52 protein-coding genes, 1 tRNA gene and 2 pseudogenes (1 of these 55 only partly in view) are annotated in these 56421 nt (G+C 60.0%); 29 read left to right on the forward strand and 26 right to left on the reverse strand.

What is annotated here, in order from left to right; translation table 11 throughout:
* A protein-coding gene (locus BRA1417_RS0109700) for a DUF3800 domain-containing protein (protein ID WP_156948658.1) crosses the window boundary here: on the forward strand, positions 1 to 266 show its final stretch. Its footprint begins 991 nt before the window's first position; 266 of the gene's 1257 nt are visible here — the last part of the coding sequence; its start codon lies off the left edge, out of view; the stop codon is at positions 264 to 266.
* A gap of 282 nt (positions 267 to 548) precedes the next feature.
* On the opposite strand, the gene BRA1417_RS0109705 is transcribed toward BRA1417_RS0109700, so the two are convergent.
* The 3 genes from BRA1417_RS0109705 to BRA1417_RS41680 are packed head-to-tail and all read right to left on the reverse strand — an operon-like array spanning position 549 to position 2155.
* Positions 549 to 1079, reverse strand: coding sequence for a hypothetical protein (locus BRA1417_RS0109705; protein ID WP_198034806.1), 531 nt, complete (start codon positions 1077 to 1079; stop codon positions 549 to 551).
* A 1-nt stretch (position 1080) separates the two neighbouring features.
* Positions 1081 to 1611: a hypothetical protein gene (locus tag BRA1417_RS0109710; protein WP_027515657.1), complete on the reverse strand. Its 531-nt coding sequence runs from the start codon at positions 1609 to 1611 to the stop codon at positions 1081 to 1083.
* A gap of 1 nt (position 1612) precedes the next feature.
* Positions 1613 to 2155, reverse strand: a complete 543-nt coding sequence (locus BRA1417_RS41680; RefSeq protein WP_051448296.1) for a hypothetical protein — start codon at positions 2153 to 2155, stop codon at positions 1613 to 1615.
* 194 nt (positions 2156 to 2349) lie between these two features.
* Between BRA1417_RS41680 and BRA1417_RS0109720 the strand changes: the two genes are divergently transcribed.
* The 10 genes from BRA1417_RS0109720 (at position 2350) to BRA1417_RS0109765 (ending at position 21754) form a co-directional block, all read left to right on the forward strand.
* Positions 2350 to 2550, forward strand: a complete 201-nt coding sequence (locus BRA1417_RS0109720) for a hypothetical protein (protein ID WP_027515658.1) — start codon at positions 2350 to 2352, stop codon at positions 2548 to 2550.
* 68 nt (positions 2551 to 2618) lie between these two features.
* Entirely contained in the window at positions 2619 to 4034 is a 1416-nt protein-coding gene (locus BRA1417_RS44695; protein ID WP_027515659.1) for a Wadjet anti-phage system protein JetA family protein, read from the forward strand.
* Positions 4024 to 4665 (forward strand): DUF4194 domain-containing protein, encoded by a 642-nt coding sequence (locus BRA1417_RS0109730; RefSeq protein WP_027515660.1) that lies wholly within the window; start codon positions 4024 to 4026, stop codon positions 4663 to 4665. The genes BRA1417_RS44695 and BRA1417_RS0109730 overlap by 11 nt, the downstream gene beginning before the upstream one ends.
* Complete coding sequence (locus tag BRA1417_RS0109735) at positions 4662 to 8162, forward strand: SbcC/MukB-like Walker B domain-containing protein (RefSeq protein ID WP_027515661.1); 3501 nt, start codon at positions 4662 to 4664, stop codon at positions 8160 to 8162. Before BRA1417_RS0109730 ends, BRA1417_RS0109735 begins: the two co-directional genes overlap by 4 nt.
* Positions 8159 to 9358, forward strand: a complete 1200-nt coding sequence (locus BRA1417_RS0109740) for a Wadjet anti-phage system protein JetD domain-containing protein (protein ID WP_027515662.1) — start codon at positions 8159 to 8161, stop codon at positions 9356 to 9358. The genes BRA1417_RS0109735 and BRA1417_RS0109740 overlap by 4 nt, the downstream gene beginning before the upstream one ends.
* A gap of 270 nt (positions 9359 to 9628) precedes the next feature.
* Positions 9629 to 11986 carry a TerB N-terminal domain-containing protein gene (locus tag BRA1417_RS0109745; protein ID WP_245286169.1) on the forward strand — a complete coding sequence of 786 codons (2358 nt, stop codon included), beginning with the start codon at positions 9629 to 9631 and terminating at the stop codon, positions 11984 to 11986.
* Positions 11983 to 13317, forward strand: a complete 1335-nt coding sequence (locus BRA1417_RS0109750; RefSeq protein ID WP_027515664.1) for an ATP-binding protein — start codon at positions 11983 to 11985, stop codon at positions 13315 to 13317. Before BRA1417_RS0109745 ends, BRA1417_RS0109750 begins: the two co-directional genes overlap by 4 nt.
* Complete coding sequence (locus tag BRA1417_RS0109755; protein ID WP_027515665.1) at positions 13286 to 15523, forward strand: DEAD/DEAH box helicase; 2238 nt, start codon at positions 13286 to 13288, stop codon at positions 15521 to 15523. The genes BRA1417_RS0109750 and BRA1417_RS0109755 overlap by 32 nt, the downstream gene beginning before the upstream one ends.
* Positions 15524 to 15866: 343 nt before the next feature.
* Positions 15867 to 18425 (forward strand): PD-(D/E)XK nuclease family protein, encoded by a 2559-nt coding sequence (locus tag BRA1417_RS0109760; RefSeq protein ID WP_245286345.1) that lies wholly within the window; start codon positions 15867 to 15869, stop codon positions 18423 to 18425.
* Positions 18422 to 21754, forward strand: a complete 3333-nt coding sequence (locus BRA1417_RS0109765) for an exodeoxyribonuclease V subunit beta (protein WP_027515667.1) — start codon at positions 18422 to 18424, stop codon at positions 21752 to 21754. The genes BRA1417_RS0109760 and BRA1417_RS0109765 overlap by 4 nt, the downstream gene beginning before the upstream one ends.
* 82 nt (positions 21755 to 21836) lie before the next feature.
* Here the strand turns inward: BRA1417_RS0109765 and BRA1417_RS0109770 are convergent, their stop codons facing one another.
* From BRA1417_RS0109770 to BRA1417_RS0109785, 4 genes are all read right to left on the reverse strand, one after another.
* The gene (locus tag BRA1417_RS0109770) at positions 21837 to 23264 is read right to left on the reverse strand and encodes a DUF2235 domain-containing protein (protein ID WP_027515668.1); all 1428 of its coding nucleotides are present in this window, start codon (positions 23262 to 23264) and stop codon (positions 21837 to 21839) included.
* A gap of 14 nt (positions 23265 to 23278) precedes the next feature.
* A complete protein-coding gene (locus tag BRA1417_RS0109775) occupies positions 23279 to 24232 on the reverse strand; it encodes a CBASS cGAMP-activated phospholipase (RefSeq protein WP_245286170.1) in 954 nt (317 codons plus the stop codon).
* Between the two features lie 31 nt (positions 24233 to 24263).
* Entirely contained in the window at positions 24264 to 24548 is a 285-nt protein-coding gene (locus BRA1417_RS44700) for a hypothetical protein (RefSeq protein ID WP_198034807.1), read from the reverse strand.
* A 168-nt stretch (positions 24549 to 24716) separates the two neighbouring features.
* Positions 24717 to 25913 carry a nucleotidyltransferase gene (locus tag BRA1417_RS0109785; RefSeq protein ID WP_027515671.1) on the reverse strand — a complete coding sequence of 399 codons (1197 nt, stop codon included), beginning with the start codon at positions 25911 to 25913 and terminating at the stop codon, positions 24717 to 24719.
* A 149-nt stretch (positions 25914 to 26062) separates the two neighbouring features.
* Here BRA1417_RS0109785 and BRA1417_RS0109790 point away from each other — a divergent pair, with 149 nt between their 5' ends.
* Genes BRA1417_RS0109790 through BRA1417_RS0109800 form a run of 3 tightly spaced genes read left to right on the forward strand, consistent with a single transcriptional unit; the run spans position 26063 to position 27869 of the window.
* Positions 26063 to 26692, forward strand: coding sequence for a hypothetical protein (locus BRA1417_RS0109790; protein WP_027515672.1), 630 nt, complete (start codon positions 26063 to 26065; stop codon positions 26690 to 26692).
* A complete protein-coding gene (locus BRA1417_RS0109795) occupies positions 26689 to 27114 on the forward strand; it encodes a hypothetical protein (protein ID WP_156948659.1) in 426 nt (141 codons plus the stop codon). The genes BRA1417_RS0109790 and BRA1417_RS0109795 overlap by 4 nt, the downstream gene beginning before the upstream one ends.
* Positions 27111 to 27869 carry an ImmA/IrrE family metallo-endopeptidase gene (locus BRA1417_RS0109800; protein WP_027515674.1) on the forward strand — a complete coding sequence of 253 codons (759 nt, stop codon included), beginning with the start codon at positions 27111 to 27113 and terminating at the stop codon, positions 27867 to 27869. Before BRA1417_RS0109795 ends, BRA1417_RS0109800 begins: the two co-directional genes overlap by 4 nt.
* Before the next feature lie 72 nt (positions 27870 to 27941).
* Here BRA1417_RS0109800 and BRA1417_RS0109805 read toward each other — a convergent pair whose 3' ends face one another.
* The 3 genes from BRA1417_RS0109805 to BRA1417_RS0109815 all read right to left on the reverse strand — a co-directional run bounded on the left by BRA1417_RS0109805 (position 27942) and on the right by BRA1417_RS0109815 (position 30466).
* Positions 27942 to 29222 (reverse strand): hypothetical protein, encoded by a 1281-nt coding sequence (locus BRA1417_RS0109805; protein ID WP_027515675.1) that lies wholly within the window; start codon positions 29220 to 29222, stop codon positions 27942 to 27944.
* Positions 29223 to 29525: 303 nt separating this feature from the next.
* Entirely contained in the window at positions 29526 to 29906 is a 381-nt protein-coding gene (locus BRA1417_RS0109810) for an ImmA/IrrE family metallo-endopeptidase (RefSeq protein WP_027515676.1), read from the reverse strand.
* A gap of 53 nt (positions 29907 to 29959) precedes the next feature.
* Positions 29960 to 30466 carry a helix-turn-helix domain-containing protein gene (locus tag BRA1417_RS0109815; RefSeq protein ID WP_027515677.1) on the reverse strand — a complete coding sequence of 169 codons (507 nt, stop codon included), beginning with the start codon at positions 30464 to 30466 and terminating at the stop codon, positions 29960 to 29962.
* A gap of 416 nt (positions 30467 to 30882) precedes the next feature.
* Between BRA1417_RS0109815 and BRA1417_RS0109820 the strand changes: the two genes are divergently transcribed.
* The 5 genes from BRA1417_RS0109820 (at position 30883) to BRA1417_RS45400 (ending at position 34475) form a co-directional block, all read left to right on the forward strand.
* Positions 30883 to 31347 carry a multiubiquitin domain-containing protein gene (locus tag BRA1417_RS0109820; protein ID WP_027515678.1) on the forward strand — a complete coding sequence of 155 codons (465 nt, stop codon included), beginning with the start codon at positions 30883 to 30885 and terminating at the stop codon, positions 31345 to 31347.
* Positions 31322 to 32503, forward strand: a complete 1182-nt coding sequence (locus BRA1417_RS0109825) for a ThiF family adenylyltransferase (RefSeq protein ID WP_027515679.1) — start codon at positions 31322 to 31324, stop codon at positions 32501 to 32503. The genes BRA1417_RS0109820 and BRA1417_RS0109825 overlap by 26 nt, the downstream gene beginning before the upstream one ends.
* Positions 32500 to 32955, forward strand: a complete 456-nt coding sequence (locus BRA1417_RS39805) for a DUF6527 family protein (protein ID WP_063628381.1) — start codon at positions 32500 to 32502, stop codon at positions 32953 to 32955. Before BRA1417_RS0109825 ends, BRA1417_RS39805 begins: the two co-directional genes overlap by 4 nt.
* 140 nt (positions 32956 to 33095) lie before the next feature.
* Complete coding sequence (locus BRA1417_RS0109835) at positions 33096 to 33542, forward strand: hypothetical protein (protein ID WP_027515680.1); 447 nt, start codon at positions 33096 to 33098, stop codon at positions 33540 to 33542.
* Positions 33543 to 33914: 372 nt separating this feature from the next.
* Positions 33915 to 34475, forward strand: a complete 561-nt coding sequence (locus BRA1417_RS45400) for a hypothetical protein (RefSeq protein WP_027515681.1) — start codon at positions 33915 to 33917, stop codon at positions 34473 to 34475.
* Positions 34476 to 34909: 434 nt separating this feature from the next.
* Here the strand turns inward: BRA1417_RS45400 and BRA1417_RS46180 are convergent.
* From BRA1417_RS46180 to BRA1417_RS0109860, 4 genes and pseudogenes are all read right to left on the reverse strand, one after another.
* Positions 34910 to 35119, reverse strand: a pseudogene (locus tag BRA1417_RS46180) (DNA methyltransferase); the annotation flags it as partial.
* 127 nt (positions 35120 to 35246) lie between these two features.
* On the reverse strand, positions 35247 to 36098 hold the full coding sequence (locus tag BRA1417_RS39810) for a nucleotidyl transferase AbiEii/AbiGii toxin family protein (protein ID WP_245286171.1): 852 nt from the start codon (positions 36096 to 36098) through the stop codon (positions 35247 to 35249).
* Entirely contained in the window at positions 36088 to 36681 is a 594-nt protein-coding gene (locus BRA1417_RS0109855; protein WP_027515682.1) for a hypothetical protein, read from the reverse strand. Before BRA1417_RS0109855 ends, BRA1417_RS39810 begins: the two co-directional genes overlap by 11 nt.
* Positions 36682 to 36852: 171 nt before the next feature.
* The gene (locus BRA1417_RS0109860) at positions 36853 to 37236 is read right to left on the reverse strand and encodes a hypothetical protein (RefSeq protein WP_027515683.1); all 384 of its coding nucleotides are present in this window, start codon (positions 37234 to 37236) and stop codon (positions 36853 to 36855) included.
* Between the two features lie 107 nt (positions 37237 to 37343).
* Here BRA1417_RS0109860 and BRA1417_RS0109865 point away from each other — a divergent pair, with 107 nt between their 5' ends.
* Positions 37344 to 37841 (forward strand): hypothetical protein, encoded by a 498-nt coding sequence (locus BRA1417_RS0109865; protein WP_156948661.1) that lies wholly within the window; start codon positions 37344 to 37346, stop codon positions 37839 to 37841.
* A gap of 13 nt (positions 37842 to 37854) precedes the next feature.
* The gene (locus BRA1417_RS41685; protein ID WP_051448298.1) at positions 37855 to 38370 is read left to right on the forward strand and encodes a hypothetical protein; all 516 of its coding nucleotides are present in this window, start codon (positions 37855 to 37857) and stop codon (positions 38368 to 38370) included.
* Positions 38371 to 38484: 114 nt separating this feature from the next.
* On the opposite strand, the gene BRA1417_RS0109875 is transcribed toward BRA1417_RS41685, so the two are convergent.
* The 4 genes from BRA1417_RS0109875 to BRA1417_RS42380 form a co-directional block, all read right to left on the reverse strand.
* Positions 38485 to 41736, reverse strand: coding sequence for an error-prone DNA polymerase (locus BRA1417_RS0109875; protein WP_027515685.1), 3252 nt, complete (start codon positions 41734 to 41736; stop codon positions 38485 to 38487).
* Positions 41733 to 42638, reverse strand: a complete 906-nt coding sequence (locus BRA1417_RS0109880) for a hypothetical protein (protein ID WP_027515686.1) — start codon at positions 42636 to 42638, stop codon at positions 41733 to 41735. Before BRA1417_RS0109880 ends, BRA1417_RS0109875 begins: the two co-directional genes overlap by 4 nt.
* 87 nt (positions 42639 to 42725) lie before the next feature.
* Entirely contained in the window at positions 42726 to 44234 is a 1509-nt protein-coding gene (locus BRA1417_RS0109885; RefSeq protein ID WP_027515687.1) for a DUF6504 family protein, read from the reverse strand.
* Positions 44152 to 44898 carry a damage-inducible mutagenesis protein gene (locus tag BRA1417_RS42380; protein WP_084462161.1) on the reverse strand — a complete coding sequence of 249 codons (747 nt, stop codon included), beginning with the start codon at positions 44896 to 44898 and terminating at the stop codon, positions 44152 to 44154. The genes BRA1417_RS0109885 and BRA1417_RS42380 overlap by 83 nt, the downstream gene beginning before the upstream one ends.
* Positions 44899 to 45243: 345 nt before the next feature.
* On the opposite strand from BRA1417_RS42380, the gene BRA1417_RS0109895 reads away from it, so the two are divergent.
* The 3 genes and pseudogenes from BRA1417_RS0109895 to BRA1417_RS39820 form a co-directional block, all read left to right on the forward strand.
* A complete protein-coding gene (locus BRA1417_RS0109895) occupies positions 45244 to 45480 on the forward strand; it encodes an antitoxin Xre/MbcA/ParS toxin-binding domain-containing protein (RefSeq protein ID WP_027515689.1) in 237 nt (78 codons plus the stop codon).
* A 39-nt stretch (positions 45481 to 45519) separates the two neighbouring features.
* Positions 45520 to 46125, forward strand: a complete 606-nt coding sequence (locus tag BRA1417_RS0109900) for an RES domain-containing protein (protein WP_256379152.1) — start codon at positions 45520 to 45522, stop codon at positions 46123 to 46125.
* An 86-nt stretch (positions 46126 to 46211) separates the two neighbouring features.
* Positions 46212 to 46538: pseudogene (locus tag BRA1417_RS39820) on the forward strand (SOS response-associated peptidase family protein); the annotation flags it as partial.
* Here BRA1417_RS39820 and BRA1417_RS43765 read toward each other — a convergent pair.
* The gene (locus tag BRA1417_RS43765) at positions 46534 to 47361 is read right to left on the reverse strand and encodes a tetratricopeptide repeat protein (protein WP_156948663.1); all 828 of its coding nucleotides are present in this window, start codon (positions 47359 to 47361) and stop codon (positions 46534 to 46536) included. The pseudogene BRA1417_RS39820 and the gene BRA1417_RS43765 overlap by 5 nt on opposite strands.
* A gap of 144 nt (positions 47362 to 47505) precedes the next feature.
* Between BRA1417_RS43765 and BRA1417_RS42385 the strand changes: the two genes are divergently transcribed.
* Positions 47506 to 48312 (forward strand): site-specific integrase, encoded by an 807-nt coding sequence (locus tag BRA1417_RS42385; protein WP_084462163.1) that lies wholly within the window; start codon positions 47506 to 47508, stop codon positions 48310 to 48312.
* Here the strand turns inward: BRA1417_RS42385 and BRA1417_RS43770 are convergent.
* On the reverse strand, positions 48220 to 48591 hold the full coding sequence (locus BRA1417_RS43770; protein WP_156948664.1) for a hypothetical protein: 372 nt from the start codon (positions 48589 to 48591) through the stop codon (positions 48220 to 48222). The genes BRA1417_RS42385 and BRA1417_RS43770 overlap by 93 nt on opposite strands.
* Before the next feature lie 406 nt (positions 48592 to 48997).
* On the opposite strand from BRA1417_RS43770, the gene BRA1417_RS0109930 reads away from it, so the two are divergent.
* The 3 genes from BRA1417_RS0109930 (at position 48998) to BRA1417_RS39830 (ending at position 51544) form a co-directional block, all read left to right on the forward strand.
* Complete coding sequence (locus BRA1417_RS0109930; protein ID WP_027515694.1) at positions 48998 to 49333, forward strand: hypothetical protein; 336 nt, start codon at positions 48998 to 49000, stop codon at positions 49331 to 49333.
* Positions 49334 to 50049: 716 nt separating this feature from the next.
* On the forward strand, positions 50050 to 50226 hold the full coding sequence (locus BRA1417_RS43775; RefSeq protein ID WP_156948665.1) for a hypothetical protein: 177 nt from the start codon (positions 50050 to 50052) through the stop codon (positions 50224 to 50226).
* Positions 50227 to 50329: 103 nt separating this feature from the next.
* Positions 50330 to 51544: a recombinase family protein gene (locus BRA1417_RS39830; RefSeq protein WP_051448299.1), complete on the forward strand. Its 1215-nt coding sequence runs from the start codon at positions 50330 to 50332 to the stop codon at positions 51542 to 51544.
* A 9-nt stretch (positions 51545 to 51553) separates the two neighbouring features.
* Here BRA1417_RS39830 and BRA1417_RS45405 read toward each other — a convergent pair whose 3' ends face one another.
* The 5 genes from BRA1417_RS45405 to BRA1417_RS43780 form a co-directional block, all read right to left on the reverse strand.
* Positions 51554 to 51763, reverse strand: a complete 210-nt coding sequence (locus BRA1417_RS45405) for a hypothetical protein (RefSeq protein ID WP_245286172.1) — start codon at positions 51761 to 51763, stop codon at positions 51554 to 51556.
* A 99-nt stretch (positions 51764 to 51862) separates the two neighbouring features.
* A tRNA-Ile gene (locus BRA1417_RS0109940) sits at positions 51863 to 51938 on the reverse strand.
* Between the two features lie 658 nt (positions 51939 to 52596).
* A complete protein-coding gene (locus BRA1417_RS0109945; protein WP_027515695.1) occupies positions 52597 to 53208 on the reverse strand; it encodes a hypothetical protein in 612 nt (203 codons plus the stop codon).
* Between the two features lie 47 nt (positions 53209 to 53255).
* Positions 53256 to 54164 (reverse strand): hypothetical protein, encoded by a 909-nt coding sequence (locus BRA1417_RS0109950; protein ID WP_156948666.1) that lies wholly within the window; start codon positions 54162 to 54164, stop codon positions 53256 to 53258.
* 69 nt (positions 54165 to 54233) lie between these two features.
* Positions 54234 to 54581, reverse strand: coding sequence for a hypothetical protein (locus BRA1417_RS43780; RefSeq protein ID WP_156948667.1), 348 nt, complete (start codon positions 54579 to 54581; stop codon positions 54234 to 54236).
* Positions 54582 to 54815: 234 nt separating this feature from the next.
* Between BRA1417_RS43780 and BRA1417_RS0109955 the strand changes: the two genes are divergently transcribed.
* Complete coding sequence (locus tag BRA1417_RS0109955) at positions 54816 to 55352, forward strand: MarR family winged helix-turn-helix transcriptional regulator (RefSeq protein WP_027515697.1); 537 nt, start codon at positions 54816 to 54818, stop codon at positions 55350 to 55352.
* A gap of 157 nt (positions 55353 to 55509) precedes the next feature.
* Here the strand turns inward: BRA1417_RS0109955 and BRA1417_RS42390 are convergent, their stop codons facing one another.
* Positions 55510 to 56031: an avidin/streptavidin family protein gene (locus BRA1417_RS42390; protein WP_245286173.1), complete on the reverse strand. Its 522-nt coding sequence runs from the start codon at positions 56029 to 56031 to the stop codon at positions 55510 to 55512.
* Positions 56032 to 56421 lie beyond the last annotated feature (390 nt).

The following is a 56421-nucleotide window of genomic DNA, read 5'->3' on the forward strand; positions in this document are numbered from 1 at the left end:
GTTCAGAAATGACCGCTTTCGGCGAGATGGTGCAGGGGCATCTTCATGAGGATTGTGTTCTGCCAGACTTCAACATCCTAAAGCTGGATCAGCAGGAGGCTGCGGTGAATTGGCTCGTCCTTGAGGACTTGGCTTACCGGGCCGACAACGGGCTTGATCCGCTCGACGGTGTGGAGATCGTCTTCGAATACGGCAAGCAGTCGTTCCCTGAATTTAATGCGGGCCGGATTGGCAGGGCGAAGCGTTCCTCTCGTCCTCGCCGTTGAGCGAGGATGATCTGCTAGTGCGCAAGGTGTGCCGGCCGACCGGCCGACCGGGCTTGCGGTCGGCGGAATCGCGCCTCTGGGCGGCGAAGTCTTGGAAGTGCGACATCCGGGGCGCCCCCGCGGTTTGCTCGCCCCTGAAGGGTGGCCTGCCGGCGATCCCAGCAAGCCGACAACGAGCAGGCAAAGCAGGAGTCATGCGGATGACGGTGCCGGAGGGCCGGCGGCCGGTGGGCTTTTTCATGTGCGGGATCTCACCAGGGTGGATGGACCGAGACGGCCATGTCAGTCCTCCTTCCGTGAGGGCGGCGGCACCTCGCTCAGGGTGTCGGTGGTGCGGTCGTAGCGCGCGAAGTACATCTCGGCCTGGCCGCGCCACCGCCTGAACCGGCGCACGTTCTCGAACCCAACCCCGAAACGGGGCGGGACTGGCTCGCCGGCGGCGTCTTCGGTGCAGCGGGTTTCGAGCCAACCCTTGTTGTTGTGCAGGCGGCCGTCGCGGCCGCAGATCTCGCAGGTGCAGGCGGACCGGGCCACGGCGAGATCGACGGCATGGTCGATCCTTGACTCGGTGTCTTCGGAAGCCTCGCCGTCCCAGGCGATCCTCAGGATGCCCATCTTCTGCTTGATGAGGGCGAATTCGAAGGTCTCGCCATCGCGCAGCGCGACTTCGATCCGGTCGCAGAGCCGCACCAGGATGTCCTGCCATCCGTGTCCGCAGAGGGGATAGCCGAACGAGAGGATGGGCTCGTCGGCCATCATCACGAAGAGGCGCCGGTACCGCAGCATAAGGTCATGACCCCAATCCATGGTCATCTCAGTTCTCCTCGATGGGCAGCGTGGAGGAACCGGCGTCGATAAAGACGTCGTTCTCGCGATCGTAGCGGCACACCGCACGGATCGGTGGATTCGGCGGCTGCACGACACGCACCAGATGAAGGCGATTGTTGGCGCGCGCCTCGATCAGGGGGCGTCCCTCGGCATGCGCCTCGCAGCGGACCATCACGTTTTTGGATTCGTGATACTTTTCGCCTTCGGCGCCGCAGACCTCGCACGTGCAGCTGCTGCGCGCCTCGGCGAGCGCCTCGGCCTCCTCGATCCGTGCCCTGGTACTTGCCGAGACTTCGCCCGCCCAATCGATACGCAGCAGACCGAATTTCTGGAGCATGCCGACGAACCGGAAGGTCTCGCCGTCCTGCAGCGCCATCTCGATCCGGACGCACAGCCGCTCGACGAGGTCGCACCAGCCCTCGCGAACGTCGAGATGTCCGAAGGAGAGCTTCGGCTCGTCTTGCGGGAAGAGGCGCGGATGCCGCTGCAGGAGGTCGTAACCCAAATTCGTCGCCATCTCACTCTTCCTCTGGGCGTGCAGCGAATGGATCGACATCGACGAAGCTGTCGCTCGCGCGGTCGTAGCGGCGACGGAGCGTCTGCCGGCGGCGTCCGACAATGCGCTGCATGACGTGGATGTCATCGCCCGGCTGGGCTTCCATTGCCCGGTGCCCCTCGGCGTGCAGCTCGCAACGCGTGGTCAGCCAGGCTCCGCCCCGGAGGCGACCTTCCTCGCCGCAGACCTCGCAGGTCACCGCGCTGCGCGCCTCGGCGAGCGAGATGGCGTCTTCGACCCGGGCGGCCGCCTCCGGAGAGAGCTTGCCGTCCCAGTAGACCCGCAGCGTCCCGTACTTTTCCTTGATCTGGCTAAGCGTGAGGGTGCCGCCGGCGGCCTGGACCGCGGTCCGGATCCGGACGCACATCCGGTCGAGCAGGTCGCACCAGCCGGCACCGCACTCGGGCGAGCCCTGGGCAGCGCCCGGGAAGTCGGCGGGCGGTTGGAACAGGTCGCGGTGGCGCTCGATGAGCTCGACCCTCCAATTTCCGACGACGCCCGACATGACTCACCTCAACGCCTGCAGTGAACAAAACAAGAACATTCAAAGCAGGAAGATTGGCCCGAGTCAAGCGCTTAGCCTCCGCTTCTTATATAAGAAGCGATCTAGTTCTTATATAAGAAGAAATCGACCCGGGCTGGTGCGGGCCGAGCCGCCGCATTATGGTTAAGCGAATCTTATCGCGCGGCGGACGGGTGATGATCGGGAAGAAGAAGGCGGCGAAAAAGGGAAAGCGAACCCCGATCGGGGAGAGGGTTCAATTCCTGATGATGATGCATCCGGACGTGATCGCAGACATCAAGCAGGTGGGGATCGATGAGCACCGGGCCGCCTGGGACGTCATGGAGCAGGCGGCGAGGGAATTCTTGAGGCGGAGAAAAGCGAAGAGAACGCCCTGAAACTCCTCTATTTTTCCTTGCGGTTGCGCAGTCGCCGCGGTTCAATTCGCCGGCTGAGGGGCCGATAGATGAAGCTGTTTGGTTACCTTCCAGAGACCGTTTTCAAGCCCTTGTCAGGGCCGAAGAAGCACGTCTATGCCCGGCTTCTGATGCGGCTGTACGAGCGCGTCTACTCGGCTCGCATCCTCGAAACCCCGCTCAAGGAAGAGGTCGTCAGGCAGATCGAGATCGGGCTTTCGGAGTTCGGCATCGGATCGATGGGCGACCTTTCCGAGGGCGATCCGGACGAAGATCAGACCACGAGCCAGGCTCACTACCTCGCCTACTATCGATTGCGCGATACCGGTTGGCTTACGGACGAGACCGAGAAGTGGCGCACCTACGTCGACATGAACCCGGACGCGTTCATGGTCCTGGGTGCGATCACCGACTTCGGCAATAGCCGGGTGCGGGTCGCCAGCGCCGTGGTCGACGTCAAGAACAACCTTGAGGCCGCGAACCGCGAGCCGGAGACGATGGCCCAGGGGCTGGCCAACGCGCACGACACCGCGTCGCGGTTCGCCCGCAGCATGCGCCGCATCCTGGCCGGCATGCGCGAGATCGAGGACCGAATTCTGGGCAATCCGAACGCGGCGGCCATCCTCCGTACGTTCTTCCAGGACTTCGTCGACGGGCTGCTGATCGCCGACTACAAGCAGCTCAAGACGTCCAACAACCCCTACCGTCATCGCCGCACCATCGCATCGCTCGCGGGCGACATGCTCGCCGACCCCCAGTGTCTCGGAAAGATCGCGCGCGCCTACATCGAGCAGGGCGTCATGGCCCCCGGCGCGTCCGTCGCGACGGCCGAGGAACGCGTCGTCGCGGAGCTCGAGAAGATCAAGAGCGTGTTCGAAGACGTGGGCCCCTTCATGGACAAGATCGAGGATTTCAGGGACCGCCTCGAACGCCGCATCCGCACGACCGTCCACTACATGGACGTCATGGGAGAGGGGGCGGCCGAGCGGATCGTCCGGTTGGTCGAGCAGATCTCGAAGGTCCGCAGCGACGATGTCGAGATCCGCCTGAGGTCGCCGGACGTCGGTCTGCCGATCACATCGCTCGCGCTGTACACTCCCGCACCCCCGAAGGCTCCGCCCCAGCGGACGCGCTTCAAGCTGCCGAAAGAGGATCCCTATTTGCGCGCCTATGTCCAGGCCACGACGGAATTCGACCGGATGGTCCGCGTGACGGACCAGAAGCTGCTCGAGTTCGCGCGGCGGCAGATGCAGGGGCGCGACCGGGTCTCGTCCGAGGAGATCGAGATCGGAAGCATTCCGGACCTCTTCGCCTACAGGGCCATCCCGAGCTTGGCGGCGATTGGCCGCTCCGTGCGGTTGGGGGAATTTACGATCACGCTCGAGGAGGGGCGCAGCGCAAACGATTGGATCGACGTGACCGCCTTCCGGATCGAAAGAACGAGGACCACGGCCGATGCTGCGTGATCTTTCCAAATTGATCGATGACGAGGATTCCGAAGGTGGTGACGGCGACCGGCTGCAGAAGGAGCTGCGTCAGGCCGCGCAATCGCTCTGGCGCGCTCAGTTCATCTACGAGAACGACTGGGGCATGAAGACCTCTTACGAGGTGCTCCGCCGGTACATGGGATACTTCGAGAATCTGTTCGATGCGCTCGGTTATCGGGTCGTGGGGAGGCCGAACGACGGCTACGTGGGGTTGGTGGCGAACGAACTACCTCCCCGTCAGAGCATGAAACTCGACGAGAGTCTGCTGCTGCTGGTGTTGCGGCTCCACTACGAGGAGGCGTTTACGCGGTTCGAGGCCAAGGAATTCGGCGAGGTGGAGGTCGAGAGCGAGCAGATCCTGCAGATCTACGAGGACAGGACCCATCGCGAGCGACCGAATTTCGGGCGGGTCAAGGAAATCCTGGCCGGCTTTAGGCAGCGCGGTCTCGTCAGGATCGAGGATCGGGACGACAGGAACTTCACCCTGTTCCTGCGCCCCGCGTTGCCGATCGTGGTCTCCAAGGACACGCTCGGCTCCCTCGAGGAGTTCGTGTCGCGCTCGACCGCTGCAGCCGCAAAGACCGATGCGGCGAGCGAGGTGCAGCCGTGATCGAGCTCCGCCGTATCATCATGGTCGATTGGTACCTGTTCCGGGCGCAGCAGGTCGACATGCTCGGCATGACGGCGATCATCGGTCCGAATGGAGCGGGGAAATCGGCGATCATCGACGCCGTGCAGACCGTATTGTCCGGTGCGAGCATGGCCAGCATCCGCTTCAACCCGAGCGCCCAAAGCAACGTCAGGAGCAAGCGGACCCTGCGCGACTATTGCCTCGGCGTGGTCTCGCTCGACGAGAAGGGCGAGCGGTCGGAGCCGACGCGCCAGCACGCCTACACGTACATAATCCTGGTCTTCGAGGATCTGGACGACGGCTCGGCGGTGAGCCTGGGCGTCGCGTTTTCCGCCTCGGCATCGCGAAGCGAGGAGGTCTGCGAAGCGCGGTTCATCGCCAAGGGGGCGCTGACGAAGGGCGACATCCTCGCGGCCGTCGGCGAGGACGAGGTCGAGACGCTGCAGTGGCACGCGGTGCGCAACGCATTGCGTGCCCGGAATATCGAAGTCGACGACGCCTTCTCAAGCGCGACCGACTTCGTGGCGGAATCGCTCAGGGCCCTATCGCCGGCGGGATTCCCGCTCGACCCGAGGCGCTTCCAGAAGGCGTTCCGGAACGCCCTGCTGCTGAAGCCCGTGGATAATCCCACGGACTTCGTACGGAACTACGTTCTCGATGTTCAGCCGCTCCAGGTCGACAGGCTTCGGCGCGGCATCGAACACTGGCGTTCGCTGACCCGTCGCATTGAGGAATTGAGGGCACAGAGCGCGAGCCTCGCCGGGATCCTCCGCATCGTCGGTCGCGCCGTCGAAAACGAGCGGGTTATCGCAACGACCGGCTGGCAGATCGCTCGCTTGGAATGGGAGAAGTTTCGACGGGAGGCTAGGAGGCAGGAAGAGGTCATCGCGCAACTCCGGAAGGCCGCGAGCAGAGTCGAGGTCGACGCGGTAGCGGCCGCAGCCAGACACGCCACCCTTGACGTTGAACACAAGACCGTCGAACTCTCGATCAGGACCAGCGACGGTGAGCAGCTTGCCCAGATGTACGAGTCGGACAAGACCGCAACCCTGAGCCAGCGCGCCAACTCGATGGCTCCCGTCAAGGAGATCGAGGGTCTCATCGCTTCGATCAGGAAGGCCGTCGATCTCAATCTGTTGGTTCGCCGCGACGATTTCTTGCACGCGCTGCTGAGTGCAGTGGCCGTTGCGAGGGGAAGGGCTCCGTTATCCGAGTGGGACAAGCCGCTTCCGGAGAACTGGAAGGATAGTGCTTCCCATCTGGACGCGGCTCTTGCGGCTGTCGACCAGGCGCGCCTCGAGGCGGCGCGAAAGACGTTTTCCGACGCGCATTTTCACGCGCGAGTGGCGACCAAGGCTCTGCAGGATCGCATCGAACTGATCGATAGTAACCTGAAGCGGATGGATCAAGGGTTAAGCCCGATCGAAGGCGGAACTCGGGACCTCATCAGGCAACTCGGCTCACACGGTATCGAGGCAACACCGCTGTGCGAGTTGGTCGAGATTCGCGACGACAAATGGCGGATGGCAGCTGAGGCCTTTCTCGGTCGCTCCCGGGAAGCATTGATCGTCGAGCCCACAAGGGCGGTGCGTGCGTTAGAGATATTCCGAGAGGGTGGAGAGCATTCCTTCAGGGATGCAGAGGTTATCAACACGACCAAGACCGACAACACCAGGCCGGCTGAAAAGGGCTCGCTCGCACAGATCATCAGTACGGAAAACCGTCACGCCAGAGCCTTCCTCAACTATCGGATTGGCCGTCTGATGATGGTCGAAACCATGGATAGGATGGCCGCCGCCGAGAACGCCATCACGCCAGATCTCATGGTACAGGGAGGTCGGACGGTCCGGCGCTTGCAGAAGCCTCAGTACCTCAAGCTCGGGCGCGCAACGCAGGAGCAGATGCGTCAACAGCTTCAGGCCGAACGGCAGCAGTTGCTCCAGCAGCTTGCGGAATCGGCGGGAGATGTCCGACGCTCGGAGGACGAAGCGCGCTTGTTCGAGGCCATGTTCGGGCAGTTTCAGGCGATCCGCGGCGCCGGCCTGACCTGCTCCGGATGCGGCGAGGAGCTGGCTGCTTTCGATCGCAAACTGGCGGAGATCGGGAAAAATATCGAAGACGCCAAGCGGAATCGCGATCCCAAGCTCGTCGCCGATCTGGAGCGCCTCGCCGCCGAGGTTAAGACGGCAAACCGGCTCAAGACCGAGACACAGGATGCGTCGACCCGAGCCCACAGCGCGAGAGATCGGGCCGAAGGCGCGTATGAAGACTACATGAGGAAGAATCGTGAAGTCCTGGCAGGGGCACGTCGCGCCCGCGCGCGCCAGTTGCTGGACGAATTCCCGCAATCGAGGGACATGGGCGACTATCGGTCGAAGGTGGCCGAAATGGCCACTGAGTCCGTGTCGGACCGCATCGCCGGGCTGACGGCGGACCGGGAAAACCGTTCTACCAACCGGCGCTCCACTCTGATGCGCGAAATGACCGGTGCGATGAACAAGCACGGTCAGGAATTCCATGTCGTGCCGCCGTTCACCGCCGAGGAGGCAACGCCGTCGGCTGTCGAGCACTGGGCGACCGCGGAAAAGGAGCGCCTCGATGCGCACGAGCTGGTTCAGTACGAGGAGCAGTGCCGGAACGCCGCGACCGAGATGACCTCGGCCTTCCGGGACGATCTATTGCATCGGCTGGATGACGCCTTCATGGGCATCAAGAACACCCTGAACGAACTCAACCGCCACCTGAAGGATCGTCAGTTTCACGGGCGAGACTACTACTCGTTCAAGGCGCTCGAGGCCCCGACCCATGTCGACATGATCGAGCTGGTCGAGGAGTCCAGAAAGCCCGAGTTCAATCTGCCTCTCTTCGGTGATCGCAGCGGCGACGCGAACTCTCCCATGATGCGAGCGGTCCGCCAGATCGAGGAGATCTTATCCAATCCGGAGGCGCGGACCGAGGACATCGAGGACCCGCGCAAGTATTTCAATTTCGAGCTCTACATTCAGGACGCCCAGGGCAAAATCCGCTCGTCGCTGACGAGCCGCGCGGGAACGGGGTCCGGCGGTGAAGGGCAGCTACCCTTCTACATCGCGATCGGGGCGTCGCTGGCCGCCACCTACCAGAACCGGCGCACGGGCGAGAGCGGACTTTCGCTCGCCATCTTCGACGAGGCCTTCAACCGTCTGGACACCAGGGCCATCGGTCAGTGCTCGCAATTCATGCGGGATCTCGGACTCCAGGTCATGCTGGCCACCCCCGACGAAAAGCGGCACGTCTTCATGGAAGTGGTCGATACGGTGGTGAACGTGAACCGCCTGGGCAACCAGGTGATGATCGATACCGAATTGCTCACCGAGAAGGCTCGAGACGCCATCGTCGCTGCCGACCCGTATCGCAAGGGCTTCGACGTATTCAAATCCGAGCTGATTGCTGCCGGAACGGCTCCCGCCATGCCGCAGGACCAGGCGGCTGAATGACCGAGGTTCGGACAGCGGATGCCGGGGTCGAATTTCTCGAACGCCTGCTGGAGCGGAGCGAGCGCAACCCCGACCGTTCGCGGCCGGCTTCCGCGGCTCCGGATTACGACCGGCTATCGACCGCACAGCAGGTGAGCCGGTTTCACGAGCTGATGGCTGCCGCGGAGAGGTTCGGTGCCGTCGAGGTGCAGCGGGGCAGGAGGGACCGCGGCCACCTGATCGAGCGGGTCCGCGTCCGCGACCTTGAGCTTCTTGCCAGACACCTCGGACGTCCGACTGCGGCGGCCACAGCGCAGCGCGTCAGGCAGGAGTTGCTACCGGTGGCGACCGCCGGAGAGCCGTGGGTCGCCACCGTGTTGGACGAGATGGCGGCAAGATGGGCGCGGGGCGAGGCCGTCCATCGCCTGACGGCCGGCCAAGCCGACGCCGCCAAGGAGTTCCTGACACTCTTGGCGTCCCTCTCTCGGCAGGAGGCCAGAGGACTGGACGCGCGAACTTTCAGTAAAAAGGCGACGAACGACACGAAGGCCTTCGATCGGCACGCTTCGCGGCTCGCGGCCGTTCTCGGTGTCCGGATCGGACAGCCTGGCGCTGGGGCCGACGTGGTCTGGACGCACATCGGGTTGGAGCGATTCAGCCATCCTGTTCATCTGAAGGGGCCCGTAGCGGTAGACGGAAGCGGCGGCCGCCTGGTCGATGGCCGGGCCAAGCCGTTCGCCTCTATCCACCCGGAGATGCTCCCGCAGCTGTCGCTGTTGGACCGTCCGACGGCGATCCTGACGATCGAGAACTATGCCAGCTTCAACCGCCAAGTCCGCGAGATCAAGGACGGGAGCCTCGTCGTCTACACCGGCGGTTTCCCTGCAGCAGGGGTCGTGGAGCTTCTGGCGAAGGTTCTAGTCACCGCTCCGGCCGAGGTGCCCTTCTTGCACTGGGGCGACGTGGACGCCGGCGGCGTGCGAATCTTCAGGTATCTGGAGGAAAACCTCCCGCGCGGGCCGCGACCGCACCTGATGACTAAGGATTTGGCTGAAGAATCCGGGCAGCCGGCCGAAGCGGATCCGAGCTTGAGTTCGATTGCTAGGTCGGACAGCGCGGTTCGAGAGCTGGCGGACTGGTTGGCTTTCGGATCGGAGGTGCGCCACCTGGAGCAGGAGGCGCTCGAGCCTCGATCCGCCGTGCCCGCCACGATCTAGACCTAGGTCGAGCTTGAGCAAACCTAGGTGATATGGTTCGGGGACAGGAATGATAAGAACACGTAGACCGTCCGAGCCTAAATCTCCACGAAGTCAAAGCCATACTAGCTTTCGGCATCGCGAAATACGTGGAAACGATAAGGGATATTCTCGATTGAGCTTGCGAGGATCGGCAACTCCGTGGGACGGTCTTATTGTATCGGCGGCCATTGCCGCATGCATTGATTACGAAACGAAGCGATGGGGCGACGTAGCAATAATTCGGCAGGGATGGGCATACTCATCGTTCTGGGCCTCGCCTTTTGGGCCCTGAGCGCCGCGTACCATTTCATTCAACAAAATGCGGCCGCCATCGCCGTCGGCGCCATCGTATTCGGGCTCGTGCTGCTGATCTGGTCGATCTTTTCGCGCGCAGGATCGAAAGGCGCGGCCCCGCCCTCGCTTCCCCGAAACATGTCGGTCACCGCCGCCGTTGCGCAAGGAAACCAGTCTAAGCGAGTCCTTGCCCGGTGGATCGCGCCTTCAGAAGCCGTGGCCGTGCAGGGGGCGCAGATCTCGGGAGGCTTGTTCTACCTGGGAGACTTCTTGCGACTGCCGGACGGTCGCTCGACTGACCAGTGCGTCATCAATCCGAAGCTCTCGGCGAGTGCGGTTCGGCCGGACGTCGAGGGCGCCTCGATGCCATACTGGCCGTCCTATGCCGGCATCACTCCCGCTGCACGCCGCGCCTTTCTGAACTGGATGGCCGAAGGACGCAGCGGCCGTGCCTATGGCGTCGGGCACGTGTTCCTTTTCTTCTATGCTCTGGAGCACCGCGCCTTCGTCGACACGGATCCTACGTCATTGCCTGCTCTGATCCAGGAAGTGGAGCGGCTGCTGACGGTCTATGGAGATAACAACTCGTTCCGCGGCTACGCCAGCCGGTTTTTGAGTTGCGCCAGGATAGCGGCGGGCATCCCGGTCTTGCCGCCTAAACCTTCACCCGAACGAACATTTTCCTCCGAACCGGATGTCGCGATCCGACTTTGCCTCGGATTGGCGCTGCAGCGGGACGGGGCACTCGGTCCTGATGATGCCTTGCTGTGGGTGCTCGCACTTCCGGACGTCTATCTCCGAACGCCCGCAGTCCGGTGTTTCGAGGAATTCGAACGGCTCTTTCGCCATCGGTTCAGCGAGCGCTACCCTAACGGCCTGGCGCTTCGAGCGACCGGCAACATCCGCCTCAACTACAAGTCCGCAAGCGGCGCCTTCGAGGTGTCGATACCTGGTGGCCACGAACGATATCCGGACATCTGCCAAGCCTCAGGAAGGGCACCGGCCGATCTCAAAACGATCGTGCAGGAGTGCACGGACGAACTCGACAGTTTCAGTCGTTTCGTGGGCCGCCGTCCGGAAGCTCGGGAGTCCATGCAGGCCGCGCTCTTGCTTCCGGAGCCACTACAACGAGATCCCGCCGACGGCCGCATTCATCTCTTCGGCCAGAAGATGCATCGCGCGATGGGCGAGCACAAACGCGCCAGCACGAAGATGCGCAACATGCTGGAGGCCGCGGGCTTAGACATGCCGGCGAACGGCAAAGTCACGCCAGCTCTTGCTGATCAACTCGGCTCGGTTCTGGACTGCATCGACATCGCAATCGAACCGGATCGCCGCTATGGGAGCGGCGTCCCTCAACTCGACGACCAGGTCATCATCTTCAAGGCGGATGGCGGGGGGAAGGTCGATCCCGATCGATCGAGCTACAGAGCGGTCAAGGTTCAGGTCGAGGTGGCCGTGTTGGCTGCGGCGGCCGACGGCGACGCCTCTAGCGACGAGATGAAGCGTGTGATCGCGGGTGTCCGAGAGGCCGCTGACCTCACTCCGATCGAGCAGGCCCGGCTGATCGCCTACGCCGTGACCGTGTTCAACAGTCCGCCCAAGCAGGACCGGGTGATGCGCAAGCTGGGGGAACGAAGCCCAGAGGAACGCACGATCATCGCGGAGGCCGCGCTCGCTATCATCGCCGGCAACGACAGCGTCGATCCGAGCGAAGTGCGCTTTCTGGAGCGCCTTCACAAGGCGCTCGGGCTTCCGAAGGAGCGGGTCTATTCCGCCCTGCATCGGGCAAGTCCGCCTCAGGCAGCCGACGAACCCGTCGCCATCTCCCAAGAGGTCCGCACCGCGGGTATCCCCATCCCGGACTCGGAGAAGGCGCCTACTCCAGTTGCGGCGGTCAAGCCGGTGGCGGAGACGGCACCGGCTTCGACTATCCGCATAGATGCTGTCCGTCTTGCGCGTACCCAACGCGAGACTCAAACCGTCGCCGCGCTCTTGGCCAACATCTTCGAGGAAGACGCCCCGTCTCCGGCCGAACCCGCGCCCGTGGCCCCAGAGACGATCGGCTCGTTTGCCGGGCTCGACGCCGGGCATGCCGAGCTGCTCGAACTCCTCGAGATCAAGGGATCCTTGCCGCGAGCGGAATTCGACCAGCGCGCGAAGGACCTCAAACTGTTGCCGGACGGCGCCCTCGAACGGATCAACGACTGGGCCTTCGATCGGTTCGAGGAGGCGATCATCGAGGACGGCGAGGACGTCGTCATGGTAGAGCATCTGCGCGAAAGGCTCGCTCAATTGAGAGAAGCGGCATGAATCCTTCTACTCCACGGCCCGTCAGAGCCAAGGACCGAGACACTATCATCCAGGCGCTCGCCGCAGGCGTGGTGCCGCGCATGGGCCTGTCACACATTCAGGTCGGCCGAGCGGCCGAGATCACGGCCCTGGTCCGCGACATCGATCGGATCTCGGATGGCGGTGCCGGCGTTCGATTCGTCATTGGAGAATACGGTGCCGGCAAGACGTTCTTCGCCAACCTGATCCGGCTCATAGCCTTGGAGCGGAAGTGCGTCACGGTCCACGCCGATCTCGCGCCGGACCGACGCATCCACGCGAGCGGCGGCCAGGCCCGGGCCTTGTACTCGGAAGCCATCCGCAACATGGCCACTCGTACGAAGCCTGACGGCGGTGCGTTGGCCGCCGTGATTGAGCGGTTGGTGACGGACTCCGTCAAGGAAGCCGCCGATCGGAAGCTTCCCGTCGAGAACGTCATCGAGCAGAAGCTTGCCCCCATTCAGGAGTTCGTCGGCGGGTACGATTTCGCGGTCGTGCTGAAGGCTTACTGGCGCGGCAGCGAGAATTCGGACGAGATGCTGAAGACGTCTGCCCTGAGGTGGCTACGCGGCGAATTCTCGACGAAAACGGAAGCCCGCCAGGCGCTTGGGGTCCGGTCGATCATCGACGACGATAACGTCTACGACTCGCTGAAGTCGCTGGCCTGTCTGACGCGGTTGGCCGGTTACGCCGGCTTGGTCGTGATGTTCGACGAGATGGTCAACATCTACAAACTGCAGAACTCCCAGGCTCGCAATCAGAACTTCGAGGAGATACTTCGCATCGTCAACGACGCCCTGCAGGGCAACACGACCGGGATCGGCTTCGTGATGTGCGGGACGCCGGAATTCCTCCTCGACACGCGGCGCGGCCTGTACAGCTACGAAGCGCTGCAATCGCGCCTGTCCGAGAACCGTTTCGCGGCCAACGGCCTCGTTGACTACAGCGGTCCGGTCATCCGGCTTCAGAGCCTCACGCCGGAGGATCTTGTCGTTCTCCTGTCCAACATCCGGAATGTCTTTGCTGGCGGAGATCCTACGAAGTTCCTGGTGCCCGACGATGCCCTGACGGCGTTCATGGATCACTGCAATCGCCGCATCGGGGAGGCGTACTTCAGGACGCCGCGCACAACGGTCCGCGCATTCGTCCAGATGCTCGCCGTTCTCGAGCAGAACCCGGGCGCCCGCTGGCAGGACCTGATCGGGGGCATTCAGATCGTCCCCGACGCGCCAGATATGGCGGCTCCGGACGAGACGACCCAGTCCGCGGGAGGGGAGGGCGATGAGCTCACCAGTCTCCGCATCGGCAGCTGACGGCGCGTACGATCGGCTCCATCCGAAGATCCGGCGCTGGATACGCGACCAGGGCTGGGATGAGCTTCGCGAGATCCAGGCGCGCGCAATCGGCGCCATTCTCGACGGCACCGGCGATGTCGTGATCGCTGCAGCGACCGCCGCCGGCAAAACCGAGGCGGCGATCCTGCCCATCCTGACGCTGACCGCCGACAGAAAGGCTGCCGGATTCTCCGCAATCTACGTCAGTCCACTGAAGGCATTGATCAACGATCAATTTCGGCGGTTGGACGAACTCTGCGAGGCGATGGAGATTCCTGTCGTCAAGTGGCATGGGGACGCGCCCCAGGCCGAGAAGAGGAAGGCTATCGCGAAGCCTTCCGGCGTCGCGCTGATAACTCCCGAGTCGATCGAAGCCATGCTGACGCGACGCCCTGGCGACGCGGTGCGCCTCTTCGGATCGGCCGAGTTCATTGTGGTGGACGAAGTGCACGCCTTTTTGCAGGGCCCTCGCGGGCTCCACGTGGCCAGTCTCTTGAAGCGCATCGACGCGATGGCTCGGAAGCCGGCGCGCAGGGTCGGACTGTCGGCTACGATCGGCGATATGAGCCAAGCGATGGCCTGGCTCCGGCCGTCTGACCCCGGCAACGTCGACCTTTTGGTGGCGAAGACCGATGCGCCGGAGTTGAGGCTCCAGATACGCGGCTACATAGAGCCGCCCGATCTGGACGACCCGGATCATGCCGAAGGGGCCAGCCATGACGCTGAAGCCCCCAAGCGGATCGCACTGGACGCGATTTGCGACCACCTGTTCGAGAACTTGCGCGGTACGAACAATCTCGTTTTTGGCGGCTCCCGCCGGACGGTGGAGTCGGCCGCTGACCGCCTTCGGCGTCGATGCGAAAAGGCGGGGGTCCCGAACGAGTTCTATCCCCATCACGGCAGTCTCTCGAAGGTTCTCCGAGAGGATCTGGAAATTCGGCTGAAGGACGGCGGCCTGCCGACGACGGCGGTCTGCACGTCGACGCTTGAACTCGGCGTGGATATCGGCTCCGTCAAGTCTGTCGCCCAGATCGGCGCGCCCCGATCCCTCTCGTCTCTTCGGCAACGTCTGGGGCGGACGGGGCGGCGGCGCGGAACCCCATCGATTCTCCGCGTCTATGTCCGCGAGCCCTACGTCGACACCAAGTCCGGGACCCTCGACCAGTTGCGGCCGAATACCATCCGGTCGGTGGCGGTCGTGCGCTTGCTGCTGGCCGGGTTCGTGGAGCCTGCCGGGCCAAGCCCAGAAACGGCTTCCACACTGATCCATCAGATGCTGTCCGTGATCGCCGAACGCGGCGGCATCCGCCCGAAGCCGCTGTTCGACCTTCTATGCGGACCGGGGCCGTTCGGGTCGATCGATACGGCTGACTTCGCGCAATTGCTGCGTCATCTTGGGTCGTCGGAAGTTCGACTGATCGAGCAGGCACCGGACGGCATCCTCATGCTCGGACCTGAGGGAGAGAAGATCGTGCAATCGCGCGATTTCTTCGCCGTATTCGAGAGCTCGGACGAGTGGCGCCTCACGGCGAGCGGCCGTACGCTCGGAACTCTCCCCATATCCTTCCCGGTTCACAAGGACAGCCTGGTCGTCTTCGCCGGCCAACGATGGGTCGTCCTGGACGTCGACGAGGCCGGGAAGGTCCTATCGGTGGCCCCGCATCCCGGAGGCATGGTGCCGAGGTTCGAGCCTTCCAGCGGCGAGCCCGCCCACGACCGGCTGCTGGCCGAGATGAGGGCGGTCTACCTCGACAACGACATTCCGGAATACCTGGACAAGGCAGCCCAGGTGCTGCTGGCCGAAGGCCGCGACACCTTCAGGGGGCTCGATCTCGAGAGGCGAGCCATCGTCCAGGAACAGCGCGATCTTCACATGTTCGTCTGGAGGGGGTCGCAGACGACCGCCGTCTTCAGCGCGGTGTTGGGGATGGCAGGCTTGGAATGTGGTGTCCACGATCTGGGGGTGACCGTGCCCAAGACGACGGCAGCACAGATGATGCCGATCCTGGAAAAGCTCGGCTCGATCTCGGCGCTCGAACCTCTGGACGTCGCGGCATTCGTGAAGAACGTGCGCGCGGGAAAGTTTCAGGATTTCGTCCCGGAGGCGCTCGCGCAGAAGCAATGGGCCCTTCAGAACGGACAGTTCGTCGGTACGGCTACCGCCATTGCCAAATCCTTGCGCTGACCAGTCGCGCACCTGGATTCGAATTCGACGCTGACCCGAAATATCCCCTGCAGAATCGAAGTCGGATCTCGATCGGCACGGTTGTACCTGCCTGTCGTCGAAACTCGTGGAGACGAACGCCTTTTGAGGCGAATGAAGTTGCCGCGCGAGTTCACCCGTGAAACTATCCCGCGCTTTTCAAGGATTCAGCTGCGCAAGTTAACGGTCAACCCGAGGCGCACAAACGGCGGGGGCTTTTCGTCGGCAGATGCAAGTGCGCAGAACGGTGGTCGTTCATACGATTCTCGCGGGTCACATGATCCGGGTACATGCGGCCCGCCGCAACGAAGTCGGCGTGCAGGTGATGACCATGGGCCAGCTTGCCGCGAGACTCGCCGGCGGCCTTCTTCAACCTGTCGATCTCAACGTCCTCACGGGAGCAATCAGCGACGCGCTTCCGGAAGTCGAGATGGGCGAACTCGAGCCGATTAAGGGCCTGCCAGGAATGCCGGCGGCCGTCAGCGCCACGTTCGACAAGGCATGGCGCGCCGGAATTGATCTATCGAAGGTCGGCCATCCGCGGACCGACGCATTGGCCTCGCTGGAGCAGGCGGTGGTCCAGCGCCTGCCGGCATCGATGAAGCGTCCGCGCGATCTGGTGGAGATGGCCCTGCTGCGGATCGGGCATGCGCCGTCCGTGATCGGTCCTCTGGAAATCCAGGGCCACAGCGAGATGTCGCCGTGCTGGCGGCCGCTTCTGATCGCGCTCGCAGAGACCATTCCGGTTTCGTGGAATGCCGGCCCGAGGCATGTTCCGGACTGGCTGAAGGGCACGAAAGTCGAGGTGGTGAGGGCGCCGGCGACCGAGCCGCAGCCGCAGGTGTTCTCATGCGCAAATCAGCTTCATGAGGTCGGTGAGGCTTTCCGCTGGACGAGGGCGCTGCTGGCCAAGGGTGTACCGGCATCCGATATCGCCATCGTGGCGGCCAGCCCGGGCGACTACGACGATCACGTGTTCTCAACCGCGCGCGACGCCAATTCTCCTATCCATTTCGTGCATGGCGTGAAGGCTCTCACTACCGCTGATGGCCAGGCTGCCGCAGCTCTTGCCGAGGTGCTGACGAAGGGGCTGTCTCAGGAACGGGTGCGCCGCCTGCTGTCTCTGCTGCAGAGAGGGCCGTTGCGCGATTTGTCGGTGCGGTGGATGCGACTTCTTCCCGCCGACGCTCCGCTGACCTCGGCCGAGCGGTGGGAGAGAGTGTTGAGCCAGGCGGACGACGCCGACTGGCCGGATGGCAAGAACCGGACTGCTGACGTGATGGAGGTGATCCGCTTGCTGGACCGGAGCCTCGAGGCGGCGGAGCTGGCGGGCGAAACCTTGCTGGGCGGGGTTCAACGGTCCCTTTGGCGCCGGGCCCTACGGGACGGGCCGGCGCAGGCCTTACCGGTCACCTTGACCGGGTTGCGCATCGAAGACGGCATCGAGCCCGCCGCGAACGTGATCTGGACGTCGGCCATCGCGCTTGCCTCTTCGCCACGACCGCACGTCTGGCTGCTGGGGCTGAATGCCGGCCGATGGCCCCGGCGTATCTCCGAGGACCGACTCATTCCGGATCACGTGCTTCCGATCGAGCAGCTCGATCCTCTGCCGGTTGCGGACGGCGACAAGCGGGATATCACGACCATCGTGAGCACGGCGCAAAGCGTCGCGATTTCATTCAGCCGGCGGGATGCGGAAGGCCGCATGCTCGGGCGCTCACCGCTGATCTCCGATATTCCTAATCCGGAAATCTACCTCGACCGTGCCGGCACGCCCCAGCATGCCTTTAGCGAATCCGACCGTCTTCTGGCCCGTCCCTCCGAGTTCTCGAGCCTGCCGATCGCGGTCTCCGGACTGGCATGCTGGCGCGACTGGCACCGCAACGAGATCACGACGCACGACGGCTTGATCGCGCCGGCGCATGCGCGGCTGATCAAATTGCTCGAGCGGCCCCTGTCGGCGACCTCGCTGAAGATCCTTCTGCGGGATCCGATCCGCTTCGTCTGGCGCTATGGTCTGGGGTGGAAGGCTCCCGAGGACGCGGACGAGCCTCTGACCTTGGATCCGAGCGCGTTCGGGACGTTCGTCCATGCTGTGCTCCGCGATGCCGTGGAGCAGTTGGAGGGCGACGGAGGGCTCGCCGGCGCCGACCATGGACGGATCGAAGCCGCGCTTGCCGATGCACGCGAGCGCGCTGTCGCCCTGTGGGAGAATGTCCAACCGGTGCCGCCGGACGTGATCTGGCGCAGCACCACAGCGCGCGGGCATGCGCTTGCGGCCGCCGTGCTGGCATGCGGCCTGGAACCGCTGCGCGAGCAGAAGACCTGGTGCGAAATACCATTCGGTAAGGCCGACCCGAAGGACAATGGTCGCGATCTGCCCTGGTCGCTGGGCGCGTCGGTCGAGATTCCCGGGACCGGTCTGTTGATCGAAGGACAGATCGACCGGCTCGATCTTGCAGGGGACAGGTCAGGGGCACGCGTCATCGACTACAAGACCGGGAAGATCGGCAAGAAGATGGACGAGGTGGTGATCAAGGGCGGCGCTGAGCTGCAGCGGTGCCTCTATGCGTTCGCCGTCAAGACGCTGCTCGGCGGCGGCATCGCGATCGAAGCTTCGCTTCTCTATCCGAACGCACCCGAGGGCGATCAGGCGCTGTTTCCGCTCGCGGACCTTGACGGGGCGCTGGCAAAAGTGTCGTCGGCGGCGGTTGCCTCGCGTAACGCGCTGCTCGCCGGCATGGCGCCTCCGGGCGAAGACGCCGAAAGCGACTACAACGATCACGCCTTCGCGCTACCGGCCAGCGCCGGATATCTGCCGCGCAAGCTGCCTGTCGCGCTGACCGCGCTAGGTCCGGCCGCTGCGGTGTGGGAGCAGCCATGAAGATCCCGGATCTCGCGGCACGGCTGACTGCGCTGACGGCCATCGACCGAACGCTCCTGGTCGAGGCAGGTGCCGGATCCGGCAAGACGTCGGTGATGGCCGGCCGTGTCGCCGTGCTGTTCGCAAGCGGCGTCGCCCCGAAGCACGTCGCGGCGATCACGTTCACCGAATTCGCCGCGAGCGAACTCCGCCTTCGGATCGAGAAGTTCACGATGGAGCTGTCCAGGGGCGAGGTGCCCCGCGATCTGGCCCAAGCGTTTCCGAAGGGGGTTCCGGAGAAGGAGAAGGCAAATGTTTATCGCGCCTACCAGTCCTTCGACCAACTCACCTGCAGCACCATCCATGGGTTTGCGCAGGCGCTGATAAAGCCCTATCCGGCCGAGGCGGGAATCGATCCCGGGGCCGACATCGTCGATCCCTCCGAGGCGGACCTGGCCTTCAAGGAACGGTACGATTCCTGGCTGAAGGAGCGGCTTTCGGGCGATGTCGCCGACGGCTTGGTCGCTCAGATCATCCTCGCAAGCGAGTCCGCCGGACTGGGGCTCGTTGAGGAGGTCGCCCAATTCCTGCGCAAGAACCGTGACGCCCGCTGTGTGCCGGCCGCATGGTCCCCTCGTACCATGGCGGACTTCGCAGAGGCGGTGGAGCAATTCGAAGCTGAGCTTGGTGGTTATGCCTACCGCGAAGAGAACACGGCGCTCAGATGTCGGGCGATGCGGGTTCTCGCCGATATTCTCAGCGGCCATGGTCTGGCTGAGTCCGCGCCGAGCAACGCCGCCTTGATCGCTGCGCTCGACGTTGAACGCGACGAGAGCTGCTTTACCCAGGCGGGCGGGCGAAGAGCGCTGCAGACCAAGACGAAGTGGCAAGACGCCGCAGCCAAGGCGGGCCAGTCGAAGCCCGCGGGAGTGGCGGCATTCGACGCGATCCAGCCGCGGTATCAGGCTTGTCACGACGCCTTGGAGGCGTTGCTCGGCGCCGTCGCCGGCGAACTGCTGTCGCGGCTGTGCGAAGAGGCACGGAGCCTTCTGGAGGAATGGCGCGACTACAAGAGGGGTGCGGCGCTCCTGGATTTCGACGATCTGCTGCACAACGCGCGCGACCTGCTGCGCGACCATGGCGCAGTGAGGCAGGCGCTGTCGCAGCGTTTCCGGCACGTCATGGTCGACGAATTCCAGGACACCGATCCGCTGCAGACGGAGATCCTGTGGCTGATCTGCGGAGATGATTGCGTGGGAGGCGGTGCCTTGGCACGTCCGCTTCGCCCCGGCAGCCTCTTCATGGTTGGTGATCCCAAACAGGCGATCTATCGTTTCCGTGGCGCCGACGTAAACGCCTACATCGCTGCACGGTCGGCCGTTGATGCTCGCTCGCAGATCAAGATCACCGCAAACTTCCGCTCGGTCGAGCCGATCCTCGCCTTCGTCAATGCGCGATTCGAGGCGGTGCTATCGGCGGCCGGGCAGCCCGGGTTCTCCGAATTATCCCCGATCCATTCCGCGATCGCAGACAAACCCGGCGTGCGCGCACTCGACGTCGTGGTCGAAGGCGAAAAACCCAAGGCCGCCGCGATCCGCGACGCCGAGGCGGGCGTGGTCGCCGACTTGTGCGACAGGTTGGTCGGCAATCTGGAGGTCCGCGATCAACACACGGGAGAGATGAGGCCGTGTCGGTTCGGCGACATTGCCCTGTTGGCGCCCGTCGGCACCGAGCTCTGGCGCTTCGAGGAGGCGCTGGAAGATCTCGCAATCCCGGTCTCGACCCAGGCAGGCAAGGGTTTCTTTCGGCGGCAGGAGATCCAGGATCTGATCGGGCTGACCCGCACTCTCGCCGATCCCCGCGACACGCTCGCCTTCGGCGCGGTGCTGCGTGGACCGCTGGTCGGGCTCTCCGAAACCGAACTGCTTGACATCTCGGAAGCGCTACCGGCCGACCCGGCACGGCAAGGGCTGCCGATGCTCACGATCCGGACCGATCCGGCGAGCGTGGCCCACGTCCTCGCCAAGGACGTTCTGACGAAGCTATCGTCGCTGCGCAAGCGGGTGCGTACCACGACGCCCTACGCGCTCCTCGCCGACGCGGTCGCGGCCCTCCATGTCCGCGCGCAGATACGGCAGCGGTTCAAGGCCGGTGCCGAACGGGCAGTCGCCAACGTCGATCTCTTCCTCGACATGGCGCGGGCCTATGACGTCCGCGGTCTGCGGGCCTTTGCGAGCGACATGCGCGCGAACTGGGAGGAGGCGGTCCGCCAGGTCGAGGGCCGGCCCGACGCCGAGCAGGAAGCGGTCTCGCTGATCACCGTTCATGCGGCCAAAGGCCTCGAATGGCCGGTCGTCATCCCGATCAACATGACCGGCGCGCCTAAGGCCGACTCGGGCCTGGTGCAGGATCGCTCGAAACATCTGTTTTCGATTCCGATCTTCGGCGCCTGCCCGACCGGCCATGCCGATATCGAGGCTCGCGCGGAAGAGGAGCAGCGGCGCGAGCGCGTACGCCTGTGGTACGTGGCCGCGACCCGGGCCCGCGACCTGCTGATCCTGCCCAGGCACTCCGCCGACCTGTCGGACAAGTGCTGGGCGAAGCTCGTCGATTTGGGCCTCGCTGGTCTTCCGGCGATGAACCCGAAGGATGTCGGCACCGCGAAGGACAGGAACGTCGCGCCGCGAGAGAACGGGCAGACCCGCGAGACCTTCGCTGCCGAGGCGACCGCTATCTTCGACGCGCGGAAGACCGTAGTCTGGCGTCGCCCAAGCCGGAGCGAACTCGATCAGGTGGACGAGCCGGAAGCGAAGATCGAAACTGGCGACATTCCAGAAACCGGCACTATGGAGCCTGCTGCCGTTCTCGGCAGTTCGACCCGCGGCACCATCCTCCACAAGCTGATGGAGCAGGTGCTGACCGGAGAAGCCTCCGACGCGAGGACGGACCTTGAAACGCGGGCTGCGGAATTGATCAGGCAGATGGGGCAGGAACCGGCGGCGGATCCGAAGTTCGGCATCAGCGCCGTCGAACTCGCCGCCACGGTGCTGCGGACGCTCGCTCTTCCAGACGTTCTGACGTTGCGACCGCGACTCGTCCCCGAGCTCCCGCTGTTCGGAAGCCAGACCCACGAAGGCAGCGAGGTCCTGCTCTCCGGACAGGTTGACGCCATCGCGTTCGACGACGCCGGCGCCATCGACGCCGTCGTCGATTGGAAGAGCGACGTGGATCCGGACGCCTCGAGCATTGGTCACTACAGGCAGCAGATCGCGGACTATCGGAAGCAGACCAAGGCCAAGCGGGCACTGCTGGTCTTCATGACCACCGGGCAGGTCGTCGAACCCGATTAAGCAACCAGGGTTGCTGAAGCTGAGGCGCTTCGAAGCGACGCCAGAGATTAGTCGCGGCTGAGAACTGATCTCGAAGGCAGGCTTAGCCGGGCGGTTGGTCCCCGACGTAAAATTGCTTCGTTTTTAGGTGCGAAGCCAAATTCTTCGGCCTATAGGCACCCCGTTCGTAGTAATGCTGCACGCCGTCCTTCGCGGCGAAGCGCTCAAGCACCGTCGGATGAAGGACGGCTTCGCTCTGCACTTCACGTAAACCTTCGGTCCACTTGATGCGCCCCCGCAAGTGACCAGGTTCGCGCTCGTCGTGCTGCGGACCAAGGGGGTCCGGATTCAGGTTCAGGTATCTATCATCTACCTTGATCCCGAAGCCGTTCGGGGTTGTCCCGTCCGGAAGGTTCTTGGCCGCATGCGCCATCCAACCCAGCGAGATGTCGGAGAGGCGGGCTTCGTTTTCCGGATAGCTACCTCCGACATCGGAATGGTTGCCGGCAAACCAGACCTGCTGCAGCCAATCCGGATATTCCTCGGGACGCTCCGGACCCTTGTTGTGCGAACCGCCCCAAGGAACCCGCGCGAAGTCAGCCCGGTTTTCGTCGATGGACATGGCGTGGCGCGCGTACCACACAGCATTGTTCAGGTGCAGGTCATAGAATTTCATCTTCGGCGAGGCGAGGTGCAATGTCTGCCAAAACGTATAGCCGGGGAGGTCTACGGCGGACTTCACGTGCGTGGCGACGTAGCCTATTCCCGCGGCAACTGCCGCGAGCCCGGCCGCCCATAGGAAGGTCGGCAGGAACGGGAACAGGAAAAATGACTGTGCAAAGCTTAAGGCGGCGATGACGCCGGCGGCGCCAGCTACCAGAGCGGCGGAGAGGACGTAGCTGCCGAGCGATGCGACCGTGTCGAACACCCCGACGAAGAACGGAACGGCATTGGCAGCGCCGGCGGCGTCGCTGCCATATTGCTGGCGAAAGTGCGTTGCCAGCGCCTCGCGTTGAGGCAGGTACTCAGCGTCTTTCGGCGAACTGACGTGCTGGTACACCTTCTTTACGGCCTCGCGTGCGATGCGGGTGGTCGTGCCGACATCGCGCCGCAACGGTGAGCCGTCGGACATCGTCGTCGGTACGCCGCACTGGCCAAGCACGGCGGCAAGACAGCGGACTGTGTAGGCGCCTCGGCTGAACCCGAAGAGAAAGATCCGGTCGCCCGGCTCCCACATCCGGATGATGGCGGCATAGCAGTCGATGATGTTGGTGGTGATGCCGAGGCCGGTCGCCTGGCTGGCCACATTGTGCAGCCAGCGGTAGGCGCGCGTGACGAATAGCGCGCCGCCCGGCGGTTGGGAGCCGAGGCCGGCGTCGTAAAAGGCGAGCTGTTCCCGCGGGTCGATCGCTGTGTCGGGGCCACAGCGCGTCGCCCGATACAGCTTGTAGACATTGGAGCGGTTCTCGTCCGGACGCAGGCCGCCGGCCTGGCCGGTGCCGTCGGAGAAGATCAGGATGTTCTTGGGCATGGCGTCCTCGCCGGTCAGAGTGAATGGAAGGGAACGAAGGGCTCGGCCTCCCGGTCGAAGAAGTGGCGCCGGAGCTCGGGCAGTTGTTCGCGGGCCTCGGTGAACCCGCGGTTCTTCATCTCGGCGATGCGTTCTGCGTCATCCATCGTGTAGCGGCCGGCGGGCGCGGTTTGGTCGATGCGCCAGATCGCGCGGTGGTCATGGCCGTCGCCGGTAACGATCTTGGCCGTCCCGAGCGCGCTATGCGACTGGCCCGCCATGAACAGGCGCGCGATCGAGGATGCCATCGGAAGCTTGCCCTTCCACCGCGGCGGTGCCTTCACGTCGTTGATGGTGCCGATGCTGAGGATCTTCAGCCTGTCCGCCGGCCAGTTCAGCATCCCGACGGCCTCGATCGTCGCGACGCCGATCGGGTTGTTCGCCCAGACGCCGCCATCGACGAGTTCGATCGCGTCGTCCGTCATGTGGGGCTTGAGGAATGTAGGCGCAGCCGCCGTCGCCATCGCCGCATCCAATGCGCGGGCGCGGTAGTCGGTCTCGAGTCGCCGGTGATGGGCCGTCTTGTAGATGTACACCCGCTCGAGCATCGGATGCCAAGCCGGGATCACCAGACGGGTGCGGCTTTCGCCGAGCCGGCGCTCGCCGAGGATGTCGGCCATGGCGTCGTGCAGTGCCTGCGACGAGTATTTGGTCCCAAACCAGTGCATGGCTCCGCGCAGCCGCTGCCGAACGAAGTTGCCGACCACCCCGTGCTGTTGATCGAAGATCGCCGGTCCCCGCTCCTCATAGAGCTTCAGGATGTCCTTGGCCGACAGCTCGAGGCCCAAGGCAATCGCGATGATGCCACCGGTCGATGTGCCGGCGATCAGGTCGAAGTACGACCCGATCGGCGAGCTCAGATGATCTTCCAGCTTGGCCAGGAGGGCCGCGGGAAACACCCCGCGGATGCCGCCGCCATCGATGGACAAGATCTTGTAGCTGGTCGGTTCTTTGCGGGTCTCAGTCATTGTTCACCTCATCAGATTCGGAAGCCTCAGACGGGTGCATGCCGCCGCCTTTCCATTCACCGGAGCCGAGCCAATCCTCGAAGTAGTGCAGCCACAGCACGGTCCATGGCACGATGGTCTGGTCGATCCGCTTCCAGCGACGCCATTCGGACGTTCCGGGCAGGTAGAGGCAGAGTCGTGTCGGATTCTTGTAGACGTGGGGCAGATCTCGGCCCTCGGCGAGTTGGTGGAGATCCGGATCGTCGATGAACGTGTACGGCGAAGTGGCTTTCGTCATCTCGATCCGGACGCGGTAAACGCGACTTAGGGGCGATGGGGATGCCTCGAAGCGCCAGGTGAATGACGTCGGCCGCAGCACGCCGGTCCCGCAGCTTAACGGGTTGCCCTGCAAATTGATGAACTGCTGCGGTAGCGTCAGCGCCTTTCGTCCCCCAAATCGCATGGCTTACAATCGATCCCCAAAAAAGGTATTGGCGCGCACTGAGGTCGCGCTCGCCGCCGAGCCGATGATCAAGCCTGCCGGCTTCGTCACGGAGAGCCTGCCGGCGTTGCGCGCGACGCTGACCTGCTCGGTCAGCGAGTCCATCACCATGTTGGCCGGCCTCGATCCGACGACATTGACGAGCAGCCGGCGGAGGGCGTCGAAGCCTTGGGCGGCGGCGAGCTGCTTGACGTCGTTAACTAGCTTCGCGTGCCAATCAAAGAACGCGACGGCTCGCTCGGGATGCTTGTTCCACTTCTCGCAGAAGTTTTCGCCCGCGGTGGTCTGGTTCCAGAGATACCATTCGGTCCGGCCGCCGACCACCCGCTGCTCGATCGTGTTCGGCATCCACTCCAGCACGTCGACAATCAGGGCAAGCTCGTGGTCGTACTCGCGGCTACGAGCGCAGAACTCGTACGCGCGCGAGACCAGCGTGGTGATGATGATGGAGAGCGGCGCCAAGCCGTCCTTGTCGTCGATGAACTCGATGTCGCGATGGCGCTTCGCGATCTGCACGGTTCGGCGCAGCAGTCCTTTCAAGCGCTTGTTCTCGGGGAACGGCTCCACCTGCCTTTCGGCCATCGCACTGTCGGCCGCCTTGGCGATCAGTCGGATCCGCGGCTGGATCGCAGCTCGCCGCTCGATCTTCGTCCGGTAGCCCAGGGGATTCGAGGCCTTCCAATCCTTCAGTGTCTTGTCGGGGACGAGCTCCCCGCCGAGCCGGCATTCGGGGTTCGGGATCGATGGTGTGATGTCGAGGTGGAATTCGCCGGCGTAGTCGAGCCGCCAGCACCGGGGCATTTCCTTCAGCAGAGGCGCATATTTGCCATTGGCGCGGAGCCGATCGCCGATCCGCTGCTTCAGCAGCGCCGGCGAGATCGCAACCTCGACATCGGGTACGTGAGCGACCAGATCCACATCGTGCTCCAGGCTTCCGATGGGCTTCACGGCGGTGCCGATGGCGACCGAACCCTGCAGTCGGATCTCGATGTTGGCCAAGAGCCAGTCGTCGGACCTGGCGAGCCAGGCGCCGACGCCTTCATAGCGCTGCTTTGCGAGCTCGCGCTGGGGTTCCGACGGCTCGATGTGCCGGCATGCCTCCTCGATCAGCTCAACCAGTTGCGTCTGGCGCAACTGCGCCCGTTCTGCTATGTAATTCATTGTTCCGACACCAGTTTTTCGAGTTACTTGCCCCCGGTTGCCTCTCGAAACCGGTCGCCTCTACAACTGCATGCCCGCCAGCCGAACCTTTCGGACTCAAAAATCTTTGTCCGAATTGATTTTTTGGCCGGCATAGGAAGCGTGAAGCTATGGACCTCGTTGGCGCGCCTTCTGCCGAAGCTGCAGCTCCTCCCCCGGATCACCTCACCTATGACGAGGTGGTCTCGGCGCTGGATGGGCTGACCCCGCTCGATCTCGCTCGGCTCGATGCAATTGAGCGGCGTCACCTTGAGGGCACGGACTTCGCCGACGGCGACTTGCTTCAAGAGGCTGTGTGCGCCGCGCTGTTCGAGGAGAAGACGTGCCCCCGATCCATCCTGTTCATTGCCTTCCTGGCTCAGTCGATGCGGAACATTGCGGGCAGGCGGCGCAAGCGGCTGCAGCATCAGGTGGCACCCGAGGACGCCAGGATGGACGACGGCGGCAGGAAGACAGGCGACGGCAAGAGTAAGTCGCCGCTGAAGGATGCGGGGCCGAACCCGGAGCAGGCCATGATCGAAGCGGAGCACGATGGGCGGGCATCGGAAGTCTGGACGGTGTTGGATGCCAACTATGGCCCGGACGAGGAGATGAGCATGGTGCTGCTGGGCTGGGAAAATGACATGAGGGGCGAGCAGCTCCGCGATTTTGTGGGCCTCGACCAAGCTCGCTTGGATTACGTGATCAAGAAGATCCGGCGCATCGGTCGCCGGGAATACCCCAGGGGATGGCGGATATGAGCAGAGATCCAACCGACCTCGAACGGCTGGTAAAAATCGGCAAGGCCATTGACGACAGCATTATCGATGCATCCGAAGCCGACCTTCGTGAAGATTTCAAGGAAGCAGGCGATGATTTCGACAAGGCCGCCACGCGCGCCGGCTCGGCTGTGGAGAAGGCGAAGGCGCGCGCGGCTCGGCTTCGCTTTAAGCAAGCTCAGGACGAGGTGAAGGCGTTTCGCGACCAGCAGAACGTAAAAAGTCTTGATCTTGAAAAGGCGCGCCGACGGCTGGATGGAATGAGGTCGGGTCGTGTTGCGGACGCCATGATGGCGGCGCGCAAAGGTGGCAAGCTTTCGGAACGAGACGAGGAGGGTCTGCTCAACGATTTAGCCCAGCTACAGGCGCTCGAAAACGAGGACAAGGAAGAACGGGAAGAATGACCCCAGCAGAGCGCCTGCTCGCCGGACTTGGAATCGCCGAGCCCAAAGACATCGATCTCGATGCCATTGCTTGGACCCAGCGCGCGGTAGTCAACTACAAGCCGATCGACAATTGCGAAGCCACGATCGTGGGATCAAAGCGGCATGCAGTGATCTCGATCAATTGTCTCAGCATGCGTCAGCGCCAGAGATTCTCGCTGGGGCATGAGCTTGGGCATTGGCACCACCATCGTGGACAGGTTCTCTTCTGCGGCAAGAACGATGTGTGCAACTTCAAACACGATGCGCTCAATCCCGAGCGTCACGCCGACGAGTTCGCGTCCGACCTGCTTCTGCCAAATTTCATGGTACTTCCCCGCTTGCGCAAGATGAAGCGGCTCACGCTATCCGCGTCCAGAGAGTTGGCGGAGGAATTCGACGTCAGCCTCACCGCCACGCTGGTTAAGATGACGGTTTTGAACCATTTTCCCATGGTCATCGTTTGCCACAATAAGCGGGAGCGGGTGTGGTACAAGGCCGCGCCGATGATTGCACCGTGGTGGCGACCTGTCCGGCAACTGGACGGTCAAACCTTCGCCGCCGACATGCTGCTCCGGGGTGCTGTCGAGCAGACGTTTCCTCGAAAGAACCCGGCAGACGCTTGGTTCGACTTCAAGGGATGCGATCGGCACATGGTGGAGGAGCAGTCGTTCCTGCTGCCGGACGATGAGATCATGACCGTGCTCACGTTGCCGCAGCAGGCGATCGCGCACTAGTCCACCTGCAACCACACGCTGCGCGACGACGGCTGTCGTGAGGCCAGCACCGGCTCGGCTCAAGATCGGTCCCTAGTCCGACAGAGTGTTTTCGACCTGGTTCGCGGAAGCATCTTGCGCCCACTCGCCGAGCGCGTTTGCGCGCAGTTCATCCCAAGCTCTGTAGACCTTCTGCAGTTCTTCTACCACGGGACCGAATGACGTCTCGTCCCATATTCCGATCTGGCGGAAACGCAGCGCCAACTGAACCGACTTCTCGATCCACAGCATCGCCAGCAAAATCGTGCTGTGCCGTGTGCCGTCTTTTTCAATCTGTTCTTGCGGATTGAGCGGCAGCACGTACTGCAAAAACAATAGGTAAAGCACTATAATAAAGGCCAAGTCGCTGTTGTCATCGGCCCGCCCGAACCGTATCCGCTGCCGGCCATTCTGGTGGTATCGAAATTCGCCGTTGGCGTTGGAGACAAGTTTCGTCTGAACAAACTGGTTCAAATCGGCGGCTTTGCGCAGTTTCGGGAATTTCTTAAACCGAGGGATAGTATTCTTGTTGATCCACAAAGCGAAGCTCTTATTGTCGGTACAATTCGCCAACCAGAAGCTTGTCTGAGCGATTACGGTTGCCCCCGGCATCTGGAATTCTTTCCAGTCCTGTTTGAGTCGGTAATCGGTGCGCCCCATCATGGCAATGTGGCGATCCGGATCATTGCTCAGGGCGAGAAGTTCTTCAGGGAAGGGCATTCCTGCAAAGCGCGAAATCAGGCCATCGAAAGAGAGCGACAGAATCCGAATGTTGTTGATTTTGAAGAACATGCCGGCCTGGCTTGTCCGGAATATCTGATTGTCGAGCCCGCCGAAGCCGAAGCCTTTCGTGCGGTCATTCGGATCTACGCTGATGATTGCGATCCGATCCTTTATTCCGATGCGCTGGTCGATCCGGAATTTCGGTGCGAACTCCTCTTTGTGAAGCATGTTGTATCCGAGCCAGAGGCCAACGCGCACCTTGTCGAGCCAATCCAGAAACCAGTAGCACTGCGACACTGCGAGCGATTTTCCTATGAACAAGGATTCGATCGCCTTCTTGGCATGCTTCTCGATCGTCTTTCCGTATTTTTGGTTGCATGGTTCGCAAGCCGGGAAATGAAACGTAGATGCCGGCCTTACGACATCGTCACCGGTTATGGGGTCGCTCTCGATCTTGATCTTTCGATGGGGATCTCCCGTGGCGCGCAGCAGCCACATCGGGATGATGTGCTCGCGCGAACGAGCAGACTTGCCGACGGCCGTGCCGCAGAAGACGCAGTTCGACCAGCCCGGATCGCCGGCTGTGGTGCCACGCCGACCGGCACGTTTCATGAGGCAAATTTCCTGAAGATACCCCCCTCGGTTTTTTGCGCTCGAAGAAATCGCGGAAAAAACGAGGGGAAATTCGTGAGCTGGATCAATAGGAAGTTAGACCGAGTCGTTTTCAAAACGAAATCGAGTCGTTCTTAAAGCGGAAATCGAGTCGTTTTCAAAGTGTCCGCATATACTTGATCTCATTGGTGGGCCTTCTTGGATACGTATCGAACGTTATGCGTTGCACCAACTCGAGAAGCTAGGGAAATTTTCGAACAGATTAGGAATGATAGCGCAGGCCTAAAGTTCACCTAATTTCAATTACCGGTTGGAGATGAGCGCAATCTTCTTGCCCACGTGATCTCGCCATAAACCGAGACGTTTAATTCGATAATCCACCAGTTCATGAGATGTACCGAATATTTTGGCGATAGAGAGGGAATCCTGTTTGGCTTTGACGGCCTTTTCGATAGCTGCTTTCGGCAGTAGCGTTGCAGAAGCTAAAAAATATGCGTCGTGCTCCTCAGCCTTGTCGTATGTTCTGCCGTAGGCTTCTGCGACTCGGGCAATTTTTGTTAATTTGTGCCCCAACAAAATGTGCCAATATTCCTCGAGAATTGTAACCCTCTGTCGTTCTTCCTTGTGACTGTCATTTAACAGAACCGCCCAAGTATCTTCCGAAATTTCAATTGGCACGCTCATTGCGGACCACTCATCGCATGAGTCTGCAAGAAGCTTACTGATCAATGCCCTATCTAAAAACTTACTTTGCTAAGCTTATGAACTTCCACTCCTTCGATTTTTAGCTTTAACGAGTCTAGCGGCTCATCAGCTGCAAGATTTAGATCCTTGCGGAATTTCTCCGCAGTTTTTTCAAGTTCTTCCTTCGACAAAGCGACGATCTCTTCCTCAGTTGAGGGTTTTCCAAGCTGTACGCTGTCTTTGTTGCCTATAGCATTCCGCCGAATTCCGTCTGCCGCTCGCAAAAGCGCCCGGACTGTCGACGACTGGACATTTTTGGCCGCGCGAAAATGAACAAAAGCAACGTTATCGAATTTCAGCCCGGCGGCTTCCGCTTTTTCACCGAGCCATTCTAAAAGGCGAATTTTCGAATTGTTGTCCGGCAGGCCCTCACCACGCTCAATGCGGGCAAGCGTGGAAAAGCTAATCCCAATCACAGCGGATAGCGCACGGATGCTTAGGCCTTCGGCTTCCCGCTTTTTTCTTATTGCATCGACAAGCTTTGTTTCGAACGTCTTCATACATCCTCGTGCGAATAACACGCTTTGACACCCCCGCCCGGAATCGGGCACATTGTGTGCTGACGGCACAGACTCGCACATTCGTATCGGTAGTTAAAGCCGATTCGGACGGAATGGGTGCAGCCGTTGCCGCGGAGGACGGCGACGGATCCTTACTGAAGGCCATGTAGGCCAACAGTTTACTTCGTCCAAAGGGGCCTATTGACCATGCCGAAACATTGCAAGCCAGGACTTGACGACCGTTGCCGCGATTTGGACGGCGAAATTCGCCAAAAGCGAGGAGACACCTTAGTCGGCACGCTGCGCAAGTCTTATGGGCCTGATTTCGCGGCCGGTGTTCGTAGCGACATGCGGCTCGACACGTTACGCGAGCGTATGGGCACTTCGCTCTCGAAAATTCTCAAAGGAGAGTAGGGATGACCGACGCCAAGCACGAAGTACGCATTCACATCGATCAGAAGCCCTATCATTCACCCAACCCGACGACCGGCGCTGACCTTTATGAGCTGGGGCACGTTGCCGAAGGCAAGGTGCTCTACAAGGAAGTTGAGGGCGACCATGAAGACAAGCTGGTGCGCATCGACAGCCCCAGCATCCATCTTACCGAAGATGAGCATTTCCACAGCGGTGACGCGCCTGAAAAGCATTATACAATCATCGTCAACACGGACCCCGTCGTTGTCGATCATGATGTTCTGACGTTCGAGGAACTCGTGAAGATCGCCTATCCGGTGCCGCCGACCGGGCTCGACCCGGAGTTCACCGTCAGCTTCGAACACGCAAAAAGCGTCCCGCATCACGGCGATCTGCCGCCCAACGGCAAAGTCACCGTCAAGAAACATGGCACGATCTTCGATGTCGATCATACCAATAGATCGTAGTCCCGATCTCCAGCGGCTGCGCACGGAGGGATACAACGTCCAAATAACCAACGTGGGGAACTTGGTTGTTCACGACGTTCCCTACATCAACAGCAAGAGGGAAATCGCGATCGGTGCCGTCGCCTCAAACCTCGACCTTGCCGGCGACGTGACAGCGCGTCCGCAAGATCACACAGCCAAATTTATCGGCGAGTATCCGTGCGACAGTCAGGGAAACACGCTGACTGTCTTGCAGCATACCAGTGGATCATTCGACCTCGGGAGCGGGCTCATGGCCCAACACTCCTTCTCCCGGAAGCCGTTGCGCGGGCACTATGAGGATTATCACGAGAAAATGACGGCTTACATCGCGCTGATTGGCAAGCACGTCGCCGCCATCGACCCGGAAGTCACCGCGAAAACACACAAGGTGATTGAACCGGAGGACGACAATTCGCCGTTCAATTATCTCGACACCGCGTCCGCGCGCGCGGAAATTAACACAATTACGGCCAGGCTCGCCGAGGACGCGATTGCTATTGTTGGCGTCGGCGGCACAGGATCGTACGTTCTCGACATGGTCGCTAAGACGCCAGTCAAGAAAATCCATATCTTCGACGCTGACAGGTTCTTGACGCACAATGCGTTTCGAGCGCCGGGGGCGCCCGCGATCGAGGAATTGCGACTTCAGCCGCTCAAAGTCGAATACTTCGTTTCGATTTACGGTCGCATGCATCGCGGTATCGTTCCGCATCCCGTCAAGATTGACGCAACCAATATTGCCGAACTTGAAGGCATGTCCTTCGTCTTCCTCTGTATGGAAGGAGGCGCTGCAAAGCGCGCTATCGTCGACAAGCTGGAGGCGAGGGGGGTTCCTTTCGCGGACGTCGGTATGGGCCTCTATTCTAAACGCAACTCGCTCGGAGGTATGCTGCGTAGCGTCATCAGCTTGCCGGATGCCCGCAATGTTGCGCGTGCGCGCATATCGTTTGCATCTGATGATGCGAACAACGAATACGACAAGAACATCCAGGTTGCTGACCTTAATGCGCTTAATGCGTGTTTGGCGGTGATGGCTTGGAAGAAGTTACGTGGCTTTTATTTTAACCTGGGCAAGGAACGCTTTTTTTCCTTTACGATCGCGAATAGCCTTTTCGTCAAGGACGATGTCCTATGAAAGAGATCGAGACCATCCAGCCCAAATTTCTCGATCGGATACCGAAAGTTCTCGATAACGGCGTGATTTACATCTCACAAAAATACGCAACGGCCGCTCACAATTGCTGTTGTGGATGCGGCACAAAGATCATGACCCCTTTGAAGCCCGGCCGCTGGCGGTTGGAAATCGAGGGCAATGCTGTGAGCCTATACCCCTCTATCGGAAACTGGAGTACGGGCTGTCAGTCACATTATTGGATCAGGAATAACCGCATAGATTGGGCGCTCGCCTTCACTCCCGAACAGATCGCTGCAAACCGCGCCAGTGATCAACATGTACGGCAGGGGGCGCATGCTGAGCGCTACAGAAGAGAACGCGGTTTCTGGGGTCGCGTTTGGGACAAGATTGCCTGGAAACACCTTTGGAATAAAATACAAGGCGCCTGGCAGGCGTTTAAAGGCTGGTTTTAACGAATGTCATGAGCGCGACGTGAATTGTAAGGCTCATAACCTGAAGGTCATAGGTTCAAATCCTATCCCCGCAAGCGTACCAACGGTCCAAAGCCTCGTTGGCGATTTGCAGCACGAAGGCTGATGTTAGGATCAGACTAATGCCGAGCTATGTTTCCGCCGAGCGCGTCACTGAACTTCTTGCTAGCCAAGCTGAGGTGCACCGTCATTTCAACGAGCTGCGCGAAAAGATGTGCCTGCGCACCTACAAGACCGAGCGGGGCGGCGAGTATGCACAACAAGGATTTTGCCGCCGCTTGGAAACGCTCGTCCGGTCAATCAACCGGGTCTATGAGCGGCTACCTCCCGATCAGGAGAAAATTCCTGAGCGCGAGGTCGTGGTTGATGCGGCCATCGCTATTCAGGCCTTCACGATGAATGCCTTCGGTTGCCTCGACAACATCGCTTGGATCTGGATTTACGAGAAAGAAATCAAGAATCCCGACGGTAGCGACCTGGAAAAGAACGACGTTGGTCTTGGTAAGAAAAAAGTCCGGAAAAGCTTGACCAAAGAATTCCAGGCATTCCTCGATAAGAAGCAGAAATAGTTTGGAAATCTAATCGAATTTCGTGACTCTCTAGCACACCGTATCCCTCTCTACATTCCGCCCTACGTTGTGCCGAAGCCGACCATCCCAAAATACAACGAACTCGAAAAAGCCAAATGGGAAGAGCCGGCGCGAAGCGATCCGAACGAATACGAGAAGGTTCAAGCAGAACAATTGGCACTATGCCGGTTCGTGCCAGGGAATGACGCACTCGATATTCGAGCAATCGCCGCAGGTGGAGTTTCATAGTCAATTGCTGAACGACTATGTCACCATAGACGAGTACGGGTTGACACTTCTGGAAGAGCTGGACCGACAGCCTTAGCTAGGTCTCGCCGATCAGCTCTTACTGCGAATTGTTGGTGGAGCTTTATGCGCTTTACGAAATCGGAGATTCTCGACGAGTTTGCGCGGCAAGACCGATCCTATCGGCTGGCCATCATCTCGAGCCATTGGCTTCAAGGCGGCGCGCAGTATAAGCCATCTGCTGTCGAAGAGGCGCGAGGCTTACACATGAAAGTACTCGACGGGTGGGTGTCCTACTCTGATCTTGCAACACTGCTAGAGCAAGACGCGTCGCGGTTTTCGATCACCACCGACTTTGTGCTTAACCAACTTCATGCCCTCATTCGTCTCCCGTTCGAGCTACTAGGCGACTATTGTGAGGACTATGATCGGGCGAGCCCCGGCAGAGCGATGGTCCAAAAGCTTCGTGAGGCGGACTGGTACGAATATGCGCGCGCCATTCGAAACACGGTGTCGCATAATTTCCGATTTGATTTCTCGAGATATAAGCCAGAACAGTTTCCCATTACTTGGCGTGGCATTTCTTTGACCACTGACCTGCACGGCAAGGCGATTACCGTCACGATCGGTCCCTTTACGCGTCCAAAGGAGCCCGCCTTGCGTGCGTCTAAGCATTTCACGTTCTGAATATGGCTAGGTGATTTGTCATTTAGATCAGTGATGCGTTCGAGCTTCTTCGTTAGTACGTCTATGACGGACGCCTTGGGTGGACGAAGCTGGTGTGCGCGCCAAAATCGCACCGAATAATCGGGCTTAGAGGCGAACGTTCGTGGCATCTGATTGGAGAAGTAGCTCGGCGTTCCGTTTCCGACTGGAAGTGGTCCGTGCAAGCAGCCAAGTGCCGCTGCCCGTAGGATCGCGGCTTCGCTGGTTGCCTTTGCCTTCAGCAATCCTTCACGTAGGCTGCAAATCTCTTTGAGGGTTTGGTTGGAGAACGCGCGCCGAAAAAACACGCTATCAGGTACATCTCTCGGCGCCTTCGCGACGAGCTTGTTCGCGAGCGCAATCACGTCCGTCGTCTTGGCGCTAGCGAGCTTGGCCTGGGCAATTGCTGTCGCAATAGGAGAACTGTCGAGACCGTAGGTCCGCAAGCCCAGCTTTCGGGCCGCGTAAATCGTAGTCCCTCGGCCGCAGAAGGGGTCCCAGACGGTGGGGGAGTCCTCTTGGTGCTTCCCAAGGAGATGCATGGGAAACTCCAAAGGAAACATCGTATAATACGGGCAAATGGCGTTGAACGCGTATTCCTTCTTATATGCGAACGCAGTACTCATGTAGTCCCTTCACCACTCTAGCTTGTGTGATAGAGCTTGCCTAGCCACTTTTCGACCTCAGCTAGTATCTGCTCAAAGTTGGGCTTGCCTCCGTAGTAGAGCGCGCTGCTGCGCTCGTAGGCGTCGGCTAGAGTGCCCGCGTTTTCGCGTTGCTCAAGATGAAGGCGTCGTTCTCGGCAATGTTCTGATTGTCGCCTTGCCGGAAACGCGCCTGCTTGTGCGCGGTGTAGGAGGCGGTGCCAATGAACTTTTGAACCTCGGGCCGTTTTAGTAGCTCATAGACATCATAGTAGTGGCGCATAAATCCCACCGGATCGCTGCCATCTGCTTGCTGCTTGCGGAATTTGGTCGAGATCGTTTGCAATTTTTCCACGAAGGTGTAGCCGGGATCATAGCATGGCACTGCCTTCGCGCGGTTGTCGATGACGTCCACCTTGCTCGCAACGGCCCGGTCGTAAAGCCAGGAACTGATGTCCTTCGGCGCGTTCGGAGCCAGCGTGTCGAAGCCGACCTCGAGCAGCACGCCCTCCCGAAGACCTTCCATCGCCTCGACAACCGTCGTGTAGTTCAGCTTGATGCCAGCGCTGCGATAGTTTGGCACGTCGTCGAACTCGGTGTCGCGCTGGACGTTTACAATGCCGTCGATTTTGATCGTTTGCGCCAGCCACTCATAGAAGTCCGTGCGCGTCTTGATTTGCGCCGCGCTGTTCTGATGCCTGCCCGTCTTCACGTCCCGGTCCTTCGGAGGCTCGATCAGGATGTCGATGTCCTCTGAAAAGCGATTGGTGATCTGATGTCCCTTGGAAAGGGATGTTCCGCCCTTGAGCTGGAAGGTGAACCCAAGCTGCTGGAGCCCGTAAAGGCAATGCATGATCCAGTAGTCTTTTTCGACCAGGGCTGGATCAATGCCCTTTTCTTCCGCCACAATCCGGATCAGATCCGCGAATTGCGGGTGATTGTGGAGGAAATCACGCGGCATGCAGTTCGCTCGCTCTTAAGGCGCGATCGAAGAATTTCTTCGTTCGTTCGTTTCCATACTCGCGGACAGCGCGGCGCAAGCGGCGACGATCGGAAGACGCAGCACGCTGCTCGACCCGCTTGAGAACCTCGTCCTTCGCCTCCGCAAGCTGATCGACGTTGTTGACGAGATCGACGAGCAGAAATTCGTGCGTCAACGACTTTGGAAAACGTGGCTTCATGCGGAAGGCAAACTTGCGATTGCCGAGCTGAAACTCTCCGTGGCGCTTGTGATTGTAGACGATGGTCTTGTCGTAGAGCTGTGTCGTTCCAACGCCCAGACTGTTGTAGGCATTGGGTGAGGCCAGCAGAAACGTATCGTCCTTCAGAAAGGCGCTCACGACATCCTTGTCGGAAGCAGGAGCCGGACCGAAAGCCGTTTCCTTGGGGTAGACGTAGAGACCACCCGAAAGCTTCCTGAGCGTGCCCTGCTCAACCAACTGCTTGAGATGCCGATCGACAGACGTCGACCAGCGGGCCAAATCCGCCCGTCGATAGGCTTGGCCTGGCTTCAGATGACGTTTGAGTTGCTCAAGCTTGATCATGAGCACCAATATAGGCCTAAGGCGGGCAAAATGCAAGAAATGTCATTGAAGTATCATGCAAATGTCGCAGTATGTTATTGATATTATCGTGTTTTAATCTTTGGGGTGTGCTTTGTGCCTTCCTAACTCTCCTGAACGGGGCGAGCCCAGTTCGGGTTTTCAAAAGCGCCGTCATTCAAGGTTTGCAGGCAACATACTGAAACCCGCTGCAATCGACGCATAGTAGCGGTGGACGCCGTTGCACACCCGATAGCGAAACGTACCTGAACAGAAGTCGCGGACCGGGAGACGAATGGCGGGGACTGCCTCGATCGTGTCATCCGCAACAAATCCCTTGAGCACACGGACCAGCCGCTCGCGGCTGAAGCCGCGAAAGTCCAGAGGATGACTTTTGAACCGACCTAACGGTTCGATCTGTTCGAGTGGGATCATGCTCGCGTCCGAACTGGAACGATAAGCCGGCTGCTTCGCCTTGAAACCAGCGAATCCGGCCTCGGCGATCCAGGCATCCGGGATCTCAAAGTCGCACGGATAGTTTGGCATCGGAAAACGCATGGCACGCCCACTTGGAGGAAAAGGCCCTAACAGCTGTAGGATAGTTTATACGTAACCTAAGATCGGTGAATACGGCTCGGCACAATCGGACAAGTTCGGGGAAATGTATGCGATCACTCTGGCGTTCAGGGTATAACAAGCAAGTCGGACGCTATATCAAAAAGCATTATGGCGGGAGTGCCGGGATAACGGCGCTATTTCCTTACATGGAGCCAGACTTCAACTGGAAAAGACCAGACGTTGCGGACTCTCGCACCGCCCGCAAGACCAACAATGAATATCACGGCGTCGAGCGTCATGCCCGGCAATACCATGTGACGGCTCAGTATCTCGAGGCAGCCGAGCACTGGCTGATTGCTGCCGCCATTAGACGTGAAATGATGGGGGCGCAGGGAATGAATGATGCATCGCACTTGGGCGCTGTCGAATTCTCCATCAACAATTACCGCTACAATATGTCGTTGCACAGGTGGCAACGAGCCAAGCGGCGGTATCGTCCGTTTCCAAGTCCCGAGAGTTTTGGTCTCAACAGCGCTATGATGGACAAGAAGGACTCCATCGCTGCGGGCGAGATAGAGAATATCACCGGCATCGCTTCGGATTAGGAGACGCCACACAATGCCGGTCGATCACTACGCCGAAGACAGAGCAGCTCCCGAGCTCAGCACGCACGAGCTTCTTAACGGCCTGCCTCACGATTTGACGCTGCGCTTCTTTGCGACGTTCGCGCGCTTCGAATTCGCGATGAAGTATTGTAATTGCCTGAAACCACGCGGAGCTGCGGAGGGCTGTCGTCGAAGACTTGAGGAGCGGCTGCCTGCCGACTTTTTTGAGGTCATAAGGCAGCCCGGTGTTGCTGCAACCCTGATCAACCGTCCAGCAAAGAATCTCTTGGCGCGCGGAGGCGCTGTCCCTCAATTTGGCGATCCAGAGCCCCCACTTGCAACGGCGCGGCAGCTTCTTGATGCCGTCTGGCGCGTCCGCAACAATCTCTTTCACGGCAACAAACTGTCTCCTGCTGACCGCGCCCGTGACGAAGCCCTCATGACAGATGTTTTGGCGGTCATTTACGCAATCTTGGAGCGTGACCACCAGCTTTCGGTAGCCTTTCACGAGCCGCAGGAACACTTCTAAGCGGGATCGTGAGTTGGCTATCCTTGTACACAAGGCTCGAAGCTTGCTGCAGCGGATGCGGCGCGATCGAGAGAGCGAAGACGCGCCCGCAGACCGGTGTGGGATTGTGCCTGCTTACCGGAAATTCCTCGCCTTGACGTTCAGCGTGTCGATGTGGAGGTCCGGGATGTAGATATCGCGGACTTTCCTTATCGGTACTTCACCGCGCGGATCAGGACCGCCGGGATGCCTGGCTTCGTCACCGCGCCCTGCCGGGAGGATGAAGGGCTCGTTCTGGCCGCCAACGCTGTTCAGCAGCTCGGTCTCGTCCGTCAGATGCTCGGCGATCAGATGCACGACCCCATTCGCGCACTGCACGCGGCCGCGGCAGGTCATCATCTGCGCTCCGAGTATCGCTCGGCGCTGCCTGTCGAACAGTGATGGCCAGACGACCAGATTGGCGATGTCAGTCTCATCCTCGAGTGTGATGAACATAACGCCCTTGGCCGAGCCGGGCTTCTGCCGCACCAGCACCAGCCCTGCTACCGATATGCGCGATCCATCCTTGACCATCTGGAGGTCGCGACACGGCCGAATTCCGTTCTGTGTCAGCCCCTCGCGCAGGAAAGCCATGGGATGCGCGCGCAGTGTCAGGCCATGCGAGCGGTAATCCTCGACCACTTCGCGGCCTTTGGTCATTGGGGGCAGGACGACGGCGGTTTCTTTGATCTCGGGCTGGATGCCCTGCTCACGCCGGTCAGCCTCGGCAAAGAGGAGTAGTGTGTCCGAACGCAGCGACTTGATGGCCCAGGACGCCTCGCGACGGCTGATATGGATCGACTGAAAAGCATCGCATCGGGCAAGGCGTACCAAGGCGCCGGGACCGAGACCGGCGCGGCTGGAAAGCTCAAGAATGCTGGCGTAGGGCGTGGCGCCCCGGCCCGTGGCGAGGCGTTTGCCGTCATTCTCAGTCAGGCCGCGTACCATGCGCAGACCGAGGCGCACCGCGCGGTGCTTGTCGTCGAGCGGCTCCAGCGTGCAGTCCCATTCGGAAGCATTGACGTCGATTGGCCGTACAACAACGCCATGCTGTCTGGCATCGCGCACCAGCTGCGAAGGATCATAAAAGCCCATCGGCTGCGCATTGAGGATTGCGCAGCAGAACACATCCGGATGATGGCATTTCATCCAGGATGAGGCATAGGCAATCAGCGCAAAACTGGCGGCATGACTTTCCGGAAAGCCGTATGAGCCGAAGCCTTCCAGTTGTTTGAAGGTGCGTTCCGCAAAGTCCTGGTCATAACCATTGTCGATCATGCCCTTGATCAGCTTGTCCCGGAACTTGTTGACGCCGCCCGTGAACTTGAAGGTTGCCATAGCCCGGCGCAACTGATCCGCTTCGGTTGCCGAGAAGCCGGCGGCGACCATCGCCACCTGCATCGCCTGCTCCTGAAACAACGGTACGCCGAGCGTCTTGCCGAGCACCTTTTCGAGTTCGGGCTTGGGAAATACCACCGGCTCCCTGCCTTCGCGGCGGCGCAGGTAAGGATGCACCATATCCCCCTGAATAGGTCCCGGCCGCACGATTGCGACTTCAATGACGAGGTCATAAAAGCGTTTGGGTGCCAGGCGCGGCAGCATCGCCATTTGCGCGCGGCTTTCAATCTGAAAGACGCCGACCGTATCAGCCTTACGGATCATTGCGTAAGTCGCCGGGTCTTCCGCCGGGATCGTCGCCAGATCGAGAGCAATGTTTTTGGATGATTTGAGAAGATCGAAGGCCCGGCGCATGCAGCCCAGCATGCCAAGCCCGAGCACATCAACCTTCATGAATTTCAGCGCATCGATATCGTCCTTGTCCCATTCGATGACCTGACGGTTCTCCATGGCGGCTGGCTCGACCGGCACCAGTTCATCAAGCCGGTCAAGCGTCAGCACAAAGCCGCCTGGATGCTGCGAAAGATGCCGGGGCGCGCCCATCAGCTCCCTGGCAAGGCCAAGCGTCATCCTGAGACGCCGGTCGGCGCTGTTGAGGTTGAGTTCCTGCAGTTCTCTGTCGGAAACGCCATCATCGCTCAAGCCCCAGGTGAGCCTTGCAAGCGCGGCCGTGATGTCTTCGGGCACACCGAGCGCCTTGCCAACTTCACGGACCGCACCGCGGGCCCGGTAGCGTGTCACCGTGCAGGTGAGGGCGGAGCGCGTCCGCCCGTAAGTCTCGTAGATCCACTGGATCACTTCCTCGCGCCGCTCGTGCTCGAAATCGACATCGATATCCGGCGGCTCGCGACGCTCTTCCGAGACGAATCGTTCGAACAGCAGTCCCTGACGCACGGGATCGATCGAGGTAATGCCGAGCACAAAACAGACAGCAGAATTCGCGGCCGAGCCGCGGCCCTGACAAAGAATGCCTTTCGAACGCGCAAAGCGCACGATGCTATCGACGGTCAGGAAGTAGGGCGCATACTGCACGCGTTCAATCAGGTTCAACTCATGCCGCAGCTGCATGGCGACGTTGTCCGGCGGGCCCTCCGGATAGCGTTGCGCTGCACCTTCCCAGGTCAGCTTTTCCAGGCGCTCCTGCGCCGTGAGGCCGTCCTGCAGAACTTCAGTCGGATAGCTGTATGTCAGTTCGTCCAGCGAGAAGTTGCAGCGCCCGGCAATCTCTTCGGTGCGCCGGATCGCTTCGGGATAGCGCCGGAAGAGGCGCTCCATTTCGTCCGGGGCTTTCAGAAAGCGATCCGCGTGTCTCTCTTTAAGGAATCCTGCCCGGTCGATTGTGGTCTTGAGCCGGATGCAGGTCACGACATCCTGCAGCATGCGGCGCTCGGGTGTGTGATAGAGCACGTCACCTGTCGCGACGACCGGCACTCTGGCCCTGCTCGCCGCCTGCGCCATCTTTTCCAAGATGGCGGCATCGTTGGGCCGAAAACGGCGGGTGAGGGCGCAGTAGGCGCGATTGCCGAACGCATTGCGATATTGTGCCAGCTCGTCGGCGAAAGTTTCGCCTGGTCTGTCGCTGACAAGGATTCCGATCAGACCCTCGCACCATGCGGCGACTTCCTTGAAGGCAAGGCTGCATTTGCCCTTGCCGGCCCTGCTCTTGCCGAGTGTGAGAAGACGGCAGAGACGACCATAGGACGCCCGGTCCGTGGGATAGACCAGAAGCGACGGAAAATCCTCGAGATCGAGCCGGCAACCAACGATGAGCCGCGTCCCGGTCACTTTCGCAGCTTCATGGGCCCGCACGATGCCGGCGAGCGAATTCCGATCAACGATGCCGACCGCCGGAATGCCGAGCAGCGCCGCCGCGGCGAGCAGCTCTTCACAACTGGAGGCGCCGCGCAGAAAGGAAAAGTGACTGGTGGCTTGAAGCTCGGAGTAGATCATTCCGTCTGGTTTTTCGGGCGAAGCTCGATATCGGTCTTGAGTTGTATGGCGTAATTGACAAGTGGATCGGGCTTCGGCGGAGTCCAGGAGGGGAGCGCCTCTGCCAAAGCAGCAGAAGTTTCGCCCAGTGCACCGATCCAATCGAATTTAACCAAGGACTTGATCAGTGGCCCCATCGCTTTGCGCCCAGCGGTGTGCAGAGAGGAGATGGTTGGAAATGCCCCTGCAATTTGCCGGGGCCCATTCGATTGCTTGAGTTCGTAAGCCTCGGCCGCTTTTGCGTACTCTCGAGCTTTTGGAGCGATGTTAAAGTACGCCTCATGAGTTGCCCATCGAACAACCTCATCAAAGTTTTCTGCCTTCAGCGCCTCCCGACTTTGTTTAGCTAAATCAAAAACTGCATGGAGGTACTGCTTTCGCGCGTCCTTCAGTTTCTGTTTAAGCAAATTGATGTCGTCTTTGGTCAAGTTGTCAAATGTCAACGGCGGGAGTGGAATCGAAACGCCAACGGACGCCAAGATCAAAACAATACATTGGGGATGAAGGCCCATGTGGTTTGTCACGAGGCTCTTCAGCTCCGTTCGATCTGACAGTATCAAGGAGTCAAACTCGATCGATTGCAATGGGTCGTCGAGATCGGGGTCTTCACCATCATATTCCGGGGCGAGTACCGGATCATCCCTGAAGTGAGCTCTTTTATCCGGAGTGATAATCGGTGTCGTAACTGCTAAATAACTCGTTTCGCCGGCCAATGCCTCGTATTGCGCTTTTTCAGTGTTGCGAAAGTCTGCTACTTGAACATTCTCGCCGATAAGCATCACCGGTGCATAAAGATGCTTCAGTTTTCCAGTGACCAGATCTTTGTCGATAATGATGTTTCGGAATAAGATGTCAGCCGACATAGCGTTCTCCTGTGAGAATAAGTTCCATCTGTAGATTCATATAAGGTTTCCTTCAATCCAAACTTGATCAGACACTTCGGATGGCGGTTATGCTTCACCGATGCCATGCAGCCACCAGCGGCCGCCCTGATCGGCCGGCGCATCGCGGAACAGCCAGAAGCGCTCGCCCTGCATGTTCTCGACCCGGTAATAATCGCGCTGCATCGCGATCTCCTGATCGCTGCGCCACCATTCGCCAAGAATGCGCTCGGGCCCGTCGGCCTTCACCACCCGGTGGCGGACCTTGCGCCAGACAAAGAACCGCGGCGGCGCATCCGGAATCTCCGCGACCGCACTGACGATCTCGGGCGGTGTCAGTAGCCGGGAAGGCCGCGGAAGATCATCCGGCCAGGTGACGCCACTTGCCTTCGCCATCGCCGGGACCCGTTTGATGGCGCGTTCGGGAATGTCGCTTTCGACCGGTACAATCCGAAAGACACGCTCGGCCCCCAGCTTGACCCGCAGCCTGTCGACAAGGTCGCTGACATCCGCATCCTCGCCGGGTCTCGCAACGTGCGATCCGACAATCTGCTTTTCCGTGACGGCCTCAATCCAGGAAGCGGTGAGGGTGGCTTCTTCGATGCCAAAGCCGGGATCGACCAGCACCAGCCGCTCGCCCAGCAGCTTTGCAAGATGCGCGGCATTGCGGTTGGGCCGCGATGTGCCGACGCGCACCGCCTGCGCGATATTGTCGACCCGCATGAAGACGAGATCGAGCCGTCGCGCGCCCACGCCGCGTCGTTCGAGCTCCGCAACAAGATCCTTGCAAAGGAGTACGATCACGCGCTGAAGATCTTCCGGATCGCCAAGTGGCTCGGGGAATCGCAGTCTGGTACGCGGCACTTCCGGCGGAATGATCGACACCAGCACTTCGGATGCCGCGCCCAAAGCCTGATCCATGCGCAACAACACATCCGATCCAAAACGGGTCTGCAAACCGCCGCGCGGCTTGGTCGCCAGTTGCGCAATCCGCTCAATGCCGACATCGCGCAGGCTTTCCACAACAGAAGCGCTCAGCCGCAGCGCCTCGATCGGCAAGCTGCCCAAAAGCTCGGCGGCGCGGCCCGGTGCCACGATTTCTTCCTTGCCAGAACGGGCCATTGCCCACGCACAGCCCGGCGTATCGGCAACGGCAACTCTGGCCGCAATGCGGGATGCCGCCAGCCGTTGCTTCACATCGGCGAGAAGAGCAGCTTCGCCCTTGAAGAGATGCGCCGAGCCCGCAATATCGATGAAAAGTCCCTGCGGCGGATCGGTTGCAACCACAGGCGAATAACGCGTGCACCAAAGGGCTAGCCGCGCGAGACTTGCTTCATCCTCATAAGGCTGTGCCTCGGCGATCGCGAGATCGGGTACCAGCGACTGGGCATGAGCTACTGTCATGCCGGGACGCAGCTTCAACCGCCGCGCGGCTTCATCGACGGCAGCGATCACCCGCTGATTGCCATCCTGCCTTGCAATGATCAGCGGCACATCAGGCTGTGGCAAGCCGCCATTCTGCCGGCGCAGGCGATCGGTCGCCCAGGTCGGCAGGAATAGCGAGATGACCCTTCGCATCAGGGGCCTCCACAGTCCAGGTGTTGGCTTCGGCCCCACGGCACCGAAGCAGTTCGAGCTGCCAGCAGGCACGCCCCATATCGAAATCAGACATTGGACCGGAAGGTGAAGAACTCAGGCGCCAGCGTGAAAAGCATGCGTTGTTTTCGTCGGCCTTGGCTCCGGAGCGCCGCAGCACAAAGGCGACCACGCCAGATGCTTCGGCCGCCAGTTGCAAACGCCGCGAAGGCGTGAGGGGAAGCCGGACAAGTTCGCCCACCACGCCAGCCAGTCCACCATGTCGCAAGCCTTCTTCCATCGCCGGCAGAACTTCCGAGTCCTTCCAGGTCTCACAGTAAATGACGCGATCCGGATGCAATCCCACGCGCGCCAGTGCCGGCGCAAAAAGATCGCGGCTATGAAGACACCAGATGACCGGCCCCGGCAGGCGCGCAAGAATAGCAGCGGCAAACAGAGCGGAGAGGGAGGCGCGCGCCGCATCGGTCCCCTGCTCACAAATCTCGTGAACGGCGCCGAGAACAAGCCCGCCTCCCGGCAACCAACGATCAACGGCGTCGATGCCGAAGGGAAGCGCCTTGCGATCGGCCTCACCACCCGCGCACATGCGCCCGAGCTTCTCGCGAAGCGCGGTCAGGGCTGGGGAATGGGGGGCGGCAAGCTGCATGACGTGACCGGGCTGGATTAGAACAAACAGAGAACGTCAAAGTCAGCCTAAGAGTCAATGGTCTTTTATGATGCTGAAATGCTTGCTGTTTTTCGGACCAAGCGCGGCTGGCGGGGCCAGGAACGGTCGCCGGCGTCGCGCGTTGCTGAGGTCGGAGAAACCCGATGTGGTGCCGAATTGCAACTAATGCGTGGAAAGCTAGCCGCTCTGCCACCTGCATCAACTTTCATCGAGACCGCAGAGAGGAACTTGCAATAGCCTCTTTAACGGCGCTATCATGATTCAGCGGTGATACTGCGCTGTCGTCTTTAGCGTGTTCGCTTGTCACAGCCCCGCGGTGAACAAATGCACGATCCCTATCCTTACGAACTGCCGGAAGAACTCTCGGAGCCAGACACCACTCTTCTGGACGATGAGAATCCGGACATTCGCAAGGAGATTGTAAAGACGATAGGCGAGGACTGGTTGCACACGAAGAACATTCTGTTTAACAACAGAAAGCCCGAAGAGCTTATTGGTACGCCCGAAGAGATCCGACTACGCGATATCGTGCGCCAATATGTAGTCGCCGCCATTTCCTAGATTTTCCTTCCTCCCATTCTCAATACGATAGTGTAGATCGTGAACCTTTCTGCATGCTCGTCGCTGCCGACATCTCCTGAAACTGGGACATGGTACCGTGCCGTGGACACACGGTTTTTGGCGGCCCACTTCATTCATAGTCGAATGAAGATATCCATTACCCGCTTCAATGCAGGACGAAAGCTGAAACCGGCCAACAGATACGCGTGTCTTTATCTGGTGGACGATCCTACCTGTGCCCAGTACGAGGTCGGACAGCAGCTCGGCTTTCCAACGCCAGGAAACTACGTTGCAAATAAGCAGAAGAGTTTTGCTCAGCTAACAATCCAAGTTGTCTTGAACCGCGTGGCTGACATTAGCGATCCACGCTCACAGGCCTCGCTCGCTACCAGCGTGCAGGAACTGACTGGCGATTGGAAAGGGTATGACTACAGAACGCCCTATACTTCTGTAAGGGCACCGACAGGAGTGAGCGACACCCAACATCTCGGGCATGCCCTTTACACAACCGGGATCGAAGGGTTCAAAGCCACGTCGGCGAAACTTCCTTGGCACCAGGTCCTTGTCGTTTTTCCTGACAATCTCTCGCTCGGCAGCTCGATCGTCTACCGTGAAGGAAGCAAGGTTATTCATTCTATTCCGTAGACCCTGAGCAAGACGATAGAAGCTGCAGAGGTTCGGCGGCGCTCGCGGTTTTGCGCACGCGTCGATCGCTGTGATATCGTTCCGTCATGTGCAACCTCTACAGCATCACGAAAAATCAGGACGCCATCCGCAGATTGTTCGGCGTGACGCGCGACAGCGCCGGCAACCTGCCGAGCATGCCGGGCGTGTTTCCGGATTATGAGGCTCCCGTCGTGCGCAATGAGGATGGCGGCCGCGAGCTCATCAAAATGCGTTGGGGCATGCCGCCGCCGCCGAAGTTTGGCGGCCCGCCGGTCACCAATATCCGGAATACATCGTCACCGCATTGGCGCGGCTGGCTGAAGCCGGAAAACCGCTGCCTTGTGCCAGCCTCCAGTTTTTCCGAGTACGCTCCCGAACCGAATCCGGTCACCTTTTGCGCAGGTGCATTCGCGGAGCAGGAAAGCACCGCTTGCGAGGTATAGGGTGTGTCGTGCCCTGTATAACCTGGAGCACATCACCACTTCCCAGCTTGTCGAGGTTGCCATAGTGGGCGCGAACCGCCTCACGCGAATCTTCGCGAAGACGATTGCGCGTTAGCTCCACAATATCCTCATCAGTTGGCGTGTCGGCAGACTGCGCGAGATGCTGCTGAGCACCGCTATTCGAGGGTGCTCCGTTGCCGCCCGGTACTGTCTTTACTCCGAGCTCCGTCAACTTTTTGGTGGCGCGCTCGTAGCCTTGCGCCGACTCTTTCGAGAGCCAGTAGCGAGCCTGTTCGCCGTCCTGCGCGACCCCGTTACCGTCCAGAAAAAGAATACCGAGAATGTATTGTGCTGGGGCATTTCCACGGTTCGCCAGTTCTTGAAAGTAGGGGAATGCCAACCGATAGTCGTCGCGGTCTATTGCGTCTTCGCCCTTCTTGAACAAATCCTTATCCGATAGCGTTCCGGTGTTCGATGCGTCCGCCGAACGCGCTGCGGGCGGCGGCGAGCCGATTCCACCTGCGCCGCCCGCCTCGGCTGCTCGTTTTGTAGCAGCGCTCGAGGTGGGCGATTGGGACAAGGTACCGCTCTGCTCAAGAGCCGCTCCGCCCAATGCATTTTCACCGGAAAGAATGGTGAGTGCGCTGACCACGCATAACGCCCGGGCGGCGCGGAGCTTGGATGACCGCCAACCCCATTTCCCAGCGGTTATGTAGAAGTTGTCTTTGTTCGATTGAATGTCGTTGCGACGGTATTGCCAATACGGTTTCAAACTAGCGGAAAAGCCTTGAAAATGGCTCTAACTCAACGCTAGACTCTAAGACGAATTTTCTACCAGCCGCGCGCTCTTCGCAGATTTTTAGGGGACATCTCGTGCTGAACCAGTATTGGCAATACCATTTCAGGCGAGGGCGTGATGCTGGATTATGCAAGCGCTGGAGCAAGTCTCTTTGAGCAGGCAGGCGGTCGCAAGTATCTGAATGCTGCCGAGAGGCGGCGGTTTGCTAAAGCTGCCGCACGCGCCAAGACCGACATCCGCTTGTTTTGTCTTACGCTTTCGCTCAGCGGTGGGCGGATATCCGAGGTGCTTGCGCTCACACCCGTGGCTGTCGATCTCGACGCCTGCGCGGTTACAATACGAACTCTCAAGCGCCGCAAACCGGGCATCGTCCGGCAGGTCCCGCTGCCGCGCGGCCTGATACACGATCTCGACCGCGCATTCGGTATTCGCGAGCGCCAACGAGACCCGCTGGAAGCCACCAGGCGCCTTTGGCGCTGGAGCCGGATGACGGCATGGCGGAGGGTCAAGGAGGTGATGGCGCTCGCCGATATCACTCGAACGGCTGCTATGCCCAAGGGCCTGAGACATGGTTTTGGGGTCAACGCTATCGCCAACCTCGTGCCTCAGAGCCTAGTCCAGCGCTGGCTAGGCCACGCCTCCCCAAAAACGACCGCGATCTACTGCGACGTGTGCGGCCCTGATGAACGGGATCTCGCGGAGCGAATGTGGAAAACCGCGTACCGGAAGCCGGTCGACGCGATGCTGGAGCAATTGGGTTCAGTTTGGCGTGCTCTGGCATCCTGCTGGCGCACACTTTTAGCAAATCAGGATGCCGCTGCCAGCTCCCATTCACATGTTGGTCGCTTGGCGCCGCACGAAGGGGATCGCAATGACCGGCTGCGACGCCGAAGTCTCCAGGGCAACCGGTGGATGATCAGGTAACGCTTTCGGCCTACACCGCCCAATGCGCTCCAAACCGGAAACCATCATCGCAAAAGCCCACCAGGCAACAAGGAATGCAAGAACGTCGCAAGCGGGGATCTCGTCGCCGTACAGCCGGACAAGACCGATCGCGACTCCCAGCAGGCCGGCCGATGCGGCCAGAAAGCACAAGCCGTTCAACATGCGCGCGATCGCCAGCGCCGACCGTACCACTTCGAAGAATGCATAAATCGCATTGTTCGCCACTTCGTTGAGCAAAGCGTTTCGAAAGATATTCAAACTGGCCTCCCGTCTTGTGCTGGCACGAGACATGCCGTTCCGCAGAGTACCGTCGCGGTACCGCAGATAGGTGCGGATTGTCTGCGAAACAGCCGGAAAGCTTCGTAAAGCGGCCGCCCAAGAGTGGAGGCGGCGAAGCTGACACCTATAATGGCTCAATAGAAATAGGGACTCGGGTTAATGACTCATGATCCGCAGCATATGATCTGGAATCCACTCTGCGAGCGCGTTGACAATCTGTCGGCCATCGAGCGCGCCGATCTCGAAAGAGCGCAAGCTTGGGCCTGCTATCTCAACGGAGGCGGCGGCGATCCCAGGTATTTTGATTATGTCTCCTGGCTGAAGAATCAGGAGCGAAGCCGCTAGGCGGCAATGACGCGTAGGCTTCCGTGAAGCTGCCGCCGAAGTGACCCGCAACACCGAATCCGAGCGGCCGCGGTCCCCTGAACGGGCTGAGGTCGAGCATATCGGCGGCAATGCCCATCTGTCGCGCCGGGGCCTTTCACAGGCTGCGGAGTTTGGACCCCGCAAGGCCGCGGCCAGCATGGGCGCGCTTGTTGATGGCGTGTTTTCCTTTTTGACGAACCTTGGCTCGGCTCGTCCCGAGCCGGTATCGGCCGAGGAGAGGGCGGATCAATTCCGCGAAGCGGCCGAGAACGCGCTCAAGCAGGAGCAGCACCGTGGACGCGAGGAGGAAGATGCCGGATGGCGCGATCGGCAGAAGGCACTCTATAGAGAATGACTCAGGGGCCGGCCCCGCCACGGCCGAGCCCCCATCTCCTTCGGCAAACCAATTGAGGGACGATGCCGGCGTTGATCGGTTGGCGGAGGAGAGTGAAGCGCAGGATCTCGCACTGAAATTGGAATTCCGTCGCAAGCTGGCGGGCGTACGTTGGCTTCCGCGGTGGGCTCGGGCCGGTGCGCGGCGCGAACTCTACGAGTGACTGAGAGCCGCGCGTAAGGCCCTGAAGGAGCGAAAGGCCGCCGAACGCCACGCAATCATCGAGCGTTTCCGCAGAAGGCGTGCACGGCGACCTACCAGGATGCGGCTATCAACTGGCCCGCCCATCTGAGATGATGGCGAGATTAATGATAGCAGGAAATGGCTTCGAGCCGAACAGCCAGCAGATGGGTTTTGGAACGCTTGCGGTCGGCTCTCAGTGCGACTGTCGCTGGACCTCCGATTGCGTGCCACACGTCTGTATGCATAGTTCGACGGCTAACCTGAGGCGCGACGCTCGGGCCGAATGAAAGGTTTCGCAACCTTTCGTATTCCTATAGTTTACAAAGGCGCGCGTCGATTTCGTGCGGCTTAATGATGTCCAGAGAGGACATCGTTACAATGGACCGCAAGCATCAAGCAGATTGTATCAGCACAAGCCGGAATGCGACTTTCAGTTCCGTTGAGCGCCGAAGTTCATTGATCAGGCTATCGACCCAAAGGCCCAGGGCGATTACTTGGATCAGACCATTGCTGTTTGGCAGCCTTGCACCGACCGTGCCCTGACACGCGAAGATGCGCGCGAGATCGCTTCCAATGTCATTGGCTTCTTCCGCGTCCTGCGCGAATGGTCCGAGGAAGAACGGCGTTCGGCTGTTTCCACCGAGTCCTCATCACCATCTACGTCGAAGTAGAAAACGAGTGCTCTGCATGCGTCTGTGTCGCACGATAGAATTATAATTGCATCGTTGTCGCCTTCCTGATTGAATCATATGAACTCTTCCACTCAGGAGGCTTATGAAAAGGACCACGAAAACAATCGGAGTATCGACCGCAAAGAAGGCGGTTGCCTATGCACGCGTCTCAACCAAAGAGCAGGATAGGGAAGGCTTCTCAATCGATGCTCAAAAGAAGCTCTTGGCCAATTATGCGCAGGCAAATGGATTGGTCATCGCGAAGGAGTTTGTGGCCATCGAGACTGCGAAGCTGAGTGGCCGAACCTACTTCGGTCAGATGATTCTCCATCTCAAAAAGCATCCAGATATCCGCGCCATACTGGTCGAAAAGACAGACCGACTCTACCGAAACGTCAAAGACTGGGTGACGCTCGACGAGTTCGATATTGAAATTCATCTCGTCAAGGAAGGCTTGGTGCTATCGCGCGACTCTAGGTCTTCCGAGAAGTTCATGCATGGCATCAAAGTTCTGATGGCCAAGAACTACATCGACAATCTTTCGGAAGAAGCTCGCAAGGGTATGCAGGAAAAGGCCGAGCAAGGGCTCTGGCCAACGATCGCGCCGCTTGGCTACCGAAACGTACTCGGCCCGGATGGCAAGAAGATTATCGAAATTGAGCCCGTTATTGGACCCGTTGTAGCCAAAATGTTTGCTTGGTATTCGGATGGGACGCTGTCGCTGCGAGATGTCGCCGAAAAGGCGCGCTCCGCGGGTCTTGCTTCCCGCGTGACAGGCGGCATTGTGCCCATCAGCAAGGTTCATACGATTTTGCGCAACCCGATCTATACCGGCGAAGTTCATTGGAAGGGTCGTTCCTATCCCGGGCGCCACAGGCCGCTGGTCACCCGCGACCTCTTTGAGCGCGTTCAGTCCGTCCTAGATAGGCGCAACGCGACCAAGCTTCGACGCGGCCCAAGGGACTTTGCCTTCTCGGGTCTCATGAACTGCGGACATTGCGGTTGCGCGTTGGTCGGGGAGATCAAAAAGGGGCGCTACGTCTATTACCACTGCACTGGCTACAAAGGTAAATGCCACGAACCATATGTCCGCGAAGAAGTTATTGCGGATAAGTTTTCAGAGCTCATGGGACGGCTGCGGTTCTCTGAGAAAGTTCATGAGTGGATCGTGGCTGGACTCCATCAAAGTCACGCCGATGAACGAAAGGAACACGACGCTGCAGTATCGCGCCTTCAGGCTGAATACGACCGCCTCACTCAGCGGTTAAGCGCTATGTACGTCGATAAGCTCGACGGCCGAATTGATAATGCGATGTAGGACAAGATGTCAGCGGAATGGCGCAAGGAGCAGGATCGCTGCATGCGAGAGATCAACCGGCATCAAACAGCCGAGCACTCCTACATGGACGAAGGCGTGATGCTGTTGACGTTGGCAAAGGATGCGCAACGGCTTTTCGAAAAGCGGCCACCTGCGGACAAACGTCGTCTCCTGAATTTCGTACTTTCGAACTCGACCTGGCGCAATGGCGAGCTTCAAGAGACCTTCCGCCAACCCTTTAATTTAATTGTAGAAACCGCCGGGAGCGATCCCGATGACAATGGCGGCGGCGGTCCAAATTTGCCTCCGCGTTCTGGCTGGTGGGCCCGGCAGGACTCGAACCTGCAACCAGACCGTTATGAGCGGCCGGCTCTAACCATTGAGCTACGGGCCCCACCGCCGAAAGGCGGTCGCGCAGGATCGTTTACAGGTCGGCCAGCATTCCGGCAATCCCATATCGCTGCAGGCGAACTGGGCCAGCTCGCAGTTCGCGTTTAGCTTGGCAGGTGGAAGCTCGCGAGGCGCCGCCAAGGATCAGGCCGATGAAATCGAGGACAGCTCATGATGCAATCGTGATGGTGCATGCGACACGGTTTCGATTGTGCAAACTAAGATCGTCGGCGATCTTGCGTCGGGACATTGGCAGCGAGTTTGCGGAAAAGCTGATGGCGCAGGCCAAGTGTTGGCGCGGGTCGAGAGCTGAAGATCATGCGAGCACAAGTCACGACTGACGGGATGGATGTTCCGGCTGACATGCGTGCGACGGTTCTCCCATTCGACGCGCACCGACCGCTGGGCTGCTCTCGCAGCTGCGTGAATGAGGCTGTAGCACGGCAATATCATGCGCCCTGGAATGATCCGAAGATCGCTTAAGAGCGGCATGATAGCTGTGCGAAAGGCGGGCCGGCCCTAGAGCTGCAGAAGGGTGAAGAAACAGCGCCGGTAGGCCTGGCGCGATCGGCACGTGAGCATGGCTCCGTTCGCGTGGAGACTCCGGCTGAGGCCGAACAAATGAGCGGTCGTAAGCTCACCGATTTTGCGAGCATCCCGGTTCAAGGTTCAGCTTTTGGGGGGTCGTCAGGTGCCCCCCATCGCGCGACCCGGTTCGGTCGATGAATCCGATCCGTCAGGTAGAAAAGACCGAGAAGCGTGTTCGATAGCAGGTTCGCCAAGGCGAATACGTACACGAACCAGAAAACCCGGAAAATGGTTGGGCGCCAATTCGCAGCCGCTTCTGACAACCAATATTTGTCGGTGAGGAGATAGACGTAACCAACGACGTAGAGCACCAGCGTCAGGAACGCCATGTAACCAAACAGGAACGACAGAAAGCGACGACGGCTCAGGTTCTCGAAATACGTCTCCGTGTTGACCGTGTGCTCGAGCCGGACAGGCGGTTCGCCAGGCATGGGGTCATCCATCTCCTGCTTGCCGAAAGTCGCTACTGCCGCCAGCGCAGCGATGAAAAACCCGGTCAGTACGCCGAGGAAGTTGCTCAGCTTGCCGATGATGTCCAGCGACCCAACAGCGTCCTTCACGAATTCGGATGAGAAGAGAGGCAGAGCAAAGAGCGCTGCCAGAACAAACGGCAGGCCGTAGTCGAACTTCCACTTCTCGGGGTGAGCTATCCTCAGATACTGCAGAGGAACGAGGATCCGCCACATGGCTGTCTATCCAACGAAGTCTTTGATCTTCAAAATCAGTTCATCGCTCATCGTGTCGGAGATGTCCGGCAGAGCCTGCCGCAGTGTGACCTCAGCAGACTTGACGAACAAGGCCTCTCCAGCATCGACCCTGGCGGTGTCCACTTTGGCACTGTGAGCTTTGCTTGCTTGCGGCTCTTCCATCGGACGCGCATCGCTTCATAGTCGTGCTTGCGCGCATACTCCTTCAGCTTTTCAATAAAGTTCAGCGCTTCACCTTGCGGCAATCCCTTCGCGATCGAAAGGCTAAGGTCACGTCGCACGGATCGAATGAACTGGGACTCGTCAAAGCCTAGGTTCTTTTCGCGGTAGTTGATCAACTCGACGTGGAGCAGCCGACCTTCCTTGATCGAGTCCTTCAGTCGGTCGGAGGCGTGTCCGGTCAAGTCGACCATCGGACGTGTCTTCAAGGGCTCTTTTGAGCCCTCCCGCTTGAACGTGAGCCCCTGATCATCAGAGATCGTTTTGAACTCTGCTCGCAAAAATCCTTGGATCAATGAACGGCCAAAGCCCGAGACATCCTCGTAGACCATGCGGTACAGATGACCGCCTTTTTGAGTAGGCTTCAGCGAGATCACCGCATGGACGGAAAGGCCGCCGGCTTCGTCATCGGCGCGCTTTGGGATCCTGACCTTTCCGGTCTTGAAATTCGTGAAACCTGGATCGGCCTTGTCCCGATCCCCAAGACAAAACAATAGCGCGATCGCCGCGGCGCCATTCGCGAGCTTGATCTCCTTCAGAGCCGAAAGCCTGATGACGCGCCGTTCGTTGTCAATCACCTGGAAGCAAAGATCGCTCGCCTGCCTTTTCTTTAGGTAAGGAATGAACTCAGCCAACGATAGTGCCGGCGCGTCTGATGGATGAGGTGTCATGGCAAGATCAAAAAACAGGATGAATCGTTGATTGCCTCGTAACATTGTGCCCCCGGTTTGCTTTCCGGGAACATCGCACACCGAACGACAGAATCAACAGAATTGGTCAATCTATCAGTAGTTGATCGTTCTTTTGAGCGGACTGAATAAACCTGCCTGTATTGCGCGGCCAGCTTGTTGAGGAGCCCAGAGCGCATCTGACGCCCCTGCCGGCCAGCAGTTGGTGCGTGGTTGCGTGAAAATCAGCTGGTGTCCCCCAGCCACACAGACACGACATGCAACGGCGCGATCGCGCTTGATTTCGGCGTTCGTAGGATCTTTTTCGATGAATTCCGCCGCATTGACTGTGCAAAGTTCGGACGCTGTAGAGCAGCAGAGGTGCGCCGCTTCAGAAATACGTTTGCCCGGCGCCGGATCCGAGAACCGGTCTTCCCGCAGCTGTGGCCCGAGCGTATCTGACATGTGAGACACGACGATCAAGGTCTTACATGTTGGCCAGTCATTGTGAGAGCCGTACGTTGGCAGTAGCGCCGACATGTAGGGCGGGGCTCGCTCGCAGGCACCTACTTCGGACCACGTCTTTCGGAAGGAAGCGCGTGAGGCCTGAACAGGAACGGCCAGGCAATTGTCCCTTTCTCCAGCCTTGTCAGCGCGAACGAGCTTTGAGTATGGTCATAACATTCGGCGGCACCGCATTTGGCTAAGCAAGCGATTCAAGCCGGGAATGGCTCTGCTGAGAGTCAGGAATTGGTGCGACGATTAACGCTGGAGATCAGAACCCTCAACGTCTGTCTGGAGGATTTTCTTCACGTCCGAGCCGAGGCACTTGGCATTACTGGAACACAATTGGCGATATTGATGGCGTTGACAGACTTAGGCAAGAATGGGGGGGCCCCGGCCGGCGTCCTTGCAAAACTGATGAAAGTCGATCCATCCTTCATCACGCTACATTCCAAGGCGCTGGAGAAACTCGGATTTATACGGCGTAAGCCCGGCATCAGGGATGCTCGAGTGGTCCAGCTGTCTCTAACGGACAAAGCTCGTAAGCGTCTCGCGAACATCGCTGCGCAACAGCAGGAAGTGGATCAGTTCGTTTTCGGTGAGCTTGGCAACGAGGAATTGACGAGGCTGTCGAGCCGCCTTGCAGCGCTGAGGAAGCGGCTGGAGAGCGCAAGCCTGAAAGCCGAACTGGAAAGCGGCGCGGTATCTGCCCGAGGGTGGGGCCGACGCTAAAATGGAGGCGCTTTGGATGATTAACCGTTGCATGAATGCGGGGCGCTGCACGCCCTCATGTCTGCATAGCCAGGCTTGCGGAAGGCGTCCACGCGGCTGAGGCCAGGAACTCGCGAGCGCGATGTTGCGACCCTGGATCACGCCCCTGCAACGGGAGCTACCATACGCGCTTGAATATATCTGCGCCCTTCAACTTGCTGGGTTTGCCGTTCGTATCAACGTAGAACAGCGTCCATGACGCGGCCATTTGAGAGCCGTTGGGTTTCGCGACCCAGCGAGTAAAGGAATTGCATTGGGCGAACGTAACCACAAAATACAAGCCAGTTGGACCAACAGCTCCCGATGCAGGATATGGAATGCCCTGGCAGGCAAATCCCTGAGCATGATTTGTGAACGTTCCTTGTAATGCCCCGCTGCTGGCTGACCAAATAAACAGTTCCGAACCCCGTTCGTTTTTCCAGTATGAAGGAGCAGGAAGCCCTTGCGCTAAGACCTCCCCGGAAAGGAAGAAAAGTTGAGCGATAAGCAGGAAACCCAGAAATCTCTTCATATTGCATTCCCAAAGAGGTCGCTTGAACGTTGCAAGACGGTTCATGTGCTTAGCTGATACGGCGGCGTTTTTTCCATTTACAAACATTCTTGGACTGAACTCTACAAAGCGTGTTCCCAGTAATTCCATGTCAATTGCAGCAGACCTTTAGTCGAGGTCGAGGCGAGTCTCTTTGTTCTGACCTTTACGTTTATTGTTACCCTACGTTCGGCGCCGAGATGCGGCCTATATGCGCCAAATCGCGCCGGATGCCGGCGAAGTCGGATGTTCGAGGGCCCGCCGGGCCTGTGATGCCGTCAGATGCCCGTCTATTTCCAACCGAGGCTCGCTGCTCTCGTCCACGTCGTCTGCGGGATGCGGAGACCAGGGGCAGTTGCCCAGACCGGGATGGAGTTGAGCAACCCATTCTGAAGGATCCGATTGCACTCATCGCGATTGGCCGCACAGCGAGGCGCGTCCGCTGTATGAAACATGGGTAACGGACACCGACTCAAATCTCTCCGTGGGAATCACGTTGTG

Source organism: Bradyrhizobium sp. WSM1417, assembly GCF_000515415.1.
Taxonomy (GTDB): Bacteria; Pseudomonadota; Alphaproteobacteria; order Rhizobiales; family Xanthobacteraceae; genus Bradyrhizobium.

Coding starts and splice junctions, on each gene's coding strand:
- BRA1417_RS0109860 (WP_027515683.1), bottom strand. CDS start 37,236: ATGCGTTTTCCGATGCCAAACTATCCGTGCGACTTTGAGATCCCGGAT.
- BRA1417_RS39830 (WP_051448299.1), top strand. CDS start 50,330: ATGAAAAGGACCACGAAAACAATCGGAGTATCGACCGCAAAGAAGGCG.
- BRA1417_RS39810 (WP_245286171.1), bottom strand. CDS start 36,098: ATGCCGCGTGATTTCCTCCACAATCACCCGCAATTCGCGGATCTGATC.
- BRA1417_RS42385 (WP_084462163.1), top strand. CDS start 47,506: ATGCTGGATTATGCAAGCGCTGGAGCAAGTCTCTTTGAGCAGGCAGGC.
- BRA1417_RS0109835 (WP_027515680.1), top strand. CDS start 33,096: ATGCCGAGCTATGTTTCCGCCGAGCGCGTCACTGAACTTCTTGCTAGC.
- BRA1417_RS0109720 (WP_027515658.1), top strand. CDS start 2,350: ATGATCGGGAAGAAGAAGGCGGCGAAAAAGGGAAAGCGAACCCCGATC.
- BRA1417_RS0109800 (WP_027515674.1), top strand. CDS start 27,111: ATGACCCCAGCAGAGCGCCTGCTCGCCGGACTTGGAATCGCCGAGCCC.
- BRA1417_RS0109895 (WP_027515689.1), top strand. CDS start 45,244: ATGCACGATCCCTATCCTTACGAACTGCCGGAAGAACTCTCGGAGCCA.
- BRA1417_RS0109855 (WP_027515682.1), bottom strand. CDS start 36,681: ATGATCAAGCTTGAGCAACTCAAACGTCATCTGAAGCCAGGCCAAGCC.
- BRA1417_RS0109885 (WP_027515687.1), bottom strand. CDS start 44,234: ATGCGAAGGGTCATCTCGCTATTCCTGCCGACCTGGGCGACCGATCGC.
- BRA1417_RS0109875 (WP_027515685.1), bottom strand. CDS start 41,736: ATGATCTACTCCGAGCTTCAAGCCACCAGTCACTTTTCCTTTCTGCGC.
- BRA1417_RS0109750 (WP_027515664.1), top strand. CDS start 11,983: ATGAATCCTTCTACTCCACGGCCCGTCAGAGCCAAGGACCGAGACACT.
- BRA1417_RS0109730 (WP_027515660.1), top strand. CDS start 4,024: ATGCTGCGTGATCTTTCCAAATTGATCGATGACGAGGATTCCGAAGGT.
- BRA1417_RS0109880 (WP_027515686.1), bottom strand. CDS start 42,638: ATGTCGGCTGACATCTTATTCCGAAACATCATTATCGACAAAGATCTG.
- BRA1417_RS0109760 (WP_245286345.1), top strand. CDS start 15,867: ATGACCATGGGCCAGCTTGCCGCGAGACTCGCCGGCGGCCTTCTTCAA.
- BRA1417_RS43780 (WP_156948667.1), bottom strand. CDS start 54,581: ATGTCAGATACGCTCGGGCCACAGCTGCGGGAAGACCGGTTCTCGGAT.
- BRA1417_RS0109745 (WP_245286169.1), top strand. CDS start 9,629: ATGGGCATACTCATCGTTCTGGGCCTCGCCTTTTGGGCCCTGAGCGCC.
- BRA1417_RS0109710 (WP_027515657.1), bottom strand. CDS start 1,611: ATGGCGACGAATTTGGGTTACGACCTCCTGCAGCGGCATCCGCGCCTC.
- BRA1417_RS41680 (WP_051448296.1), bottom strand. CDS start 2,155: ATGTCGGGCGTCGTCGGAAATTGGAGGGTCGAGCTCATCGAGCGCCAC.
- BRA1417_RS42390 (WP_245286173.1), bottom strand. CDS start 56,031: ATGGAATTACTGGGAACACGCTTTGTAGAGTTCAGTCCAAGAATGTTT.
- BRA1417_RS0109945 (WP_027515695.1), bottom strand. CDS start 53,208: ATGTGGCGGATCCTCGTTCCTCTGCAGTATCTGAGGATAGCTCACCCC.
- BRA1417_RS0109810 (WP_027515676.1), bottom strand. CDS start 29,906: ATGAGCGTGCCAATTGAAATTTCGGAAGATACTTGGGCGGTTCTGTTA.
- BRA1417_RS0109705 (WP_198034806.1), bottom strand. CDS start 1,079: ATGACCATGGATTGGGGTCATGACCTTATGCTGCGGTACCGGCGCCTC.
- BRA1417_RS41685 (WP_051448298.1), top strand. CDS start 37,855: ATGCCGGTCGATCACTACGCCGAAGACAGAGCAGCTCCCGAGCTCAGC.
- BRA1417_RS44695 (WP_027515659.1), top strand. CDS start 2,619: ATGAAGCTGTTTGGTTACCTTCCAGAGACCGTTTTCAAGCCCTTGTCA.
- BRA1417_RS45400 (WP_027515681.1), top strand. CDS start 33,915: ATGCGCTTTACGAAATCGGAGATTCTCGACGAGTTTGCGCGGCAAGAC.
- BRA1417_RS0109785 (WP_027515671.1), bottom strand. CDS start 25,913: ATGAATTACATAGCAGAACGGGCGCAGTTGCGCCAGACGCAACTGGTT.
- BRA1417_RS0109755 (WP_027515665.1), top strand. CDS start 13,286: ATGAGCTCACCAGTCTCCGCATCGGCAGCTGACGGCGCGTACGATCGG.
- BRA1417_RS39805 (WP_063628381.1), top strand. CDS start 32,500: ATGAAAGAGATCGAGACCATCCAGCCCAAATTTCTCGATCGGATACCG.
- BRA1417_RS0109765 (WP_027515667.1), top strand. CDS start 18,422: ATGAAGATCCCGGATCTCGCGGCACGGCTGACTGCGCTGACGGCCATC.
- BRA1417_RS0109950 (WP_156948666.1), bottom strand. CDS start 54,164: ATGTTACGAGGCAATCAACGATTCATCCTGTTTTTTGATCTTGCCATG.
- BRA1417_RS0109795 (WP_156948659.1), top strand. CDS start 26,689: ATGAGCAGAGATCCAACCGACCTCGAACGGCTGGTAAAAATCGGCAAG.
- BRA1417_RS0109820 (WP_027515678.1), top strand. CDS start 30,883: ATGACCGACGCCAAGCACGAAGTACGCATTCACATCGATCAGAAGCCC.
- BRA1417_RS0109790 (WP_027515672.1), top strand. CDS start 26,063: ATGGACCTCGTTGGCGCGCCTTCTGCCGAAGCTGCAGCTCCTCCCCCG.
- BRA1417_RS0109865 (WP_156948661.1), top strand. CDS start 37,344: ATGCGATCACTCTGGCGTTCAGGGTATAACAAGCAAGTCGGACGCTAT.
- BRA1417_RS0109805 (WP_027515675.1), bottom strand. CDS start 29,222: ATGAAACGTGCCGGTCGGCGTGGCACCACAGCCGGCGATCCGGGCTGG.
- BRA1417_RS44700 (WP_198034807.1), bottom strand. CDS start 24,548: ATGACGAAAGCCACTTCGCCGTACACGTTCATCGACGATCCGGATCTC.
- BRA1417_RS42380 (WP_084462161.1), bottom strand. CDS start 44,898: ATGCAGCTTGCCGCCCCCCATTCCCCAGCCCTGACCGCGCTTCGCGAG.
- BRA1417_RS0109770 (WP_027515668.1), bottom strand. CDS start 23,264: ATGCCCAAGAACATCCTGATCTTCTCCGACGGCACCGGCCAGGCCGGC.
- BRA1417_RS0109825 (WP_027515679.1), top strand. CDS start 31,322: ATGTCGATCATACCAATAGATCGTAGTCCCGATCTCCAGCGGCTGCGC.
- BRA1417_RS0109815 (WP_027515677.1), bottom strand. CDS start 30,466: ATGAAGACGTTCGAAACAAAGCTTGTCGATGCAATAAGAAAAAAGCGG.
- BRA1417_RS0109740 (WP_027515662.1), top strand. CDS start 8,159: ATGACCGAGGTTCGGACAGCGGATGCCGGGGTCGAATTTCTCGAACGC.